Below are 50,062 nucleotides of genomic sequence, written 5' to 3' on the forward strand. Positions count from 1 at the left end.
TCGTCGGGGAGGAGTCAGTACCTCTCGTCGCGGCCGAGGGGGGGGGGCGCCCCCCCCCCCCCCCCTCCCCCCCCCCCCCCGTGCCCGTGGGCCCGTGGGAGTGGTCCCGCGCGGCGGTGGGCCGCCGGGTCAGAGCTTTCGCGCCCGCCACTCCGCCACGAGGTCCGCGGGCGCCTTCTGCGGCGAGCCCGCGTCGTACGGCGGCTGCGGGTCGTACTCGATGAGGAGTTGCAGCGCCTGGGCCGTGCGGTCGCCCGCGATCCGGCCGGCCAGTGTGAGGCCCATGTCGATGCCGGAGGAGACGCCCGCCGCGGTCACGTACTTCCCGTCGGTGACGACCCGCTCGCCGGTGGACTCGACGCCGTACGACGCCAGTTCCTCCAGGTGCAGCCAGTGCGAGGTGGCCCGGCGGCCCGTCAGCAGGCCGGCGGCGGCGAGGACCAGGGAGCCGGTGCACACGGACGTCGTCCAGGACGTGGTGCGGTCGACCGCCCGCAGCCACTCCCGCACGGCCTCGGACCCTCTCGGCCCGCTCGTGTCGGGCGCGCCGGGCACCACGACGATGTCGGGGCGCGTGACCTCGGCGAGCGAGGCGTCGGCGACCATGGCGAGCCTGCCGCTGTCGTTGCGCAGCGTGCCGGGTTCCTCGGCGACGAAGACGGCCTCGGCGCCGGGGAGGTTGCCGAGCACCTCGTAGGGGCCCACGGCGTCCAGGGCGGTGAAGCCGGGGTAGAGCAGGATGGCGATCTGCACGATCGTCCTTTCGTACGGAACGGGCCGGCTCAGGCCGGGGTCAGCGGGCGGAAGCGGCGGCGGTATTCGGCCGGGGAGGCTCCCAGGGCGCGGATGAAGGCGCGGCGCATCGCCTCGGGCGTGCCGTAGCCGCACGCCCGCGCGACGGCCTCGACAGCGTCGGCGGTGTCTTCGAGCAGCCGGCGCGCGGCTTCCAGCCGGACCCGGTCGACGTAGCGTCCGGGCGTCATCCCGACCTCGCTGTGGAAGGCGCGGGCGAAGTGCCGGGGCGACAGGCCGGCGCGGGCGGCGAGCGCGTCGACGGAGAGGTCGGCCTCCAGGTTCTCCACGACCCAGTGCTGGATGTCGCGCAGGGGCGCCCGCTGTGCGGTCTGGACGGCCAGCTGGGCGCTGAACTGCGTCTGGTTGCCCGGGCGGCGCAGGAAGACGATGAGCCTGCGGGCGACGGCGAGCGCCGGCTCCCGGCCCAGGTCCTCCTCCACGAGGGCGAGCGCGAGGTCGATGCCCGCGGTGACGCCGGCGGCGGTGGCGATCTTTCCGTCGCGTACGTAGATGGGTTCGGGCTCCACGCGGATCGCGGGATAGCGCTCGGCGAGGCCGGCGCAGTAGGCCCAGTGGGTCGTCGCGCGCCGCCCGTCGAGCAGCCCGGCCTCGGCGAGCAGGAACGCGCCCGTGCACACCGACACGATGCGTTCGGCGCGCGGGGCGCACTCGCGCAGCCAGTCGACGAGCCGGGGATCGGCGGCGCGGGTGCCGGTCCCGCCCGGGACGACCAGGGTGTGCGGGACCTCCGCCGAGCGCAGGGACGTGTCGGGCGTCAGCCGCAGGCCGCTGCTGGTGCGGACCGCCCCGCCGTCGACGGTGGCGGTACGGAGCTCGTAGAGATCCGGGTCGCCGGCCACGAAGGCCGCGCGGTCGAACACTTCGAGGGGGCCTGTGACATCGAGGCTCTGCACCCCCTCGAAGAGGGGGAAGAGCACGGTGCGGCGAGGTGTCATGCGCACCATGCTCACCGGGGTCCGGCGCGTCCGCAATGACGAAGTTCCCACCTTTTCTGCCATGGCCGCCGGCCCTCCCCCGGATCTTCCCGCCGTACCGACCAGTCGGTAACGTGCAGCCATGACCACTTCCCAGCGTCTGCCCGAGGGCGCCGCGCGCCGCTGTCACCACGTCGTGAACCCCCTCCACTCCCTCGTCTACTTCTCCCCGGACACCCACCGGGAGTTCACGGCCCTGGGCGTCGAGGACCGCCCCGCCGTCAACTTCGCGGCGCGCGCCGCCGCGTTCGGGCGGGTGGGCGCCGGTGTGGTGGCGGCCGCGTTCTACAACTACAAGTACGAGCTGGTGGCCCGGCACGTCCCGGCCGTCTGGGACACCGTCGCGCCCGAGGACGCGATCGCCGCCCGGCTGCGTGCCGCCGACGCGACCCTGCGCCGCCTGCTCGGCGACGACACCGTCGCCTCGCCGGAGATGGCCGAGGCCGCCCGCCTCGCGCTGCGCGCGACCGAGGGCTGCGCCCGGGGCGGCCGCCCGCTGTACGCCGCCCACGCCGGCCTGCCCGTGCCGGACGCGCCGCACCTCACCCTCTGGTACGCCGCGACACTGCTGCGCGAACACCGCGGCGACGGCCATGTGATGGCGCTCGTCCAGGCCGGACTCGACCCGGTGGAGGCCCTTGTCAGCCACGGCGCGACCGGCCGCGGCATGACCCGCAAGTGGCTGCTGGCCACCCGCGGCTGGAGCGAGGACGAGCTGGACGCGGGCCGGGACCGGCTGCGGCGGCGCGGACTGCTCGACGCCGAGGGTGAGTTGACGGAGGCGGGCAGCACGCTGCGCGAGGAGCTGGAGGGCACCACGGACCGCCTGGACGCGGGCCCGTACGAGCACCTGGGCGCGGCGGGCACCGAGCGCCTCACCGAGCTGGCGACCGCCTTCACCACGGCGGCGCTCGGCGCGGGCGGCTTCCCCGCGGACCTGCTCGGCAAGGGCTGAGCGCCGGGGCCGCGAGGCTCGCGCGGGCGCTGTCGGTGGCACCTGCCACAATGCAGATCGCAGCTCGAGGAGAAAGCGGAGCGTGATCGTGACGGCAGCGGGTGCGTCGACCGAGGACAGGATCGCAGGCAGGATCGCCGAGGAGCTCGGCGTCCGGGAGCGGCAGGTGAAGGCCGCCGTCGACTTGCTCGACGGCGGCTCGACCGTGCCCTTCATCGCCCGCTACCGCAAGGAAGCGACCGAAATGCTCGACGACGCGCAGCTGCGCGCCCTCGAGGAACGGCTGCGCTATCTGCGGGAGCTGGAGGACCGCCGCACGGCGGTCCTGGACTCCGTGCGCGCGCAGGGCAAGCTCGACGCGGCGCTGGAGGAGCGGATCCGCACCGCCGACTCCAAGGCCCGGCTGGAGGACATCTATCTGCCCTTCAAGCCCAAGCGGCGCACCAAGGCGCAGATCGCCCGGGAGGCCGGGCTGGAGCCGCTCGCGGACGGGCTGCTGGGCGACCCGGGCGTCGAGCCGCTCGCCGCGGCGGCCGCCTTCGTCTCCGCCGAGCGCGGGGTGGCCGACGCCGCGGCCGCGCTGGAGGGCGCCCGCGCCATCCTGACCGAGCGCTTCAGCGAGGACGCCGACCTGATCGGCGAGCTGCGCGAGCGCATGTGGACGCGCGGCCGCGTCGCGGCCAAGGTGCGGCCGGGCAAGGAGGAGGCGGGCGCGAAGTTCGCCGACTACTTCGACTTCGCCGAGCCCTTCACCGCGCTGCCCTCGCACCGGGTGCTGGCCATGCTGCGGGGCGAGAAGGAGGAGGTCCTCGACCTCACCCTGGAGCCGGAGGAGCCGTCGGCCGCCGAGGGCCCCACCGCGTACGAGCAGGCCATCGCCCGGCGGTTCGGCATCGTCGGGCGCGGCCGCCCGGCCGACAAGTGGCTGGCCGACACGGTGCGCTGGGCCTGGCGCACCCGCGTCCTCGTCCATCTCGGCATCGACCTGCGGCTGCGGCTGCGCCAGGCCGCCGAGGACGAGGCGGTCCGGGTCTTCGCCGCGAACCTCCGCGACCTGCTCCTCGCCGCCCCCGCGGGCACGCGCGCCACGATGGGCCTCGACCCCGGTTTCCGCACGGGCGTGAAGGTCGCCGTCGTGGACGCGACCGGCAAGGTCGCCGCGACGGAGACCATTTATCCGCATGTGCCGCAGCAGAAGTGGGACGCCTCGCTGGCGACGCTCGCCCGGCTCGCGCGCGAGCACGGCGTGGAGCTGATCGCGATCGGCAACGGCACGGCGTCGCGCGAGACCGACAAGCTCGCCGCCGACCTGATCGCGCGCCACCCGGAGCTGGGGCTGACCAAGGTGATGGTCTCGGAGGCGGGCGCCTCGGTGTATTCCGCCTCCGCGTTCGCCTCCCAGGAGCTGCCGGAGCTGGATGTGTCGCTGCGCGGCGCGGTCTCCATCGCCCGCCGGCTCCAGGACCCGCTCGCCGAACTGGTGAAGATCGACCCCAAGTCCATCGGCGTCGGGCAGTACCAGCACGACCTCTCCGAGGTGAAGCTCTCCCGCTCGCTCGACGCGGTCGTGGAGGACTGCGTGAACGGCGTCGGCGTCGACGTGAACACCGCGTCCGCGCCGCTGCTCTCCCGGGTCTCCGGCATCAGCTCGGGCCTCGCGGAGAACATCGTGGCCCACCGCGACGCCAACGGCCCCTTCCGGTCCCGCAAGGGCCTCAAGGACGTGGCCCGGCTCGGCCCGAAGGCGTACGAGCAGTGCGCGGGCTTCCTGCGGATCCGCGGCGGCGACGACCCGCTGGACGCCTCCAGCGTGCACCCCGAGTCCTATCCCGTGGTGCGGGCGATGGTGAAGGCCACCGGCGGCGAGGTCGCCGCGCTCATCGGCAACACGAGCGTGCTGCGCTCGCTGCGCCCGGAGAACTTCGTCGACGCCTCCGTCGGCCTGCCGACGGTCACCGACATCCTGCGGGAGCTGGAGAAGCCGGGGCGCGACCCGCGTCCGGCGTTCCGGACGGCGACGTTCAAGGACGGCGTCGAGAAGCTCGGCGACCTCGCGCCCGGCATGATCCTCGAAGGCGTCGTCACCAATGTGGCGGCCTTCGGCGCCTTCGTGGACATCGGTGTGCACCAGGACGGTCTCGTGCATGTGTCGGCGATGTCGAAGAACTTCGTGAAGGACCCGCGGGATGTCGTGAAGCCCGGTGACATCGTGCGGGTGAAGGTCATGGAGGTCGACATCCCGCGCAAGCGGGTGTCGCTGACGCTGCGGCTGGAGGACGAGGCGGCTCCCGCGGCCGGGGCCGCGCCGCGCAAGGGGGCTCGCGGTGGGGCGCCTCGGCCGCGGCGGGGTGACGGCGGGGGTGCGCCGCGGTCCCGGGAGGCGGCTCCGCCGGCGAACGATGCGATGGCTGACGCGTTGCGGCGGGCGGGGCTCTTGGACCCGAAGCGGCGCTGACGGTCCCGCTGCGCGGGGCTTGTTCCCCTACCCGCCCCTTCCCGAAACTGGGGGCAAGCCCCCAGACCCCCGCAACACGGCTTCGCCGCGTTGTCCTCAAACTCCCCCAGCTACCTCCCCCAGACTCCGTCCGGGGGTGCCCCCAGAGGTGCCCCCAACGGGCTGGATGTGCTGGCCACGGTCCGCACAATCCAGCCCGTCCGGCGCTTGAGGACGCGCCCGCAGGGCGCTCCCGCCGCAGGCGGCGAACCGGCCCGCAGCCGGGGGCCTGGGGCACGCGCCCCCCCACGCGGCGGAGCCGCACATCAGATGCAGCCGGGAAGGGGCGGGCCTGGGGAAAGAGCCCGCCGCAGGCGGCAACGAAACCCGCACCCGGGAAGCCGCCGAGCCGGGGGAAGAAACGAAACACCGAGCCAGGAGATCCACCCCTTGTCCCACATACCGACCGGCACCGACCTCGCCGCCGACTGCGCCAACTGCTTCGCCCTCTGCTGCACCGTCCCCGCCTTCTCCGCCTCGTCGGACTTCGCGATCGACAAGCCGGCCCGGACGCCGTGCCCCAATCTGCGGGCGGACTTCCGCTGCGGCATTCACACCGAGCTGCGCCCCCGCGGGTTCCGGGGCTGCACGGTCTACGACTGCTTCGGCGCCGGGCAGAAGGTCTCGCAGGTGACGTTCGGCGGGCTGGACTGGCGGCGGGCGCCGGACGGCGGGCAGCGGATGTTCGACGTGTTCCCCGTCATGCGGGACCTGCACGAGCTGCTGTACTACCTGACCGAGGCGCGGGCGCTGCCCGCCGCCCGGCCGGTGCGCGGTGAGCTCACCCGCGCGCTGGAGGAGACCCGGCGGCTCACCGCCCTGGACGCCGAGGACCTCGCGGCCGTGGACGTCATGGCCGTCCGGCAGGAGGTCAACCCCCTGCTGCTGCGGGCGAGCGAGCTCGCGCGCGCCGGGTTCGGCGGGAAGAAGAAGGACCGCCGCGGAGCCGACCTCATCGGGGCGAAGCTCAAGGGCGCGGACCTCCGGGGCGCCAGTCTGCGGGGCGCCCGCCTCATAGGTGCCGACCTGCGCGGCGCCGACCTGCGGCTGGCCGACCTCATCGGGGCCGATCTGCGCGGGGCGGACCTCAGGGGCGCCGACCTCACCGGCAGCCTCTTCCTCATCCAGTCGCAGCTCGACGCCGCGAAGGGCGACGCCGCCACCGTGCTGCCGCCGTCGCTGAACCGCCCGGCGCACTGGTAGGCGCGCCGGGCGGTCCGGCGGGCAGTCACGCCCCGGCGGTCCGGTCCGGGAACTCCGGCAACGGCCGCTCGAACAGCCAGGGGTGGAGCAGGCCGGTCAGCGGCCGGCCCGCCGTCCGTTCCGCGTGGGCGACGAACGCGTCGGTGTCCGCGCTGCCGCCGCGGTGCGCGGCGTGCCAGGTGCGCAGCACCGTGAAGAACCGCTCGTCGCCGAGGGCCAGCCGGAGCGCGTGCAGGGTGCACGCGCCCCGGACGTAGACCCGGTCGTCGAAGATGCGGCTGCGCCCGGGATCGCCGATGCGCAGGTTCTGCCGGTGGCCGGACAGCTCCTGCCGGGCCTGCACGGCGAGGGTATGGGCGTCGTCCTCGTCGATGTGCTCGGACCACAGCCACTCCGCGTAGGTGGCGAACCCCTCGTTGAGCCAGATGTGCCGCCAGTCGTTGAGGCTGACGCTGTTGCCGTACCACTGGTGGGCGATCTCGTGGGCCACGAGCGTCTCCGAGCCGCGCTTGCCATCCATATGGTTGCTGCCGAAGACGGAGAGCGTCTGGTTCTCCACGGGCGCCGCGAGTTCGGCGTCGACGACGACGGCGCCGTACGTCTCGAAGGGATACGGGCCGAACATCTTTGTGAAGGCGCGCAGCATCTGCGGCTGGCGGGCCAGGTCGTACCGGGCCCGGTCGGCGAGGTGGGCGGGGTAGGCGTTGCGCAGCGGTACGGGTGAGCCGCTGCTCTCCGTGTCGTGCGTCTCGTGCGTGAACCGGCCGGTGTAGACGGCCGCGAGGTAGGACGCCATCGGCCCGGGGTGGTGGTAGGTCCAGCTCACCGACCCGTCGTCGAGGTCCCGGCGCTCGCGCAGGGTGCCGTTGGCGAGCGCGTGGTGGCCCGCGGGCACCGTCACGGTGACGGTGTAGGCGGCCTTGTCGTCCGGCCGGTCGTTGCACGGGAACCACGAGGGCGCGCCGAGCGGCTGGGAGGCGACGAGGGTGCCGTCGTGACCGTCGCCGGTACGGTCCCAGCCGATCGCGCCGAACGGGGTGCGCAGGGGCCCCGGGCTGCCGCTGTAGCGGATGTCCGCGGTGAACGGCCGGCCCGGGGCGAGCGGCCGGGCGGCGGTGAGCACGGCCTTGCCGTCCCGCCGCTGCACGGTCGCCGCCTCGCCGTCGATCTCCGCGGCGTGCACGGTCAGCCGCGCCAGGTCGAGTTCGACCCGGCGGGTGTTCTCGTTGGCGACGGCCTTGATCGTGGCGTGGCCGTCCAGCCACGCGGACCCGGGGTCGTAGGCGAGCCGCAGGTCGTAGGCGAGGGTGCGGTGGCCGTACGAGCCGTGGCGCGGGAAGTAGCGCGCCGCCGGGCCGTCGCCATGGGCGGCCCGGTCGCTCGTGCCGGCCGCGGTCGCGGCCAGCGGGAGGGCCGCCGCCGCGGCCGTGAGAACGGCGCGGCGGCTGCACGGGAAGCGGTCCCGGAGGGTCATGATGCGTCGTCGCCCCTCACGCCACACGCTCCCCCGCGATCGGGTTGCCCGCCCAGCGGGTCCCGGCGGGCACCGACTCGCCGCGCATGACCAGCGAGGACGGCGCGATGGCCGCGTGCTCGCCGATGCTGGTGCCGGGCAGGACGATGCCGTGCGGGCCGAGCGAGGCGCCGGCGGCGAGGTGGACGGTGTCCATCCGCATGATCCGGTCGTGGAAGAGGTGGGTCTGCAGGACACAGCCGCGGTTGACGCTGACGCCGTCACCGAGGGAGATCAGGTCGGTCTCGGGCAGCCAGTGCGTGTCGCACCACACGCCGCGGCCGATCCGGGCGCCCAGGCTGCGCAGCCACCAGTTGAGGACCGGGGTGCCGGTGAAGGGGCCCGCCATCCACGGCACGGCGAGGGACTCCACGAAGGTGTCGTAGAGCTCGTTGCGCCAGACGAAGGAGCTCCACAGCGGGTGCTCGCCCACCTTGAAGCGGCCCATGAGCAGCCACTTCGCGGCGGTCGCGGTGAGTCCGGCGGCGGCCGCGGCGGCCAGCAGCAGGGGGGCGCCGACGGCCGCGGCGAGGCCGGGGCCTCCGGTGTCGAGCGCGTCCTGCTCGCCCAGCAGGACCAGTTCGGCGAACGCGAAGCCGATGATCAGCGGCAGGACGCGGCAGATCTCGACGGCCGCGCGGGCGAGGACGAGGCGGCGCGGCGGCGCGAAGGTGCGGCCCGCCTCGGCGACGGTCGCGACGCGCGGCAGCGGCATCGCGGGACGGCCCAGCCAGGAGGAGCCCGGCTCGCTGTGCTCGGGGGTGTCGGAGAGAACACCGATCAGGCCGTTGTCGGGCACGCTCCGGCCGGGGCCGACGATGCCGGAGTTGCCGACGAAGGCGCGCCGCCCGATGCGCGCGGTGCCCAGCCGCATCCGGCCGCCGTGCAGTTCGTACGGGGCGACCAGGGTGTCGTCGGCGAGGAACGCGCCCTCGTCGACCGTGAGCAGCGACGGGAGCGGGAGCACCGTGGAGATCTCGGCGTTCTTGCCGACGCGGGCGCCGAGCAGGCGCATCCAGACGGGGGTGGCCAGGCCCGCGTAGAGCGGGAAGAGGCTGGAGCGCGTGGAGTCGAGCAGCCGGGTGACGAGCCAGGCCCGCCAGGCGACCCCGCCGGTGGCGGGGTGGTCGCCAGGGGTGATCCCGCGCCCGAGGAGCCGGACGACCCCGGCGACGAGCAGCGCCCAGCACAGGGTGGTGGCGACGGTGAGCACGGGCGCGGCGGCGAGCAGCAGCAGCGTCACGGACAGCAGCGTGGAGCAGCTCTTGACCAGGTAGTACGTGCCGACCAGCGACGGGAGCGCCGAGAGGAGCGGCAGCAGGGGCACGAGCGCGAGGGACAGCGCGTAGGCGAGGCGCCAGCGCGGGCTCATCGGCGGTGTGGCGGGCGGGATGCGGCGGGCGCGCCGGGCGCGGCCGGCGGTTCCGGCGGGGCGGGGGGAGCCCTTGCCGCGGCCCGCGTAGGGCTCGGGGCGGCCGGTCGGCTGCGGGCGGACGGAGCCGCTGCGCGGGCGACGGCTCCTCAGGGCGGAGCGGGTGGCGGGGCGGTCACCCGCGTCCGCCGGGTGGCCGAGGCCGTCGAAGGCCTCGTCCACGGCGCGCGCGGCCGCCGCGAGGGCGCTGTCCGTGCGGGAGGCCGGGACAGCGGAGCCTCGCCCGAGGCCCTCGCCGCGCTCGGCGGACGTCGCGCTCGCGGGGCGGGGCACCGCGGTGCGGGGCCGGGGGCGGGCCGGCGATCCTTCCCAGGTCTCGCCGGCGGGGATGTGGCCGTCGAGGCAGGCGCCGGAGGTGAGTTCGGCGTTCGCGCCGAGGGAGGCGCCGGGCATCATCATGCTGCGGTGGGCCACCCGGGCGCCCGCGCCGATCTTCACGGTGCCGACGTGCAGGAGTCCGCCGTCGAGCCACCAGCCGGAGAGGTCGGCCTCGGGCTCGACGCCGCAGCCGTCGCCGAATTCGGCGAGGCCGGTCACCGGCGGCATCGCGTGCAGGGCCACGCCGCGGCCGGCCTTGCAGCCCAGGGCGCGGGCGTACAGGGCGGCCCAGGGCGTGCCCAGGAGGGTCGGGACGCCGAAGGAGGCCACCGTGCGCTCCGCGGCCCACAGCCGCAGGTGGACGCGACCGCCGCGCGGATAGGCGCCCGGCTTGATGCCGCGGGTCAGGGTACGGGCGGCGCAGGCGCCGATCGCGAAGCGGGCGGGTGCGCTGAAGAGCACCACCCAGCCGATCAGCACCAGCCACCAGGAGGTGTGCGGTGCCCAGGCCCGCGGGGCCAGCAGGCCGAGGACGTTGTCGGCGGCGGCGAGGCCGACCAGCCCCCGGAGCCCGGCGACGCCGAAGAGCGCGCACTGCACGAGGATCTGGGCCACGCCGGTGCGCCGCGGCAGGGGCCGCACCGGGCGCACCTCGGGCGCGGGGCCCGAGGACCGCGCGGGGGTGAGGGAGTCGATGTGGGCGGCCATGTCGCGCAGGACGGTGTGCCGGTAGAGGCCGGCGACGGAGACGCCGGGGTGGTGCTCGCGCAGGGCGGAGGCCATGCGGGCGGCGGTGAGGCTGGTGCCGCCGAGGGCGACGAAGTCGGAGTCGGCGGTGGGCCGGGAGCCGAGCAGTTGCTCCCACAGGTGGGCCAGCCGGGCCGCGGTGCCGCGCAGTTCCTCGCCGTCCTCGGCGGACTGCGGCAGCGGCCACGGCAGGGCGTCCCGGTCGACCTTGCCGGAGGTGCGGGTGGGCAGTTCGCCGACCTCGGCGAGGACGGGGACCAGCGCGGCGGGCAGCCGCTCGGCGAGCAGCGCTCTCGCCTTGTGCCGGTCGTATCCGCCGTCGGGCAGGACGTAGCCCACGAGGATCTTGCCGCCCGCCGGGGTGGTGCGCACGGCGGCCGCGGCGCCGTGCACGCCGGGCAGGGAGCTCAACGCGGCGTCGATCTCGCCCAGTTCGAGGCGGCGGCCGCCGATCTTGATCTGGTCGTCGGCGCGGCCGGCGAAGACCAGGCCCTCGGGGTCGGCGCGGACGAGGTCGCCGGTGCGGTAGGCGCGGTCGGTTCCGAGGGCCTCCGAGCGCCGGTAGCGGTCGGCGTCCTTGACCGGGTCGAGGTAACGGGCGTTGCCCGCGCCCGCGATGACGAGCTCGCCCTCGGCGCCGTAGGGCACGAGTTCGCCGTTCCCGTCCACGACGGCCAGTTCCCAGCCGTTCAGCGGCAGGCCGATGCGGACGGGCTCGCCGGGCAGCATCCGGGCGGCGCAGGCGACGACGGTGGTCTCGGTGGGCCCGTAGGTGTTCCACATCTCACGGCCGGCCACGGCGAAGCGGTCGACGAGCGCGGCGGGGCACGCCTCGCCGCCGACGATCAGCAGCCGCACGCGGTCCAGGCACTCCGGGGGCCACAGCGCCGCGAGGGTGGGCACGGTGGAGACGACGGTGATGCCGCGTTCGACCAGCCAGGGGCCGAGTTCATGGCCGGCCCGGACCAGGGCGCGGGGCGCGGGCACCAGGCAGGCGCCGTAGCGCCAGGCCAGCCACATCTCCTCGCAGGAGGCGTCGAAGGCCACGGAGAGTCCGGCCAGCACCCGGTCGCCGGGGCCAAGCGGGCTGTCCTGGAGGAAGAGCGCGGCCTCGGCGTCGACGAAGGCGGCGGCGCTGCGGTGGGTGACGGCGACGCCCTTGGGGGCACCGGTGGAGCCGGAGGTGAAGATGATCCAGGCGTCGTCCTCGGGGAGCGGCTCCGGCCGCTGCGTCCGCAGGGGGTCGACGGGCCCGGCCGCGTGGAGGCCGTCGGCACCGAGGACGGCGCAGACGCCGGCCTCGCCGAAGACGGTGGCGGCGCGCTCGTCGGGGTCGTCCGCGTCGACCGGCACATAGGCGGCGCCGCAGGCCAGCACGGCGAGGATGGACAGATACAGCTCCGCGGTGCCCGACGGGACGCGAATGCCGACGCGGTCGCCAGGGCCGATGCCGACGCGGCGCAGCCGGTCGGCGCGGACGGTGATCTCGTCCCGCAGCGCGCGGTAGGTGAGGGCCTCGTTACCGGTGTCGAGGGCGAGGGCCTCGGGATGTGCGGCGATCGTGGTGTCGAGTACGTCGAGCAGGGTGCGCGGGCGCGGTGCCGGGGCACCGCGGTAGCGGGCCTGCCCCACAGGGGGGTCCTGTGTGCCGGGTTGTGGGCCGGAAAGGGACGGGGACATCGGTACGCCTCTATTCGCCTTAATACGACGACGGGTGGAACGGACGCCCTCGGGACGTCCGCCACCACAGACGCCGGCCTCCGGCGCGGGGTTCGCATGGTGGAGCCAGAATTCCGCAAATCGAACACCTGCCGGAGCATCCCCATCAGGAGTTCAAATCCGCCACCGTGCGGGGCCGAGGGGCGACCGGCCCCGGCGCGTCGCCCCGACCGCCATGGCGAGCGCTTGGCCAAATATTGGCCTGTACCTGGGTTTGTTTTCGGACACCGCTTCACCCGGACGGGCTGTTGCGGTTTCCCAGCCTGTCAGCCGGCCGTCCGAAGCTGTCGATTCCCTGTGCGTCTGACCTGTCGGTTCTCTGTACGGCCGGCCTGTCAGTTCTCTGTGAGACGGCCGTCCGCGACCTCGATGCGGCGGGTGGTGTGCACGGCGTCGAGCATCCGGCGGTCGTGGGTGACGAGCAGCAGCGTGCCCTCGTACGACGCGAGCGCGGACTCCAGCTGCTCGATGGCCGGAAGGTCGAGGTGGTTGGTGGGCTCGTCCAGGACGAGCAGATTGACACCGCGGGCCTGGAGCAGCGCGAGGGCGGCGCGGGTGCGCTCGCCCGGCGAGAGGGTGGCGGCCGGGCGCAGCACGTGGGCGGCCTTCAGCCCGAACTTCGCGAGCAGGGTGCGGACGTCGGCGGGCTCCAGCTCCGGCACGGCCGCCTCGAAGGCGGTCAGCAGCGCCTCGGTCCCGAAGAAGAGGGCGCGCGCCTGGTCGACCTCGCCGACGACGACGCCGGGGCCGAGCGCGGCGGCGCCCGCGTCGAGCGGGAGCCTGCCCAGCAGGGCGGCGAGGAGGGTGGACTTGCCGGAGCCGTTGGCGCCCGTGATCGCGACCCGGTCGGCCCAGTCGATCTGGAGGTCGGCGGGGCCGAAGGTGAAGGAGCCGCGGCGCACCTCGGCGCCGCGCAGGGTGGCCACGACCGCGCCGGAGCGGGGCGCGGCGGCGATCTCCATGCGCAGCTCCCACTCCTTGCGGGGCTCCTCGACCACCTCCAGCCGCTCGATGAGCCGCTCCGTCTGGCGGGCCTTGGCGGCCTGCTTCTCGGTGGACTCGGCGCGCAGCTTGCGGCCGATCTTGTCGTTGTCGGTGGCCTTGCGGCGGGCGTTCCTGACGCCCTTCTCCATCCAGTTCCGCTGGGTGCGGGCGCGGGACTCCAGGCCGGCGCGGGTGTCGGCGTACTCCTCGTACGCCTCGCGGGCGTGCCGACGAGCGGTCTCGCGCTCCTCCAGATAGGCGGCGTAGCCACCGCCGTAGAGGGAGATCTGCTGCTGGGCGAGGTCGAGCTCGAGGACCTTGTCGACCGTGCGGGCGAGGAACTCGCGGTCGTGGCTGACGAGGACGGTGCCCGCGCGCAGCCCGGTGACGAAGGACTCCAGGCGGGCCAGGCCGTCCAGGTCGAGGTCGTTGGTGGGCTCGTCGAGGAGGAAGACGTCGTAGCGGCTGAGCAGCAGCGAGGCGAGACCGGCGCGGGCGGCCTGGCCGCCGGAGAGGGCGGTCATGGGCCGGTCCAGGCCGACGGTGAGGCCGAGGGAGCCGGTGACCTCCTCGGCACGCTCCTCCAGGTCGGCGCCGCCGAGGTCGAGCCAGCGGTCGAGGCTGTGGGCGTAGGCGTCGTCGGCGCCGGGGGCGCCGTCCACCAGGGCCTGGGTCGCGGCGTCGAGGGCGGCCTGGGCGGCGGCGACGCCGGTGCGGCGGGCGAGGAAGGCCCGCACGGTCTCGCCGGGGCGGCGCTCGGGCTCCTGGGGCAGGTGGCCGACGGTCGCGGTGGGCGGGCTGAGCCGGACGGCGCCCTCCTCGGGGGCGGCCAGGCCGGCGAGCATCCTCAGCAGCGTCGACTTGCCCGCGCCGTTGGCGCCGACCAGACCGATGACGTCGCCGGGCGCGACGACGAGGTCGAGCCCGGCGAAGAGGGTGCGGTCGCCATGTCCGGCGGCGAGGTCCTTGGCGACGAGGGTGGCGCTCATGATGCGCCGACTCTAACCGCTGGAGGGCCCGGTCCCATAACAGTTTTTTCTATGGGCCACCTGTGGCACCCGCGCGATCGCGCCACCGGGCGGGAGCGCGCGGGTGCGGTCAGGCGGCGGGGATGTGGGACGGCGCCGCCGGGCGGACGCCCCGCGGCGGGGTGCCCTGGTGCGGCACGGGACCGTGACCGCCCGCCGTCGCGCGGGCGAAGGCGGCCCACCCGCCGACGAGCGGCAGCCGGGCGGAGGTGCCGCTGAGGTCCACGGTCAGCCGCGGGCTGGTGGCGGCGGGCTCGATGAGCCCGGCGTCGGTGCCCGCGACGATCAGGGCGAGGCGGTGGCCCGCCGGAACGACGTGGTCGGTGGCGGCGAGGTCGAGGGTGAGGGAGTACGGCTTGCCGGGGGTCAGCGGACGGGCCTTGCCTCCCGCGTAGTGGCCGAGGTCCGCCCAGCCGCGGCTGAAGACGGTGTATCCGACCTGCTCGGTGTCCGCCGCGGTGTCCTTGAAGCAGCCGGTGTCACCGGCGTTGCCGCTCCCCCAGCAGCTGCCGCCGGGCAGGGTTTTGATGCCCTCGCCATCGCCCGCGTAGTCGCGGATGACCGCCGGGCCGAGGTCGACCAGGACGGCGGAGAGGTGGGCGGAGCCGGTGGAGGGGGTGACGGTGAGGCGGACCGTGGAGGAGCCGGACAGCCGCAGGTCGTGAGTGAGCGGGCCGGTGGTGAACCCGGCCTTGCCGGGGGTCGCCTCGTCGATGCGGGCCGACCAGTCGCCCTCGTTCAGCTTCGGGTCGTCGGTGAAGGCGGCGGTGGCACCGGCCGGGGCGGGCTTGAGGCCCAGCGTGCCGACGCCGGCGACGGGGCCGGCGGCCGGGCGGAGCGTGGTGGCCGAGGTGCCGGCCGGTGGCCAGACGCGGTCGGTGGACCACTGGTCGGGAGCGCGCTCGATGTCGGCCATGGGCTCGCGCTCGATGCCGTTGTCATAGCCGAGGAGGTAGTGGTCGAACCAGCGGTGCAGCGTGGGCACCCAGGCGTCGCGGCGGAAGTCGAAGGGGTCGACGTGCCCGGCCTGCGACAGCCAGATCTTGCGCTCCACACCGTGCTGCGCGAGCGCGTCCCACCACTGGCCGAGGTGCTTGGTGCGGACGTTGAGGTCCTGCGCGCCGTGGACGGCGAAGACGCTGGCGCGCACCTTGCCGGCGTCCTTGACGTAGTCGCGCGCCTCCCACAGGGAGGTCCAGTCGCCGTTGCGCGGGGCGCCTTCGACGAGACGGCGCTGCTCGGCCTGGCAGTGGGCGCGCGCGTCGGGGCTCTCGATGCCGTTCGAGAGCCCGTCGGGGCCGCCGTCGTAGAGGGCGGCGCCCTTGGCGAAGTAGTAGTCGTACCAGGAGCTGATCCCGCCGATCGGGACGATGGTCTTCAGCCCCTCGACCCCGGTGGCGGCGACGCCGTTGGCGACGGTGCCGTCGTAGCTCTTGCCGATCATCCCGACGGCGCCGGTCGTCCAGCCGGCCTTGACCGCCGATCCGCCCGTACGGCTGCTGTAGCCGCGGGCGCGGCCGTTCAGCCAGTCGACGACGGCCTTCGCGGACCGGATGTCGGAACGGCCGCCGATGTCGACGCAGCCGTCGGAGCGGTTGGTTCCGGCCAGGTCGACCAGGGCGACGGCATAGCCGCGCGGGACGAAGTAGTTGTCGTAATAGAGCGGGAACTGCACCGGCCTGCCCTGGGCGTCATAGGTCTTCAGCTGACTCTCGTTGCCCCGCCCGCAGCAGGAGTAGTACGGGCTGGCATCCATGATCACCGGTATGCGTCTGCCCTGTTCGGCGGGCTCGCGGGGGCGGATGATGTCGACGGCGACGCGGTCGGACCGGCCGTCGCCGTCGCCGTCGGTCGTGATGTCCACCCATACGGACTCGCGCACGGCACGGTCGTACGAATAGACGGGTCTGCTCTCCTTCGGCTTCGCCGCGCCGCCGGTCGCGGCGCTCGCCGCTCCCGGCGTGAGGAACGCGGCCAACAGGGCGGCCACCGCCGCCAGTACGAGTGAGGTCCAGGGAACGCGGGTGTCCCGCGGGCGTGTGCGCACCCGCCGGACCGTAGCGCGGTGAACTGCCGCGCAGAAGGGGATGGGAGCAGTCTCACGAGGTGGCCGGAAACCCGATTCGTGACAGGCGCATGACGATCCCATGTCGGACGCCCCATGGACATACCCTCCCTCACAGTGAGTTCATAGGCTCCGAGTGATCGTTATCGTCTACGAGTTGGAGTAGCTCGTGCGTCACAGACTCATCGTTCCGGGCGCGGCCGCCGCCTGCCTGCTGCTGGCGATCCCCGCGTCTGCCGCCGAGCCCACGCCGGGCGCACCGGGCGTCGGGGACTCCTACTACCCCGACGCCGGGAACGGCGGTTACCACGTCTCGCACTACGACCTGAGGCTGAAGTACCAGCCGACGACGGACAAGCTGGAGGGCACGGCGACCCTGCTCGCCACCACCACCCAGGACCTGTCCCGCTTCAACCTGGACTTCCTGCTCGACGTGAACGAGGTCCTGGTCAACGGGAAGAAGGCGACGTTCGCCAGGTCCGGCGTCCACGAGCTGGAGATCACCCCGTCCGCCGCCCTGCCCAAGGGCAAGGACGTGAGCGTGGTCGTCCGCTACAGCGGCACCCCCTCCACGGTGAAGGTCGGCAACTTCACCGCCTGGAACCGCACCCCGGACGGCGCGGTCGTGGCGCAGGAGCCGGAGGGCTCGGCCTGGTGGTTCCCGAGCAACGACCACCCGACGGACAAGGCCACGTACGACATCTCGGTGTCGGTGCCGGACGGCTACCAGACCGTCAGCAACGGCGTCCTGACCTCGCAGAGCTCCAAGCTCGGCTGGACGCGCTACAACTGGCGCTCCGCCAAGCCGCAGGCGACGTATCTCACCACGCTCGCGGTGGGCAAGTTCGACATCACGCGGGACACCACCGCCAACGGGCTGCCGGTCCTCAACGCCTACAGCAAGGACCTCGGCGAGAACGGCCCCGCCGTCCGGGCGACGATCGAGCGCACCCCCGAGGTCATCGACTGGGAGAGCTCCCTCTTCGGGCCGTACCCCTTCACCGCGGTCGGCGGCTATGTGCCCAACGTGAAGACGAGCTACGCGCTGGAGACCCAGACCCGGCCGTACTACAGCCCGGGCAGCTTCAGCAGCGGCGCCAACACCTCGCTCATCGTGCACGAGCTGGCCCACCAGTGGTTCGGCGACAGTGTCTCGGTGAAGGACTGGCGCAACATCTGGCTCAACGAGGGCTTCGCCACCTACGCCCAGTGGCTGTGGTCGGAGAAGGAGGGCGAGGGCACCACCCGGGAGATCGCCGACTACGTCTACGGCGGCGTGCCCGCCGACAACGCCTTCTGGACGGTCAAGCCGGGCGACCCGGGCGCGGACAAGCAGTTCGACCGCGCCGTCTACGACCGCGGGGCCCTCGCGCTCCAGGCGCTGCGCACCAAGGTCGGCGACAAGGCGTTCTTCGAGATCCTCCAGGGGTGGACGGCCGCGAACAAGTACGGCAACGCCTCGATCCAGGACTTCGTGACGTTCGCCGAAAAGGTCTCCGGCAAGCCGCTCGCGCAGCTCTTCGACACCTGGCTGTTCGCCACCTCCAAGCCGGCCGTGTCGCCGAACTCCACGGGCACGGCGCCCAAGGCGGCGAAGTCGCTCAAGGCCCCGGCGCAGCCGAAGTCCTGGAAGAAGATCCAGGAGGCGCAGGCCGCCACGCACCCGCAGCACTGATCCCCGCACGGCCCAGGGCCCGTCGCCACCGCGATCGCCGCGGTACGACGGGCCCTGTGCCGTACGGGCCGGGCGGCCGGGAGGTTTCACAGCGGCGGTGGTACAGCAATACTGTTGAACCCCAGAGGTGCGGAACAGAGAGCGAGGCGCCGCCGATGGCCACGGACACCGAGGAAACCGGCCTCACCGTCGACGAGTTGGCCGCCCGCGCCGGGGTGACCGTACGCACCGTGCGCTTCTACAGCACCCGCGGGCTGCTGCCACCGCCCGAGATCGGGCCCCGCCGGGTCGGGCGCTACGGCCCCGGGCACCTCGCGCGGCTCGCCCTGATCGAGGAGCTCCAGCACCAGGGCCTCACCCTCGCCGCCATCGAACGCTATCTGCGGCAGCTCCCCGACGGGATCAGCCCGCACGACCTCGCCATCCACCGCGCCCTGGTGGCCTCTTGGACGCCGGACAAGCCGCAGGAGACGACGCGCGCGCAGCTGGAGCGGCGGGCGGGCCGGGCCTTCACCGAGGAGGACATCGACCGGCTCACCGCGATGGGCGTCCTGGAACCCCTCCCCACCGAGGACACCTTCCGGGCCGACGTGGCCCTGCTGCCCCTCGGCGTCCGGCTGCTCGACGTCCCCATCGCACCCGGGGCACTCGTCGCCGCCCGCACGATCCTCCTCGACCACGCCCGCGCGACGGCGCGGGAGCTGACGCGGCTCTTCGAGGAAGAGGTGGACGCGGCGGATGTGGCGGCGATGAAGTCTCTGTCGGCGCATATGCAACCGCTGGTGGTGCAGGCGCTGGTGACGGCGTTTCAGCGGTCGCTGCGGTCCGAGCTGCGGGGGCTTTACGGGGAGGCGGGCGGGGGGCGGTAGCCCCGCCGCGGGGCGAGTGCGGCACCGTTGCGCCTGCGGCGGGCTTCTTCCCCGGTCCCGCCCCTTCCCGGCTGCGTCTGATGTGCGGCTCCGCCGCGTGGGGGGAGACCCCGGACCCCAGCGGCCTGCGGCCGCGTCCTCAAACTCCCCCAGCTACCGCTGGGAGGTGCCCCCGGACGGAGTCTGGGGGAGGTAGCTGGGGGAGTTTGAGGACAACGCGCGAAGCGTGTTGCGGGGTCTGGGGCGCAGCCCCAGTTTCGGGAAGGGGCGGGTAGGGGAAAAAATCCGCCCTACTCGAAGCGCTCGCCCCGATCCGCCTTCTCCGCCAACAACCCCGGCACAGCGAACCGCTCCCCGTACGCCGCCTCCAACGCCCGAGCCCGCCTCACAAACCCCCGCACACCACCCTCGTATCCGTTGATGTACTGGAGCGCACCCCCCGTCCACCCCGGGAAGCCGATGCCCAGGATCGACCCGATGTTCGCGTCGGCCACCGACGTCAGGACGCCCTCCTCCAGGCAGCGCACCGTGTCCAGCGCCTCCACGAAAAGCATCCGCTCCTTCATGTCCTCGAACGGAATCGCAGCGTCCGGCTTGGTGAAGTGCTCGCGCAGGCCCGGCCACAGACCGGCCCGCTTGCCGTCCACGTAGTCGTAGAAGCCCGCGCCGCCGCTGCGCCCGGTCCGGCCGAACTCGTCCAGCATCCGGTCGAGCACGGCGTCCGCCGGGTGCGGGGTCCAGGTGCCGCCGGCCTCCTCGACCGCGCGCCGGGTTTCCTCGCGGATCCTGCGCGGGAGCGTGAAGGTGAGCTCGTCCATCAGGGTGAGCACCTTGGCGGGGTAGCCGGCCTGGGCCGCGGCCTGTTCGACGGAGGCGGGGTCGATGCCCTCGCCGACCATCGCCACGCCTTCGTTGATGAACCGGCCGATCACCCGTGAGGTGAAGAAGCCGCGCGAGTCGTTGACCACGATCGGCGTCTTGCGGATCTGCTGGACGAGGTCGAAGGCGCGGGCCAGCGCCTCGTCCCCGGTCCGCTCGCCCTTGATGATCTCCACCAGCGGCATCTTGTCGACGGGCGAGAAGAAGTGCAGGCCGACGAAGTCGGCGGGCCGCTCGACGCCTCCGGCCAGCAGGGTGATCGGCAGGGTGGAGGTGTTGGAGCACAGCAGCGCGTCGGGCGCGACGATGTGCTGGATCTCCTGGAAGACCTTGTGCTTGAGGGACGGGTCCTCGAACACCGCCTCGATGACGGCGTCACAGCCCGCGAGGTCCCGCGGGTCGGCGGTGGGGGTGATCCGGGCGAGCAGCGCGTCCCGCTCGGCCTCGGTGGTACGCCCCTTGGCCAGCGCCTTCGCCAGCAGGCCCGCGGAGTAGGACTTGCCCTTCTCCGCCGCCTCCTGGGACACGTCCTTGAGCACGACCTCGATGCCCGCCTTGGCGCAGGCGTAGGCGATGCCCGCGCCCATCATGCCGGCGCCGAGTACGGCGGCCTTCGTCACCTTGCGGGGTGCGACGTCCGCCGGGCGGCTGGCGCCGGAGTTGACGGCCTGGAGGTCGAAGAAGAACGCCTGGATCATGTTCTTGGCGGTCTGCCCCGTGACCAGCTCGGTGAAGTAACGGGCCTCGATGACCTGCGCGTTCTCGAAGTCGACCTGCGAGCCCTCGACGGCCGCCGCGAGGATGTTGCGCGGCGCGGGGTAGGGGGCGCCGCCGAGCTGCTTCTTGAGGGTGGCCGGGAAGGCCGGGAGGTTGGCCGCGAAGCGCGGGCTGGCCGGGGTGCCGCCGGGGATGCGGTAGCCCTTCTCGTCCCAGGGCTGCCGGGAGGAGGGGTGCGCGTCGATGAAGGCGCGGGCCTTGGCCAGCAGTTCCTCGCCGGTGGCGGCGACCTCGTGGACCAGGCCCGCGTCGAGGGCGCGCCGCGCGCTGTGGCGGGTGCCCTGGAGCAGCACCTTGAGCAGGGCGTCGGTGATGCCGAGGAGCCGTACGGTGCGGGTGACGCCGCCGGCCGCCGGGAGGAGGCCGAGGGTGACCTCGGGCAGGCCGATCCGCACGTGCGGGGCGTCGAGGGCGACGCGGTGGTGGCAGGCGAGGGCGATCTCGTAACCGCCGCCGAGGGCCGCGCCGTTGACGGCGGCGACGACCGGCACGCCGAGGGTCTCGATCCGGCGCAGGTCGCGCTTGATGGCCATGGACGTCTCGAAGACCTGCTGGGCGTCCTCGGGCCCGACCTTGATCATGTCCTTGAGGTCGCCGCCCGCGAAGAAGGTCTTCTTCGCGGAGGTGATGACGACGCCCCGCACGGACTCCTTCTCGGCCTCCAGCCGGTCGGCGGTCGCGGTGAGGGACGCCTTGAAGGCGGCGTTCATGGTGTTGGCGGACTGCGCGGGGTCGTCCAGGACGAGCGTGACGATGCCGTCGTCGCTCCGCTCCCAGCGAATGGTGTCGGTCAGGCTCATCCGGGGTTCTCCATAGGGCTCGGGTGGGTGGGGCCCGTCGGGCGTCGACGGGCCGGGGGCGGGGAACTACAGGCGTTCGACGACGGTGGCGATCCCCATCCCGCCGCCCACGCACAGCGTGACCAGCCCGTACCGCTGGTCCCGCCGCTCCAGCTCGTCGATGACCGTCCCGAGCAGCATCGCCCCGGTCGCGCCCAGCGGGTGCCCGAGCGCGATCGCCCCGCCGTTGACGTTGATCCTGTCCAGGCTGATGTCCATGTCCTGGGCGAAGCGCAGCACGACCGCGGCGAACGCCTCGTTCATCTCCACCAGGTCCATGTCGGCCGCGGTCAGCCCGGCCTTGGCGAGGGCCTTGCGGCAGGCGGGCGCGGGGCCGGTGAGCATGATGGTGGGGTCGGCGCCGGAGACGGCGGCGGAGACGATGCGGGCGCGGGGGGTGAGGCCGTAGCGCTCGCCGGTCTCGCGGTTGCCGATGGCCACGAGCGCGGCGCCGTCGACGATCCCGGAGGAGTTGCCCGCGTGGTGCACGTGGTCGATCTTCTCCACCCAGTGGTACTTCTGCAGCGCCACGGCGTCGAAGCCGCCCTGCTCGCCGATGGTGGCGAAGGAGGGCTTGAGCCCCGCGAGGGTCTCGGGGGTGGTGCCGGGGCGTACGTGCTCGTCGCGGTCGAGGACGACGAGGCCGTTGCGGTCGCGTACGGGCACCACGGAGCGGTCGAAGCGGCCCTCCTTCCACGCCTGGGCCGCGCGCTCCTGCGAGCGGGCGGCGAAGACGTCGACGTCGTGGCGGGAGAAGCCGCCCAGGGTCGCGATGAGGTCGGCGCCGATGCCCTGCGGCACAAAGCCGACCTCGAAGTTGGTCATCGGGTCGGCGAACCAGGCGCCGCCGTCGGATCCCATGGGCACCCGCGACATCGACTCGACGCCACCGGCGAGCACGAGGTCCTCCCAGCCGGAGCGGACCTTGGCGGCGGCGATGTTGACGGCTTCCAGGCCCGAGGCACAGAAGCGGTTCTCCTGGACGCCCGCCACGGTGTCGGGCAGCCCGGCGGCGATGGCGGCGACCTTGGCGATGTCGGAGCCCTGGTCGCCGAGGGGGCTGACGACGCCGAGCACGATGTCGTCGACGGCGGCCGGGTCGAGGCCCGGGAACCGCCGCCGCAGCTCGTGGATGAGGCCGACGACGAGGTCGACGGGCTTGGTGCCGTGCAGGGCACCGCTGGCCTTCCCGCGGCCGCGCGGGGTGCGGATCGCGTCGTATACGTACGCTTCGGGGCTCAAGGTCGTGGGCCTTTCGAGGGGGCGGCTTCAACAGGGCGGCTCAGGGGGCGGCTCAAGGGCGGCGGTCAGGCGAGCAGGGAGCGGCCGATGATCTCCTTCATGATCTCGGTCGTCCCACCGTAGATCGTCTGGATCCGGCCGTCGGTGAACGCCTTGGCGACGGGGTACTCGGCCATATAGCCGTACCCGCCGTGCAGTTGCAGACAGCGGTCGGCGACGCGCTTCTGGAGCTCGGTCGCCCACCACTTGGCCATGGAGGCGTGCACGGCGTCGAGCTCTCCGGCGGCGTGCTCGGTGATGCAGCGGTCCACGAAGGCGCGGGTGACCGCGCACTCCGTGGCCATCTCGGCGATCTCGAAACGGACGTGCTGGAGCCTGGCGAGCGGCCGGCCGAACGCCTCGCGCTCCTTGACGTAGCCGGTGGTGAGCTCCACGAGGTGCTCGGCGGCCGCGATCCCGGCCACGGCGATGGTCATGCGCTCCTGGGCGAGATGGGTCATCAGGTGGCCGAACGCGCCGTGGAGCTCGCCCAGGAGGTTCTCCTTGGGGATCCGCACGTCCTGGAAGAAGAGTTCCGCGGTGTCCTGGGCCTTCTGGCCGATCTTGTCGAGGTTGCGGCCGCGCTCGAAGCCGGGCGTGCCCCGCTCGGCCACGAGGAGGCTGAGCCCCTTCGCCCCGCCCTCCGGCGTCGTCTTCGCGACGACGATGACGAGGTCGGCGAGGATCCCGTTGGAGATGAAGGTCTTGGAGCCGTTCAGCAGCCAGTGGTCACCGCGGTCCTCGGCCGTGGTGCGGATGCCCTGGAGGTCCGAGCCCGCGCCCGGCTCGGTCATCGCGATGGCCGTGATGATCTCGCCGGTGCAGAAGCCCGGCAGCCAGCGCCGCTTCTGCTCGTCGGTGGCGAGCGAGGTGAGATAGGGCCCGATGACGTCGTTGTGCAGCCCGACCGCGAGCCCGGCGGCGCCCGCGCGGGCGAACTCCTCGGCGAGCACGGCGCTGTAGCGGAAGTCGGAGGTGCCCCCGCCGCCGTACTCCTCGGGCACGGCCGGGCCGAGCAGCCCCTGCCGCCCGGCCGCCAGCCACACCTCGCGCGGGACGATGCCCTCCCGCTCCCACCGGGCGTGGTGCGGCACGACCTCCTTGGCGAGGAAGGTCCGCACCGTCCCGCGGAACGCCTCGTGGTCGGCGGTGAAGATCTGACGCTTCATCGGTGCGGGCCCTTCCGGTGGGGGGCGAGGCTGGGGACGTCCCAGTCGCGCGCCACCTCGGCGGTGTCCGCGCCCGGCCGGGCGGGCGGGCGGCGCACGGAGCCGGGGGTGGCGGAGAAGCGCGGGGCGGGGGCGGGCTGGGTGAGGCCGCCGTCCTCGACGAAGGTGCCGCGGGCGGCGAGGTGCGGATGGGCGGGGGCCTCCCGGAGGGAGAGAACGGGCGCGACGCAGGCGTCCGAGTGCGCGAAGACCTCCGTCCACTCGGCACGGGTGCGCTGCTTGAAGCGTACGGCGACGGCGTCGCGCAGCGCGTCCCACCGGGCGGGGTCGTCGCGGTCGGGCGCCTCGCCGGTGAGGCCGAGGCGGTCGAGGAACTCCGCGTAGAAGCGCTTCTCCAGCGCCCCCACCGCCATGTGGCCGCCGTCGGCCGTCTCGTACGTGCCGTAGAAGGGCGCTCCCCCGTCGAGGAGGTTGGCACCGCGCCGGTCCTGCCAGGCGCCCGCGGCGAGCATGCCGTGGAGGAGTGCGGTGAGGTGGGCGGTGCCGTCGACGATGGCGGCGTCGACGACCTGGCCGGTGCCGGCGGCGCGGGCGTGCTGGAGGGCGGCGAGGACGCCGATGACCAGATAGAGGGAGCCGCCGGCGAAGTCGCCGAGGAGGTTGGCGGGGGCGTACGGCGGGCCGCCGGCGGATCCGGTCAGGCCGAGGGCGCCGGTGACGGCGATGTACGCGATGTCGTGCCCGGCGGTGTCGGCGAGCGGCCCCTCCTGGCCCCAGCCGGTCATCCGGCCGTAGACGAGGCGGGGGTTGCGGGCGAGGCAGACCTCGGGACCGATGCCGAGCCGCTCGGCGACGCCGGGCCGGAAGCCCTCCAGCAGGACATCGGCGCGCTCGGCGAGATCGAGGACGGCCGGGGGTCCGTCCGGGGACTTGAGGTCCACGATCACCGAGCGCTTGTTGCGGTTGGTGACGTCGTGGCACGGATCGATGTGCAGCCCCGGGCCGTCGGGGCGGTCGACACGGACGACGTCGGCACCGAGGTCGCCCAGCAGCATGGCGGCGAACGGCGCGGGCCCGATCCCCGCGAGCTCGACCACACGGACGCCGGTGAGCGGACCGTTCGCTGTCCCTGCCATCCAGACCCCAGTCCTATGACACAAGTGCTGTAACACTCGTGATGTTAAGAAGGGGTTCCCCTTTCCACAAGACCTGGCCGGGGTCGGCGGTGGGCAAAATCCCGTTGGCCCCGCGGCACTTGGACGGGTCCCTCCGCACGGCTCGCACGGCGGCACCGGCCACGCCCGGCCCGTCCGGCGCTCGCGGGCAGGGGCCCACCGGCCGAAGGCGTCGGCGCGTCAGCGGTCAGAGCAGGCCGGCCTCTTCCAGGAGCCGGCGCACCACCCGCACCGACTCCTCCGGCAGGCCCGGATGCGCCGCCGTCGCCGGGCAGGCGATGACGCCGAGCAGGTGGAGCGCCGTCTTGAAGCCGGCGAGCGCGGACGAGCCGCCGCTCATCGCCGCCGGGTCCCCCGTCTCCGCGAGCGCGAACAGCGCCGCCAGCCGGTCCTGCTCGGCGGCCGCCTCGCGCCAGCGGCCCGCGCGGGCGTGCGCGTACAGCCGTACGAATCCGGCAGGATCCACGTTGCCCAGCCCCGGCACGACGCCGTGGGCCCCGGCCAGCAGGGCGGCGTCGGCGGCGAGTTCGGAGCCGGTGAGCACGCCGAACCCCCGGTCGAGGCCGCGCTCGCGCAGGGCGACGAGCAGCCTGCGCAGCATGCCGAGGTCACCGCTGCTGTCCTTCAGCCCGGCGAGCGTGCCGTCCTCCACGAGCGGCAGGAGCACGGCGGGGGTGAGCTTGCTGTGCACGGCGGGCGGGATGTCGTACGCGATCAGCGGCAGCCGTGTGCCGGCCCGGACCCGGCGGAAGTGGTCGGCGGTCTCGGCGGGGTAGGCGCCCGCGTAGAAGGGCGCGGTGACGACGAGCGCGTCCGCGCCGAGCGACTCCGCGACGCGGGCGTGCGCCAGGACGCGGGCCGTCGTCATGTCGATGGCCCCCGCCAGCACGGGCACCCGCCCGCCGACCGCCTCCACGACGGCCCGCAGCGCGATGCCGCGCCGGTCGTCGGTCAGGAAGGCGGCCTCGCCGCTGGACCCCAGCGCGAACACGGCGTCGACGCCCGCCTCCAGCACATGCTCCACGAGCGCGCCGAGCGAGCGGACGTCCACGTCGCCGCCGGGCGTGAGCGGCGTACAGACAGGAGGCACGACCCCGCCGAGGGGCATGGACAGCGGCATGCGGATCCCCTTCCACCGTTTCTTCCGGAGGAGGGCTCTGCCCTTGGCTTCGCGGACGGAAACGTTGGGCTGAGCGCTCATTTCGGCTGCGGGTGCGTGGCGCCTGCGGCGGGCGGCCTCAAGCGCCGGCCGGGCTGGAATACGCGGCACCCGCCAGCCGTCGGCCGAGCAGCGTTCTTCGACCGCGAGTCCGTCGCTCCCCCGGTCCGGACCATGGTGTGTCGGCGTGCGCCGCGCCACCATGGGAGCAGCCGACCGCCAAAGGGAAGGGCACCCGTGGACTTCGACGTCGTCGTGGAGATCCCGCAAGGCAGCCGCAACAAATACGAGATGGATCACGAGCGCGGCCGGATCCGGCTGGACCGGCTGCTGTTCACCTCCACCCGCTATCCCGCGGACTACGGCTTCATCGAGGAGACCCTCGGCGCCGACGGCGAGCCCCTCGACGCCCTGGTGCTCGCCGGTGAGCCGACGTTCCCCGGGGTGGTCATCCGGTGCCGCGCGATCGGGATGTACCGAATGAGGGACGAGCAGGGCGAGGACGACAAAATCCTGTGCGTGCCCGCGAACGATCCGCGCCATGAACACATGCGAGATCTGCGGCACTTGCCCGAGTACGACCGGCTGGAGATCCAGCACTTCTTCGAGGTCTACAAGGAGCTCGAACCCGGCAAATCCGTCGACAGCGGAGCATGCTGGGCCGACCGTGCGGCGGCGGAGGCGGAGATCGCCGCGTCGGCGGGGCGGGCGGCCGCCGCGAAGGCGGGGCAACAGCGGCCGTAAATACGGTAGAAGGGGGCATGGCTCCCACGGAACGGCACTCCGACCGCGCGCGGACGGCGCCCCCTCGGCTGCCCGGTCCCCTCCTTCCGGTCCTTCCGGTCCTTCCGGACCGCCCGGCGCCCGGGGACCGGGCGCCGGCGCGGCGGATCCCGCCGCTCGCCGTCGTCGCGCTCCTCTACGGCCTCGCCCAACTCTGCTACGCCGTCGCGCACATGAACCTCGGCTGGGACGAGACCGTCTATCTCTCCCAGGTCGACCCCCGCCACCCCGCCGCGTTCTTCAGCGCTCCCCGTTCCCGGGGCATCACCTTCCTCGTCGCCCCTTTCGTCGCCGCGACGTCCTCCCCGCTCGCCCTGCGCGTGGTGCTCGTGCTGCTGTCGTCGGCGGCGCTGTACGCGGCGTTCAAGGTGTGGGAGCCACTGCTCGGGCGGCTGCGGCCCGCGCTCGCGGCCGCGCTCTTCGGCAGTCTGTGGATCACGGTGCTCAGCGGCCCGCAGGTCATGCCGAACCTCTGGGTCGCGCTGACGGCGGTCGCGGCCGTCGGCTGGTTCCTGCGCGCCCGGGACGGCGGCGGCCGCCGGGCCCTCACCGGCCTCACCCTCTCGCTGGCCGCGGCCACCCTCTTCCGCGCGCCGGACGGCGTCTGGCTCGCCCTGCCGCTGCTCGCGGTCTGCGCGGCCGTGCGCGCCTGGCGGCGCCCGGGCACCATGGCGGCCGTCCTCGGCGGGCTCGCGCTGGGCGGGGCACAGTGGGCGGTCGAGGCGTACGTCCGCTTCGGCGGGATCACCCAGCGGCTCGACATCTCCAGCGACACCGAGGGCGGCATGGGAGCGCACCTCGGCGGCGGGCTGTCCGCGGCGTACCGCGGGCTCGACGGGCCGCTGCTCTGCCGCCCCTGCCGCATCGCCGCGCCGCCGCTCACCCACTCGCTGTGGTGGCTGCTGCTCCCCGTACTCACCGCCGCGGCCTGCGGATTGGCGCTGCGGTCCCGCCGCGGCAGGGCCGCGACCCTGCTGCCCGTCGGCTGCGCGCTGTCGCTCGCCGTGCCCTATCTCCTCCTGCTGGACTACTCCGCACCGCGCTTCCTGCTGCCCACCTACGCGCTGGCCGCCCTGCCGGTGGCCGGCCTCGCGGCCCGCGCGCTCCGGTCCGCGCGCGACGGCCGGGTCCGTACCGCCGTGGCCGCGCTGCTGTGCGCGGTGCTGGCCGGGCATCTCGTCGTCCAGTTGGAGGGGCTGCGGGCCAACGCGGCGGACGCGCGGGACACCACCGTGCGCTACCGCCGCGCCGCGGACGGCCTGGAGCGCCTGGGCCTGCGGGCGCCGTGCCTGGTCAGCGGGCCACGGGCGCAGCCGATCGCGTACGAGGCGGGGTGCGCCTCCGCGCAGACGATGGGCAACAACCGCTCGACCACGACGGCGGCGCTGGAACGCGCCGCCGCACGGGAGCCGATGGCCGTGCTGTACGCCCCGGAGGACGGCTATCTGCCGCCGTTCGCGCGCGGCTGGCGGCCCCACCCGCTGCGCGGCACGGACTGGGTGGCGTACGTGGCGCCGTAGGGCCCGGCCCGCGCCCGCGTGAGCGCCGCGGCTCGGGCTACGCCTCCCGCAGGAGCGTCGTCAGGTCCGCGTCGAGGTCGAGACGCGCGGACTCCGCGCCGGCGGGGACGAGGGCGTAGGAGCGGGCGAGGAAGCGGCGGAGTTCGGAGGTGGCGATCTGGACCATGGCGATGCCCTCGGGGGCGTGGAACTCCAGCACGGTGCGGTCCGGGCCGCACGGCCAGACGTGCACGTCACCTCCGCCGGCCGGGGAGACGAGTCCGCACGCCAGGAGTTCGCGCGCGAACGCCCATGCCACATCCGCCCCGTCGAGGGACGCCATGGGAGGAAACGCGATATGCACCGCGAAGGGGTCGGAGGGCACATAACGGAGCTGCGCGGGAACGGCGCGGTCCTTCGGGGCCGATGCGATCAGCCGTGCCTGGACAGCCTGGTCGATGACGGTGGACAACGCGTGCTCCCTTGCGGTCGGTATTGGGGTGGTGCGGGTCCGTGCCTCTCTCTGCTTCTTCTGGAGAGACGGCGGATCGAATACGTCAGCCGCACGAATCCGATGTGACCTACGTCACTCCCGCCCGCTGTCAGTGCTGGACGGGCAGCACCGCGAGCACTTCCCAGCCCCCGCCCGGCACCGGCCCCGCGGTCAGTGAGCCGCCGATCGCGTCGGCCCGCTCGGTGAGGCTCACCAGCCCCAGCCCGCCGCTGTCCTCGGGGGTGCGGCGGGCGTGCTGCGGACCGCGCCCGTCGTCGCGCACGGAGACGAACAAGCGCGGGGCCGCGTCCCGGAGCTCCACCTCCACGGACGAGACGCCGGGGCTGTGCTTGGCGACGTTGGCCAGGGCCTCGGTGACGATGCGGTGGACGGAAGCGGCCAGTTCGGGCGCCAGTCCGGCGTCGAAGCAGGGGTCGACGTGCAGGGAGACGCGCGGCGCGCCGCTCGCGCGGGAGAAGTCCTCGACCAGCTCCGCGATCCCGTCCAGGCCGGGCAGCGGCTCCCGGTGGGCCTCGTCCTGCTGGAGCACGCGCAGCAGCCGCCGGGCGGTGGTCATCGCCTCACCGCCCGCCTCCTCGATGTCCCGCAGCGAGGCCGCGACCCGTTCGTCCCTGGCCAGCGAGCCGGTGGCCTTCGCCAGCAGGGTCATCGCGGCGACGTGGTGCGAGACGAAGTCGTGCAACTCCCCGGCCAGCTCCAGCCGTTCGGCCTCCCGGGCGGCGGCCACGGCCCTGGCGCGCTCGACGTCGCGGTAGCGCAGGCACAGCCCCAGCGCGGCGACCCCGGCCACCACGAGGGAGTAGGCGACCACGGTGGTGCTCAGCGCGTCGGTGTCCCGTACGGGCGCCGCGAGCACGCCCGCGGCCAGGGCGACCCCCAGCGGCACCGCGACCCGCACGGGCGCCCGCCAGGCGACCAGCGCCAGCAGGACGAGCAGGGCCGCACCCTCGGTCAGCCCCCACACCGGCATGTGCGCCCCGACCGTCAGCAGATAGCCGGTCGCCGACCAGGAGACGGCAACGGCCGCCACCGCGCGTACGACGAGCGGGGCCCAGGGCAGCACGCACGCGGCGACCAGCAGGCCGGCGCACCAGACCACCAGATGCGCGTGGTGTCCCCCTGCCGAGCCGGGATACGGAGCACCCCGGCTCAGCAGCCGTCCCTCGACCATCCACACCCCGCACAGCCCGGCCAGCAGCCACCCGTGGCGGCGCACCGACCGGGGGGCGGGAGGGCGGTCGGGGGCCGAAGGCAGGGTTATGGGGGTCATGCGTTCACGTTATGAGCGGCCCCCGGGCCGGGGGATCGCCCTTACAGCCACCCGCCATGGGCCGAAAGGATGAATCTTTGACTGTTCAGGACGGCAGCTCCTGGCGGTACCGCTCCAGCGGCGGCGCCGTCTTCGTCGCGATGAACTCCGTGATCGAGTACTCGCACACCCCCGCCACCATGAACGGGTCGCTCTTCGTGATCTCCTCGATCTTCGCCCGGTCGTCGCCGAGGGCGAGGATGACCCCGCCGTCGCGCGGGACCTTGCGTCCGGAGGCGATGAAGACGCCCGAGGCGTAGTGCGCGTCGAGCCAGGCGACGTGCTCGGCGAGTGCGGCGTCGATGCGCTCGATCGGCGCGATGTAGGTCAGCTCAAGTACGAACATGATCCACAGGCTACGCTCGCGGCCCCGCCGCCGCCTCGGCGCACCCGGCCGGTAGCGTAAGGCGCATCATGAGCCACACACCTGACGAGCTGCCCGCGGGCTGGCCCACGACCGAGGCGGAAGCGGCCGCCGTCCAGGACGAGTTGCGGGGCCGGGTGGTGCGGGACGAGCCGGGCCCCTCCCCCGGCTCCCCGCTGATCGCCGTCGGCGTGGACGTCGCCTACGACGACGAGCGGGACCTCGTCGCCGCGGCGGCCGTCGCGCTCGACAGCGGCAGCCTGGAGGTCGTGGCCGAGGCCACGGCGGTCGGCCGCATCGCCTTCCCGTACGTCCCCGGGCTGCTCGCCTTCCGTGAGATCCCCACCGTCCTGGCCGTGCTGGACCGGCTGCCGGTCACCCCCGGCCTCGTGGTCTGCGACGGCTACGGGCTCGCGCACCCGCGCCGCTTCGGCCTGGCGAGCCACCTCGGCGTCCTGACGGACCTGCCGACGATCGGCGTCGCCAAGAACCCCTTCACCTTCCGCCACGCGGAACCGGGGCCGTTGCGGGGTGACACCTCGCCGCTGCTGGACGGCGAGGAGGAAGTGGGCCGCGCCGTGCGCACCCGGGCCGGTGTGAAGCCGGTCTTCGTGTCGGTGGGCCACCGGGTGAGCCTGGACCACGCGTGCGGGTTCACCCTGCGGCTGGCCCGTGACTTCCGGCTGCCGGAGACGACGCGGGCGGCGGACGCGCTGTGCCGGGCGGCTCTGCGCACGGCGTCCGCGGAGCCGTAGGCCCGCGGGGAGTCTCAGTCCCCCGTGGACGAGCCCGAGTGCGCCGCGGGCCGCCGGTCGCGGCCGCACGCGGCGAAGCCGGTCCGGCCGGGGCCCGGGACGGGCCGCCACAGCCGCGACGGGGTCGCGCCCGCGGGCCCGTGGCCCGCGGCGGGTCCCCGCCCTTCCGGGGCCGGGCCGCGCGCCGCGGGCAGGGACGCCGGACCGGACGGCGCGCGCTCCGCGTCGCGCGCTGTCAGCGTGACCACACCGCTCGCCGCCACCGCGCCGGCCACCCCGGCCAGCACCCCGCCGGTCAGTCCGTAGCGGAAGCCCTCGCCGAGCACCGTTATCCCTATGGCGGCGGCGACCGCGGGGTTCACGACGGTGAGCGTGGCCAGCGGGGCGGCGAGACCGGCGCCCCGGTAGGAGGTCTGGGAGAGCAGCAGTCCGGCCGAGGCGAAGACCACGACGCCGGCCAGCACCAGCGGCAGGGAGCCGGTCTCGTGCGAGGTCCAGTCCTCGGCGGCGGCCTTGGTGAAGACGGAGCCGAGGCCGAAGGCGACACCGGCCGCGGAGGCCAGCACCACGCCCCGCGGGGCCGGGCGGTGCACCCAGCGCGCGGCGACCATGAGGATCAGGATGGCGCCGAGGCCCGCGGCGGCGAGCACGGGTCTCGCACCGTCGTCCAGGAACTCGGTGCGCGGGGACCCGGTCAGCGTCAGCAGCGCGATCAGCCCACCGGTGGCGAGCAGCGCGCCGCGCCAGCCGACCGCGCCGACGGGTCTGCGGGCGAACACCGCGGCCATCGGCAGGGCGAAGACGATCGTGAGCGCGCCCAGCGGCTGCACCAGGCTGAGCGGGCCGTAGGCCAGGGCCAGCACGTGCAGCCCGGCGCCCACCCCGGTCAGTCCCACGGCACCCCACCAGCTCGGGTGGCGCAGCGGTCCGCAGGCACCACCGGCGCTGGTGGTGGCGACACGTTCCTGCACGATGGCGGCGCCCGCGTAGCAGAGGGCGGACACCAGACACAGCAGCACCGACATCACCAGCGAGCTCACGTCACCCCTCGCCGGTCCGTCCCGAAGCCCTTCATACCTCCACCATGCCTCTGCGGGCCGCGCGCGTCGTCGTACCTGAGAACGGACTGCCGGGTACTACAGATGGAGTACGAGTCCACGGGCACACGTAGGGGCCACCCCGAGACGCCCCCGACAGCCCGCGAATACCCTTTCCCTTTTCTTTTCGCGGGGAATGGGCGCGCGGAATCCAGGGGAATTTCGCGCGGGCGGCGGAAACCCCCGGTTACGGAGCTGTGGATTCCGTATTCGGGCGGGAGCGGCGCCGCCTCCCGTGCGAGCGGCGGGCCGGGGCGGCCAGGAGGGTGTCCCGCGTGACGGGGGTGCGGCCCGCCCGCCGCCGAGCGCCGCTCCGGCACATCTGCGGGCTCGGAGCGGGGCCATTTCGCCGGATACGACCTCCACCGTCCGATATGAGTCGCCCGCCGCCACCCCCGGCGGGCCGGCGCCTTCGGCCGACGTACGGACGCCGTGACTCCGGCCCCGGACCGCCCCGCGCGGCGGAGCGACCCCGGGCGCGCGCTCACCGAGCACGGAATCCCTCCGCGGACACCTCGCCGCTACGCACCACGGGTGGCCGCGTGCCGCCCTCTGCCGTATGCCGTCCTACGCCCTGACGGCCCGGTCCCTTGTCGCCCGCCCCCATGGCCGCCGATTCCGGGGGTGCCTGCGGGCACCGCGCGGCGCGGGAAATGAGGAGGATTTTTACGACGTGTGACCACCCCTCGATGGCCGCGCCTTCCGGGCGAATCCACCGGCTCGGCCGGACCACGGACATCTTCGGCACGAGAACAGGCCCGCGCGAGGCGGGAAGGGGAGGATTCGAAGGCCCGGAGGATTCTTTCCGGGAGGGCCCTGGCGGAGCTCTCGGACGGCTCGCGAGGAAATGGCGTCCGGTGCGCACGGAATGGCATCGGCTCCGCGAAATAAAGGGGCAGTTCAGGATAGCCGCGACGCGCGCCAGGACACCACCGCTTTACCGCGACCAGGACGCCTTTCGCTCGACGGCGCCCACCACCCAGGAAGGGTGCCGACCGGACCGCCGCTAATGCCGATGTCCGCCAACTGGAGCGCGTACACCGCGATGTGACGCTTGATCATGGACGGACGCGCTCCCCCTGCGCGTACACCCGGCAGGACACCGCCGGACCGGCGCACCTCACCCCGCCGGGGTGGGAATTTCACATTCCGCGGCCCGCGCAGTTTACCGTGCTCGCCGTCGTCTCCGATTCAACTCCCCTAATCCAGAAAGCAGTTGACGGAGACATTGCCGTGAGCAAGTATCGGATCCGCCGATGGTCGGCGTTCCTCCGTTCACCCGACCGGCACTCACAGCAAGGACATCGGATGTCCACCATCGAGTTATCACGCGGCCCCGTCGAATACACCGTGCTCGGCGGCGATCCCGAAGCGGCGCCTCTGGTTCTCCTTCATGAAGGACTCGGCTGCATCGCCATGTGGCGGCGCTTTCCCGCGCGGCTGGCGGCGGCCACCGGGCGGCGCACGCTGGTCTTCTCCCGCCATGGTTACGGAAGTTCGGGACCGGCCCGGCTGCCGCGCTCGCCCCGGTATATGCACGAGGAGGCGTCCGAGGTCCTGCCCGAGCTCCTCGACCGGCTCGGCCTGCACAGGCCCGTGCTCGTCGGGCACAGCGACGGGGCCTCGATCGCGCTGCTGCACGCGGCCACGCACCCCGTCGAAGCGGCCGTGGCGATGGCCCCGCACCTCTTCGTGGAGGACCGCACACTGCGGGGCGTCGAAGCGGCGCGTGCCGCCTTCCTATCCGGCCCGCTGGCCCGTGAGCTGGCCTTCTACCACCAGGACCCGGAGGCCGTCTTCCACGGCTGGAGCCAGGTGTGGCTCTCGCCGGAGTTCCGCGACTGGGACATCGGACCCGATCTCGCCGGGGTCACCGCCCCCGTCCTCCTCGTGCAGGGCGATCGCGACCGCTACGGCACCACGGCCCACCTCGACGCCGCGCGGCGCGCCCTGCCCGGCCCCGTAGAACGCCTGGAACTGGCCGGCTGCGGCCACACCCCGCACCTGGAACGGACCGACGACGTGATCGAAGCCGTCCACACCTTCCTCTCCGATTCCCTCTCCGACCCCCTCACCGAATCCCTCTCCACCTCCCCCGCCGACTCCCCCGCCGACCCGGCGCCGCGCCAGGAGACCCGCCCATGAGCGACACCGCCGGCGTCCGGCTGGACGCCCTGCTCACCGCCTCCGCCCACCGCTACCCCGGCCGACCGGCCCTGACCGCCGAAGGACGCACCTGGACCTACGCCGAACTGGAGCGCACGGTCGAGGAGTTGGCGCGGCAGCTGACCGCGGCCGGGGTCGCGCCCGGCGACCGGGTGGGTGTGCACGCCCCCAAGGGGACGGCGGCGGTCCTCGGCATCTACGCGGGGCTGCGCGCCGGGGCGGTCGTCGCCCCGCTCGACGTCGCGGACCCGCCCGTACGGACCGCGCACATGGTGCGCGGCGCGGGGATCTCCCTCCTGCTCACCTCCGGCCGGGCCCTGCCGGGAGCCCGCGAGGCCGCGGCGGAGGCCGCCCCAGCGGGGGCGGACGCACAGGCGGAGGGCGAGCTGGAGCACGGCCTCCACTGGATCCGCACCGTCCCCGTCACCGGCCGGCCCGCGCCCCTGCCCGCCCCCACCGACCGCGGCGGCTATGTCCTGTTCACCTCCGGGAGCACCGGCCGCCCCAAGGGCGTCCTGCTCTCCCACGCCAACGTCGCCCACTTCGCCCTCTGGGCAGCCGCCGAGCTCGGTCTGACCGAGACGGACCGGGTCGGCTCGCAGGCCGCGCTCACCTTCGACCTCACCACCTTCGACCTGTTCAGCACGGCCGCCGCGGGCGCCTGCGCCGTCCTGATGCCCGACGTGCTGCGGGCCTTCCCGCGCGACGTCGTCGGCTGGCTCACGGAACAGCGCATCACCGCCTTCTACGCCGTGCCCTCGCTCTATCAGGGCATGCTCGAACAGGGCGGCGCCGCCGAGCGGTTCCCCGGCTCGCTGCGCGTCGCTGCCTTCGCGGGCGAGCCGTTCCCGCCGCGCCTGCTGGAGCGCTACCTCGGCCTCCTGGGCGACATCCCCTTCTACAACCTCTACGGCCCCACCGAGACCAATGTGTGCACCTACAGCCGGGTGCCCGCCGACTGGACCGCCGAGGAGGAGATCACCATCGGCCGGGCCGTGGCGGGCGACACCGTCGACGTCCTCGGCGACGACGGCCGGCCCACGGACGGCCAGGGGGAGATCTTCGTCGCCGGGGCCACCGTCTTCCAGGGCTATCTCCAGGACGGGGCGCTGACCGACCCCACCCGCACCGTCGTCTTCCGCGACGGCGTCCCGCGCCGCGCGTACGCCACCGGCGACATCGGCCGGATCACCGAGGACGGCCGCGTCTTCCTGCGCGGCCGCGGCGACTCGCAGGTCAAGCGGCGCGGCCACCGCATCGACCTGCTCGACGTCGAGAGCGCCGTGCTCGGCCTGCCGCGGGTCGGCGCGGCCGCGGTCGTCGCCAAGGACGGCGCGCACCAGGGCGAGATCTGGGCGTACGTCACGACCGCGGCGACCGCGGCGGACATCCTCGCGGGGCTGCGCGGCGTCCTGCCCCTGCGCATGCTGCCCGACCGGGTCGTCACCACCGGCCCGCTGCCCGTCAACGCCCGCGGCAAGGTCGACCGCCGCGCGCTCTCCACCGCCACCGTCACCGCCTGAACCCGCCGAAGGAGCCCGACCGTGCACACCGTGGAAGACCTCTGCGCCCTGATCAGCAGCAAGATCACCTGGGGTCGGGGGGAGGAGCCCCAGCGGCTCCGCCCCGACACCCCGCTGCTCGAAACGGGCCTGCTCGACTCGCTCACCATCATGCAGATCGTCACCGCCCTCGACACCGAGGCCGGTCTCACCCTGCCGGACACCGAGATCGTCGCCGCCAACTTCCGCAGCCCCACGGCCCTGTGGGCCGTCCTGGAGAACATCGGGGCGGGGGCCGCGCGATGACCGCGACCGACCGCCTGCTGCGCACCGGCCCCACCGCGACCGAGGCCGTGGTGAGCTCCTGCCGCGACCGGGCCCGGCCCCTGGCCGAGCAGCTGGCCGGCAAGGGCTTCCGCGACCAGTGGGAGGCGCTGGCCGGGCTCGGGGTGCTGCGACTGGACCCGCCGGAGCCGGGATCGGAGCCGCCCTCGAAGTCCGGCGAGCCCGGCCCCGTCACCCGCTCCCTCGCCATGATCGAGGGCATCGGCCTGGCGGGCGTCGATCCCGGGGTCGTCTACGCCCTGGCGTCCCAGGTCTTCGGCATGCAGTACCCCCTGCGGGCGGTGCTCCCCGAGGAGGCGTGGCGCTCCCTCGCCCGCCTCCAGGACGGCCGGGTCCTGCTGTGCCACGCGCTGACCGAGCGCAGGGGCGGCAGCGATCCGCTGTCGATGGACACCCGGGCCCGCCGCGCGGACGGCGGCTATGTGCTCGACGGCGCCAAGACCTTCATCACCGCGGCCCCGGTGGCCGATCTGGCCCTGGTCTTCGCCCGCACCGAGGAGAACCGGTCGCCGTTCGCCCTGTCCGCCTTCCTCTTCCCCGTCGACACTCCAGGGGTGACCCGCGCCGACGCGTTCGCCAAGACCGCGCTGCCGGGCGTGCCCATGGGAGAGCTGGCCTTCGACGGCGTACGCCTGACGTCCGGCCAGCTGATCGGCGCGGAGGGCTCCGGTCTCGCCATCCTCTCCTCCACCACCACCTGGGAGCGGGCCCTGCTGCTCGGCTACGCCCTCGGCCCGATGCGCCGCACACTCCAGCGGATCACCACCTGGGCGTCCGAGCGCGACCACTTCGGCCGCCGGATGGGCGCCAGCCACCAAGTGGCCGCCAGGGTCAGCGACATGGCGCTGGCCCTGCACCGCTCCCGCGGCCTGCTGTACGGCATGGCGGCGCGGCTCGACGCGGGCACGCCCACGCGCCGGCTGTCGGCCGAGGCGGCGCTCACCAAGATCTCCGTGTCGGAGGACTACGTCCGGCTGACGGGCCACGCCACCGCGCTCTCGGGCGTCCGGGCCTTCATCGCCGACTCCGAACTCCCCGCGGACCTGCACAGCCCCATGGCGGCCCTCACCTACGCCGGTCCCAACGACCTGCTGCGCGTGGGCGTCGCCCGAGAATTCGGCCTTCCCGTAGAGAACTGATTCCCGAAAGGCCCCTCATGGCCCTTTCCATGCCCATCGATTCGCTGCCCACCGACCTCGAAGAACTCCTCGCACTCGCCGAGAAGACGGGCGCGGCCCTCGCGCCGCTGGCCGCCGACGTGGACGCCGGCCGTTCCGACGGACACGAGACGTACCGCGTCCTCAAGGACGCGGGCCTGCTGGGGCTGCTCGTGCCGCGCGAGGCGGGCGGCGCCGGGCTCGGCTTCGCCGGCTACTCCCGCGTGCTGGCCGTGCTGGGCGCCCACAACGGCGCCGCCGCGCTCGGCTTCAACATGCACAACGTCGCCATCGGCTCGCTGTGCGAGTCGGCGGCCATGCCGCTGCCGCCCGCCGCGGACGCCTTCCGCTCCTGGGTGTACGACGAGGTGGTGGGCGGCCGGAAGATCTTCGCGTCCGCCACCTCCGAGGCCGGGAGCGGCGCCAAGCTGCGCGGCGTGCGCACCACCCACCGCCCCTCCGCGGACGGCCGGGGCTACGTCCTGACCGGGGAGAAGTCGTTCGTCTCGCTGGCGGGCGTGGCCGACTACTACGTGGTCGCGGCCCGCGCCGAGGGGACGGAGGGCAGCGGCGAGGTCTCGCACTTCGTGGTGGCCGCCGACGACCCGGGCGTCCGCTTCGGCGAGGTGCACAGCCTGTCCGCGATGTACGGCACCAGCACCGCGAACATGGTTCTCGACGCCGTGCCCCTGCCACGCTCCCGGCTCTTCCTCGGGGTCGAGGGGATGTCGATGTACAAGCTGGTGCGCGAGCCGCACTGGATGATCTCCGGCTACACCGGCGCGTATCTGGGCATCGCCGAGGCGGTCCTGCGCTTCACCACCGACCACGTCGCCGCCTCGCCCCGCCGCGCCGGGTCCCCGGTGCTGCGACGGGAGCTCGGCCGGATGTCCGCGCGGCTCAGCGCGGCACGGGCGCTGGTCCACGAGGCGGGCGCGCGGATCGACAGCGCGCGGGGCACGGTGGAGGCCAACGCGGCGGTGCACGCCGCGAAGTACGTCGTCGGCGAGGTCGGCCCGGCACTCGCGCAGGACGCCGTCCGCATCTGCGGGTCGGCGGCGCTCAGCCGCTCGCTGCCGCTGGAACGGCTGCTGCGGGAGGCCTCGTTCGCCTCCGTGATGCCCGCCAAGCCGGAGGAGTGCCTGGAGTACCTCGGCAAGGCGGCCCTCGGCGTCAACCTCCACGACGCGACGGCCTTCGACTGGTGAGCGCCGTCAGCCGGCACGGGCGGACCGCCACCGGGGGCGCGCCCGCCACCGCCGCGCCGACCCCGCCCGGGGCACCGCGCACCGCCGTGCCCGTCGTCACCTATGTGCTGTTCGTGGTGATGGCGGGCGGCACCGTCCCGACGCCCGTCTACGCGCTGTACGCGCAGCGCCTGTACCTGTCCCCGCCGGTCGTGGCCCTGGTCTTCGCGGCGTACGCGGGCGGCATCCTCCTCTCCCTGCTGCTGTTCGGGGGGCTTTCGGACCAGATCGGGCGGCGGGCCACGCTCGCCCCGGCGCTGCTGGTGGCCGCCGTCAGCAGCGTCGTCTTCCTCGCCTTCCCGACGCTCCCCGGCCTGTTCGCCGGGCGCGTGCTGTCCGGTGTCTCCGTCGGGCTGACCACGGGCGCGGCCACCGCTTATCTCGCGGAGCTGCACCCGGTCCGGCCCCGGGCGGCGCTGATCGCGTCGGTGACCAACATGGCCGGTCTGGGCTGCGGTTCGCTGCTGTCGGGGCTGCTGGTGGAGTACGCCCCCTCCCCCACCGTCCTGCCGTATGTGGTCCTGACCGCCCTGCTGCTGCCGGGGCTCGCCCTGGCGGCGCTGCCCGAACCCGTCGCGCCGCGCGGCGGCGGGATCCGGCCGCAGCGCCTCAGCGTGCCCGCGCCCGCGCGGCGGAGCTTCGCCGCGGCGGCGGTGGCGGTGTTCGCCTCCTTCGCCCTGCTGGGGCTGCTGGCCTCGCTGGCGGGGAACTTCCTGGTCCAGGGCCTGCACGACCACAGTCATCTCGCGGTCGGACTGGTGGCGTTCAGCGCCTTCGGCTCCGCGGGGGCGGCCCAGCTGTTCGCCGTGCGGCTGCCGCCGCGCACCGGTCTGGCCGTGGGCATGGCCGGCGTGCCGCTGGGGCTCGCGCTGATCCTGGCGGGGCTGTCCACGGCTTCGCTGCCGCTCTTCCTCTGCGGCTCGGTGCTCGGGGGCGCGGGCGCGGGCACCTCCTTCAAGTCCGGCCTGGCGCTGGTGACGTCGCAGGCGCTGCCCGGCCGGGTCTCGGAGCTGGTCTCCAGCTATTTCGTCGCCGCGTATCTGGGCCTGACGCTGCCGGTCGTCGGGGTGGCCGTGCTGCTGTCGCACGGCACGCTGATGACGGCGGCGGGCATCTTCGCCGGGGTGGTGACGGTGCTGTGCGTGGCGAGCGTCACGGTCACGGCGGCGGTCGCCTCCCGGGCGGCACACCCGACGAGGACGTCATGACCGACGCATCCGGGAGGACCCCACCATGACACCCGCATCCGGCGGGAGCGGTGCCGTCGACGACGGCACGGCCACGCTCACCGCCCTCGACCCCGACGGCTTCCGCGCGCTGATGGCCTCCCATCCCAGCGGGGTGGCCGTGGTGACCACCCAGGACGGGCTCGGCAACCCGTACGGCTTCGCGTGCACCGCGTGGTGCGGCGTCTCCCTCGCCCCGCCGCTGCTCCTGGTCTGCGCCTCCGGCACCGGCAGCACGCTCCCGGTGCTGGAGGCGCACGGCTGGTTCGCCGTGAACCTGCTGCACGGGCCGGGCCGGCGCGCGGCGGAGGCGTTCGCCACCAGGGACGCGGGCCGCTTCACGAAGATCCCCTGGCACCTGTCCCCGGGGCTGCGGCTCCCCGTCCTCGCGCAGGACGCGCACACCTGGGCGGAGTGCCGGGTGACACGTCTCACGCGGGCGGGTGACCACACGATCGTGCTGGGCGAGGTCGTCCGCACGGGGACCGCGCCGGAGCCCCGCCCGGCGCCGCTGCTGTACGGCATGCGCGAGTACGCCACATGGCCCGTGACATGACCGCGGGGGGGCTGCCACGGGGGCAGCCCCCGCGGGGACAGGGGAACGGGACGCGTCAGGCGTGCGCTTCGGCCGCCACCGGCTTGGGGATCAGGAAGGAGGTGGCGATGGCCACGGCCAGGATGGCCACACCGGCGATCATGCCGGAGGTGTAGCCGGTGGACGACGCCGTGTCCGAGGGGGCGGCCGCGGTCTTGACCGCGTAGAGCAGGGCGAAGCTGAGACCGGCGCCGAGGTTGAAGGCGCCCGCGTTGAGCCCGGGCAGGAAGCCCGGGTTCTCGCTGGGCGACAGCACGATGCCGAGCCCGTTGAGGACGATGTTCGCCACGCCCGCGTAGGTGATGCCCACGAGCACCGAGGTCACCAGCAGCAGCACGCGGGAGTGCGCGGGCATGGTGAGGATCATCAGGACGACCGAGGCGACCGACCCGACGAGCCCGATGCGCAGGATCCGCCCGTAGCCGAAGGTGGCGGCGAGCCGTCCCGCGACCGGGCCCATGGCCAGTCCGGCCAGCGCGTACGGCGTGAGGGTCCACCAGGCGGACTGCTCGGCGCTCATGCCGAGCCCCGCCCGGGCGTCCTGCGCGAAGGCCGGGATCAGGCCGTTCATGACGGCGAACACACCCGTCATGGTGAGCACGGTGGTCAGCAGGGTCGCCCAGGTCGAGCGCTGGCGCAGGTGCCGGGTGGCGACCAGCGGGTGGGTGCTGCGGTCCTCGTTCCGCCAGAACAGCGCGAAGGCGACGGCGGAGAGGACGACGAGGACACCGATGAGCGTCCAGTCGGCGGCTCCGAGCTTGCCCGCCTCGTTGAGCGCGATGAGCAGCGAGCCGACGGAGACGACCAGCAGGCCGACGCCCGGCCAGTCCATCCGGTCGGCGGCCGGGACCTTGGACTCGGGGGTCAGGGTGGCGACGAGCACGGTGGCGACGACCGCCACGACCGCCATCGCCCAGAAGACGGACCCGAAGCCGTGGTTGTCGGCGAGGTAGCCGCCCGCGAGGGAGTCGACACCGGCGATACCGCCGTTGACGGCGGTGATCACGCCGAGGAGGGTGCCGTACTTCTTCGGCTCGGTCACCTCCTGCCGCAGCATGATCAGGCACAGCGGGACGACCGGGCCGGAGGCGCCCTGGATCACGCGGCCGGCGAAGAGCATGGGCACGCTGGTCGCCAGCGCGGCCACGACGCACCCGACGGCCATCAGCGCCAACATCCCGGCCAGCACCTTGCGGCGGCCGAGGACGTCACCGAGGCGCGGCAGGAACAGCGAGAAGAGCGCGGCCGAGGTGAAGAACGCGGTCTGGGTGAGGCCGATCTCGGCGGAGCTGGCGCCGAGGCTGTCCTCGATGCTCTTCAGCGCGGGGCTGAGCATGCTCGCGTTGAGCTGGAAGGCGACGCAGGCCGTGAGGAGAGCGGTGACGAGCACGCCCACCCGGACGGGGCGGTCACCCTGGATGCGGTCGGAAAGGGAAACGTTCATGCCTCGTGGATCTCTGGGAACGCAGCGGACGGCTGCTGCCGGAGAGGCCAAAGGTACCGGCTCCGGGCAAAGCGGCTATATCTCCTGGGGAGCGCTCATGACGACCGCCTCCCGGACACAGAAAAACCCCAGCGAACGCTGGGGTTCTTGCCGGTGTCCGAGGAGGGACGTGAACGCTCACCTCGGGCACCCGCATCACAAGCTTCTGACCTGCGGAAACGCCAGCCTCACAGGGCCTAGCTGCGCCACTATCCTACCTGGCTGTTCGTGTGTGTCCCGGAACGCGCCCGGCGCCTGGGGGGTCAGGCGTGGGTCACGTCATCACCTGCGGCGGCCGGCGACCGCCCGCGTTCCCTGAGCCGGACGGCCGCGCACGCCGGGTCGACGACGTGGGCGACGCCGCCGTTACCGATCATGATGTTGTGCGGGTTCGTGTCCGTGTGGAGCGATGCGGTTCCCCTGAGGAGCTCGGCTTCGCCGGGCAGCAGGTACGACGTGAACTGGTCGGCGAGGGGCGGGGCGGGGAAGCCGGAGGCGCTGGACATCCGCATACACCGCACTGCGATGCGGTCGCCTGCCTTCAGTGTCCGTCGATGGCCCATGCCCCAGGCCGACACCACGGCCGCGGGGGTCTTCGCCGGTCTCCCAAGCCGCCCAGGAATCAAGGGGCTTGCCCGAGCTCCCCGCCGGCTCAGCGGCGGCTCGACGCACGACCAACGGCAGGGCCGCGCCCAGCGGTACGGTGGAGAGCCGACCGAAGCGGGAAAGCCAGTCTCGATGAACTCGTCGGCGCGCACGCAAGGCCGATGGCCGCGGCCTCCCTCATCAACGCGGTGACTCCTTGGCTTCGAGCCGAAGCCACCAGCTCAGTCAAAAAGGACATGTGGGCAGCAGCCTCGGACCTGGTCTAGCCGGCCGGCCGCCAGAGCGATGGGAACTGTCAAGGACGTTGCCCGTTCGCCATGCGTCTCGACGCGGGCTCGGACCTTGTCGGCGAGGCTGAACGGTTGCCGCCTCGTCTTCGGGGTGGTACGCCCGGTCGACGCGGACAGCGGCCAGGACGGAGCGGCGTGCGAGAGTGAACGCGGCGAACAGCACGTCGTCCGTGAGGGCCTCGGAACAGTCGGAAAGCGCGGCCGCCTCCGGAGCGGGCCGGATCGGCCTGCCGCCCCTGGTCCGAGCAGGAAGTCCGCTGGCCGTGGGTCACGCCACTGTCCAGAAAAGCAAAAACCCCAGGTGAACTGGGGTCTTACCTGGTGTCCGAGGGGGGACTTGAACTCTCCACTCGGGCACCAGCTCATTGGTTAGCTGACCTGGGTAAACGTGCCCGACACGCCGCAGTCTTGACCAGCACCGTTGGTCATGCGTTCCCCCTGTTTCGGGCTGTTTCGGACCGCTGTTGGTCATGCGTTGGCCACGTGACCAGCCTGCCCACGCCATACCCAAGGCCGCCTCTGGCAGGGGGGCGAGCACCACAGATTTATGCGACAACGCAAATATTGGCGTGATCGCATGGACGGCAACGGCACGCCCTCCGTACGGTCGTGGAGCCGCCCCACGAGGAGGCGGGAGACAGGGGGTTTCACCATGGCTCGTGAGGAACTGACCCGACTCACCGGAAACGGCAACGAGGGACCGTGCGGCAAGGACGACTGCCCGAACGTCTACCGCACCGCGTCCGGCTCCATCGTCGTCCAGGGCGACGTGTCCAAGGCATTCCAGCCCCCAGAGGGGGAAGGGCTTGTCGAGATCCCCGAGGACGTTCTGAGGGAGGCTGTCCGTGCTCTTGGCTGGTGAAGAGTGGGCCGCACGCTTCGAGGGCTTCCAGCGGGAAGCATGGCGTCTTGAGACCCTGCCGCAGTACCTCATGCCGCAGGAAGCCGAGGAGCTTCAGGCGTTCCGCGACGGCGCGCGTATCGACCCCGCAACGGTCCACAACGAGTACACAGACCGGCTCCGCAAACAGGTCACGGAGGGGCGCTTTCAAGGACGCGTCCACATCGTCACTCGACCTCTGTCCGAGTACCTGCGGTTCGAGTTCTCCCAGTACTACCGGCCGCACCTCTTGGCCGGGGAGCAGATCCGCATTCTCGACGTGACCGACAGAACCAACCCTCTTGAAGGGGTTCAAGACTTCTGGATGTTCGACCAGTCGGAAGTCGTGCTCATGAACTATGAGCCTGACGGGAAGCAGATCAACCGCGAGGTATTCGAGGGCGACGTGGCCCCGTTCATCGAATACCAGCGAATCGCGGTAGCTGAGTCCGTGCCCTTCGAGGAGTTCGTGAAGGGTCTTGAGCTTTGAGCCTGAACGGCTAGGTCAGTCCAGGTCGGACCTAGCGGAAGCACTGCGAAGCCTGCGGAAGCGAGCCGGGAAGACTCAGACCTGGCTCGCTCGCCGCTGCAACATGTCACAAACCAAGGTCAGCAACATGGAGAGCGGGAAACTCACTCCCGCCTTTGTCGACGTAGAGCTGATCCTTGAAGCGCTTGGGACCGATGATCCGGCAGCCTCACAGATCCTCGAACTGGTTCGCACCGCGAATACCGAGTGGCAGGACCATTGGTCTTCCCGGCGTCGGGGCCTAGACAAGAAGCAGAACGAGCTAGCCAGGATCGAAACGGTCACAACAGAGTTCCGATTCTTCCTACTCTCGGCGATCACAGGGCTACTTGCTACGCCGGAGTATGTGCGTGCCAGCATCGCGGACACTCCCGGAGACCAGTCCAAGACCATTGCGAAGAAACTGGAACGCCAGAGCGTCCTCTACAACTCGTCAAAGTCGTTCACGTTCCTGCTGACGGAACAAGCCGTTCGCTGGCCCCTGCTGCCACCTCTTGCCATGGCAATGCAGCTCGACCGACTGGCTTCGGTATCTCGAATTCCTAGCGTTCGGCTTGGGGTCATCCCCCTGGCAGGCCACATTTCAGAGATGCCGCTGAATACTTTCACGGTATACGACCGGCGACTAGCCACCGTGGAAACTGGCACCGGTGCATTGATCCTGCGGGACCATCGCGACGTGAACGCGTACCGCGAGGACTTCGAGAGGTACGAGTCGTACGCGGTTTTCGGAGACGAGTGCCGAGAACTCCTGAACGAGTGGTCTGGGATCTTTACCCGACAACGCAAATAACGCTAGAGGTCTCTCGCCTGCGGGCCGAGGATGTACCTATGCCGACCGAACCGAAGAGCGACAGTCAGAAGGCCCCGCAGGGTTGGCGGATGGACCCCATCCCAAGCCGCCCGGCATATCAGGATGGTGATGGGAACATTCGCGTGCCCATGTGGTTGACGAAGAACGGTCGGCATATGGCAGACACGGAAATGGTCCTGCTTCCGTCTGAGGCCGCCTTGCTGGCGGACAACCTGAGCAACGCCATGCGGGACAACTCCAGATCGATGCTGCATGAGTTGTTCCGGGAGTCGGCGACAGCTCTTGGCCCTGGGGTTGTGCTCGTGTCGAAGTCGGATCAGTACCAGGTCTGAGCCTGCCCCGTCACTGACCTCACAGGAAGGCACACCCATGCCCGGAACCGACCTGTACAGCCTGCCCATCGAGGGAGCCACGTTCTTCAAGGCGTGCGGGGGCAACACGCACCCGGACGGCGAATCCTGCGCCACCCTGGCGAAGATCGGCCCCGACGCGTGGGCGCTGGGCGACGACAAGCGCCCCGACATGGCCCCGCTGCGGTTCACCACTGCCGAACTGGAGGCGGCCGGTATCGACCCGGCTCGCTTCGGCCTGTCTGCCTGACGGCCGTTCCTGATGCCCTCCGACCCCGGCTCGATCCCCCGAGAGTCGGGGCCGGTTGGGCGCTTCCCCCTTCTTCCTGCACTGAACGGGACGACAGTTGCACCACCATGGGTATCTGTGGACCGGCTCCAAGCAACGGTTCGATGACGAGGCTCTGAGACGACCTCCCCACCCTGATCCACCCCCGGCGGACGGCAAGCCGGAACTGATCCAGCGGCACAGGGAAGTGAAGGCGGAGTTCCCCGTCGTAGACCTCCCGCCGCTCGAAACGTCGTACTGGCTGATCAAGCCAAGGAAGCTGATTCGCGGTACCTGGGAGGAGCCGAAGGAAGCGGCGGAATGGCTCGGTCAACGGCTCACCGAGTACGCGCCCCGATTCGCTTCCGAGACGGACCGCGACAGCACGCGGCTGGCGCTACTGGTCAACTCCGCTGCCGAACAGCTCGGTTGGGGCGGGGACGTATCCCACGGCTTCTACCTCGAACGCCCCTCGTACCTGTCCCTGGCCCTGGTGTGCTGCTCGCCGAATCACGCCATGCCGGAACCGGACTGCCCGGTGAAGTGACCGCGACACCCAGACCCCGCCGAGACCGCCCACACCTGATGAGGGGGAGCGCGCACGATGACCCGCACGGCCCTGCGGTATGTGAAGCACCGGATCACCCAACACCCAGACACAGAGGTGACGTTCGAGGCGAAGTGCCTGATGTGCGGCTGGGAGGCCGCACCTTCGGCGGATGGTGCGGCCGTGGACGTGGATTGCATGAGCCACACCGGCCGGACCCAGCACAACCGGTTCCGGCGCCTGTGCACATCGGTCGCCCTGGTCGAGCGGGCTGAGTAGAGCCGAAGCAACACAACAGCCCCGGCCCATTTCGGGCCGGGGCTGTTGTGTTGGTTGGTTAGAGGAGTGCTCGGAAGGGATTGGCGTCGAGGGGTTCCGGGCGCTTCGGTTCGGGCGTGGGCTCCGGGGCCTGCTTGGGAGTCGAGCGGTAGGTGTCCATGCGGACGACCGTGGCTCGGTTCTGCTCACGCAGAGAGTTGGTCGGCCGCGACACAGAGCGACGGGAATCGTCACCGTTCAGGTCACGCTCCGCGCGGGCCGGCTGTGCCTTCGAGTGACCGGAACCGTCACCGCGGAGCGTCAGAACCGTTTTCGGGCAGCCGGTCTTCCCTTCCCGTTCCACGGTCACGACGATTCCGGGGAGTTCCTTGACCTCTGCGGCCGACGCACCCACGTACGGGAGGACCTGAGACGACGTGGCCCGACCGCCGTGCAGTTCGATTCGGGCCCGGACCTTGCCGGCGAGGCTGAGCGGCTGGCGCTTCACCTTCGGGGCATCGGTCCCCTTCGTGATGCGGATCGCGTCCTGGACGGAGCGGCGAACCAGGGTGAAGGCGGCCGTCAGAATCTCGTCCGTGATGTGCTCGGAGCATTCGGAGGCGGCCAGGCAGGCCGCGACCCTGAGCGTCTGCTCTGAGGTCCGCTCGATGAACACCGCCTGAGCCTCCGGCAGGGTCTCACCCAGGATGCGCGCGTACCGGCGAACGATCCGCCACAGCGGCCGGGCTTCCTCAGAGAGGGTGATCACGCGGGGGCGGGCGGTGGCCCACCCATAAGCGTCGGACAGTTCGGAGCCGTCCACCTTCGGCACGCTCACGCGGTCGTCGTCGAGCATGGGCACGGAGCCGAGCAGGAACGGAAGGATGCGGTTGTACGAGCCTCCGGCCGCCTCCGACTCGCCCACGTACTTGGACCAGTCGGAGGGGGTGACGTGGCAGTGCAGCACCATGGCCGGGTCGCGGACTTCCTGCGCCTCTTCCTTGGTGGTGTTCCGGAGCGTCGCCCCGTCCCAAGCCGCGCGGAGTTTGGTCGTGAACGACACATCCCGCTTGACCCTGCGGAGCACTTCCGACCACTCCTCCTCAACCACCAACGCCCGCACGTCGCGCCCGTGTTCAGTTTCGGCCGTGGCCTCCTGTTGCTCCCACAGGTGAACGCCAGGACGCGGAGCGGGAACGCCTCGGCCCGGCGTGGACGGATCACGACCTGGTGTTCGCCCGCGACGGCTTCAAGCTCTACCGGGGCGAAGCAGGCGGACCCCAGGACCCCGAGAAGGTCTCGGCCCGGTAGCGCACCCTGCGCACCCGCCTGAAGCTCCCCGAGGAGTTTCGCATCCACGACTGGCGGCACAGCAAGGTCACCAACGATCTGGAGGCCGGAGAGAATCCCGTCGAGGTCTCCGCCAACGTCCGGCACCACTCGCCGGGCTACACCATGGCCCGCTACGGCCACAGCAGGAAGAACGGAGCCCGGAAGCTCGCCGCCTCCGGAGCGAACAGGCTCGGCCTGTCATCCCTGGTCTGACCAGGTAACTCTCTGGGCTGTTGGTCACGTGGTTGGTCACGCCACACCCCAGAAAACAGAAAAACCCCAGATCAACTGGGGTCTCTGCTGGTGTCCGAGGGGGGACTTGAACCCCCACGCCCGATAAAGGGCACTAGCACCTCAAGCTAGCGCGTCTGCCATTCCGCCACCCGGACTAGGTGTGTGTCTCTGCGGGGTGTTCCCCGCGGCGACATGGATAACAATACCAAGGTTTCGGAGTGCCTTTCACCTGGGTATCCATACGGGCCATAAGCTTTATTTATGGGCAATACCGGGCAAACCGCGACAACAAGCGGCGTCACATGGCGCAGGCCGCGGCCGCTGTCGCCGTTGCGGGAGCATCTGCGGGACACGTTCTGGTTCGCCCCGACCGTGGGACTGCTGGGGGCCGCGGTGACGGCCGGGGTGGCGCTGGAGCTCGACTGGCTGCTGATCGAGAGCCTTCAGCGCGACGGCGACTACGACACCGTCTCCTCCCTGATCGACCTCGCCGACGACACGAAGTCGATCATCACCACCGTCGGGTCCGCGATGCTGACCTTCATCGGTGTGGTGTTCTCGATCAGCCTGGTGGCGCTCCAGATGGCCAGCGGGCAGTTCTCGCCGCGCGTGGTGCGGCTCTACGTCCGCAGCCGGATCACCAAGTGCACGTTCGCGGTCTTCCTCGCGACGTTCCAGTTCGCCCTGCTGGTGCAAGCCTCCTACCAGGGGGACACCGATCCCCGGACGATCAGCACGGTGCCGATCATCTCCAGCATCGCCTGCGTGGTGATGGTCATGGTGAGCCTGGTGCTGTTCGTCGCCTACGTGAACTCCACGATCCGGCTGATGCGCGTCAGCCACGTCATCGACCGGATCGCCTCGGAGTCCTTCCGGGTGCTGGACAAGCACGGCGCGGCGGGCGGCGAGGTCCCCGAGCTGGGACCCGCCTCGGCCGAGATCGCGCACCGCGGGCGGGCGGGGGTGCTGCGGGACGTGAACATCGCGCGCCTGGTGCGGGTGGCCCGGCGGTACGGCGTCGTGCTGCGGCTCATCCCGCGCATCGGGGACTTCGTGGTGCCGGGCACCCCGGTGCTCGCCGTGCACGGCGGTACGGGGCCGCCGCCGCGGGCGCTGCGCTACACCGTGTCGGTGGGCGTGGAGCGGACCTTCCACCAGGACCTGGGGTTCGGGCTGCGGCAGCTGTCCGACATCGCGCAGCGGGCCCTGTCCCCCGCCGTGAACGACCCGACGACGGCCGTGCAGTGCCTGGACCGCATCGTGCAGATCCTGGCCACCGTCGCCGGCCGCCCCCTGGGCGCGCTGCGCCACCCCGACCGCAAGGGCACGGTGCGGCTGGTGCAGGACCTGCCCGGCTGGACGGACCTCGTCGACCTGGGCTTCGCGGAGATCCGCGGCTGCGCGACGGGCGCGCCGCAGGTGACCCGGCGGCTGATGGCCGCTCTGGACGACCTTTCGGCTCTTGCCCCTGAGGAGCGGCGCGTGCCGTTGCTGCGGCATCGGGTGCTTTTGCGGCAGGCGGTGGAAAGGGTGGTGCCGGAGGCGGCTGACCGGGATTTCGCTCTGCTGCCGGATCGGCAGGGGATCGGGTGAGGGGGCTTCGCCGTTGCGGGGTGCGGGTCCTTGGCGCCTGCGGCGGGCTTTTCCCCTACCCGCCCCTTCCCGAACTGGGGCGCGCGCCCCAGACCCCCGGCTACCGGTCCGTTGCCGCCTGCGGCGGGAGCGGGCTGCGGCCGCGGGGGGGGGGGGGGGGGGGGGGGGGGGGGGTTTTCTCCCCCCCCCCCCCCCCCACCCGCGGAGAGGTAACCCCACAACACCCACACCCCACCGCCCCCCGACCC

General features: G+C 72.7%; 40 protein-coding genes, 1 tRNA gene and 1 pseudogene. 23 read left to right on the forward strand and 19 right to left on the reverse strand.

Annotated features, from left to right (window positions below; all coding sequences use genetic code 11):
• Positions 1-129: 129 nt before the first annotated feature.
• On the reverse strand, positions 130-753 hold the full coding sequence (locus ACZ4A5_RS11835) for a DJ-1/PfpI family protein (RefSeq protein WP_467581640.1): 624 nt from the start codon (positions 751-753) through the stop codon (positions 130-132).
• A 29-nt stretch (positions 754-782) separates the two neighbouring features.
• Positions 783-1,751 (reverse strand): GlxA family transcriptional regulator, encoded by a 969-nt coding sequence (locus tag ACZ4A5_RS11840; protein ID WP_467581643.1) that lies wholly within the window; start codon positions 1,749-1,751, stop codon positions 783-785.
• 121 nt (positions 1,752-1,872) lie between these two features.
• Between ACZ4A5_RS11840 and ACZ4A5_RS11845 the strand changes: the two genes are divergently transcribed.
• From ACZ4A5_RS11845 to ACZ4A5_RS11855, 3 genes are all read left to right on the forward strand, one after another.
• On the forward strand, positions 1,873-2,745 hold the full coding sequence (locus ACZ4A5_RS11845; RefSeq protein ID WP_467581646.1) for an SCO6745 family protein: 873 nt from the start codon (positions 1,873-1,875) through the stop codon (positions 2,743-2,745).
• A gap of 82 nt (positions 2,746-2,827) precedes the next feature.
• Positions 2,828-5,200, forward strand: a complete 2,373-nt coding sequence (locus ACZ4A5_RS11850; protein WP_467581649.1) for a Tex family protein — start codon at positions 2,828-2,830, stop codon at positions 5,198-5,200.
• 429 nt (positions 5,201-5,629) lie between these two features.
• Positions 5,630-6,442 (forward strand): pentapeptide repeat-containing protein, encoded by an 813-nt coding sequence (locus ACZ4A5_RS11855; protein ID WP_467581652.1) that lies wholly within the window; start codon positions 5,630-5,632, stop codon positions 6,440-6,442.
• Positions 6,443-6,467: 25 nt separating this feature from the next.
• Here ACZ4A5_RS11855 and ACZ4A5_RS11860 read toward each other — a convergent pair whose 3' ends face one another.
• The 4 genes from ACZ4A5_RS11860 to ACZ4A5_RS11875 form a co-directional block, all read right to left on the reverse strand.
• On the reverse strand, positions 6,468-7,916 hold the full coding sequence (locus ACZ4A5_RS11860) for a M1 family metallopeptidase (RefSeq protein ID WP_467581655.1): 1,449 nt from the start codon (positions 7,914-7,916) through the stop codon (positions 6,468-6,470).
• Positions 7,917-7,932: 16 nt separating this feature from the next.
• Positions 7,933-12,132 carry a Pls/PosA family non-ribosomal peptide synthetase gene (locus ACZ4A5_RS11865; protein WP_467581658.1) on the reverse strand — a complete coding sequence of 1,400 codons (4,200 nt, stop codon included), beginning with the start codon at positions 12,130-12,132 and terminating at the stop codon, positions 7,933-7,935.
• 374 nt (positions 12,133-12,506) lie between these two features.
• Positions 12,507-14,144 (reverse strand): ABC-F family ATP-binding cassette domain-containing protein, encoded by a 1,638-nt coding sequence (locus ACZ4A5_RS11870; protein WP_467581660.1) that lies wholly within the window; start codon positions 14,142-14,144, stop codon positions 12,507-12,509.
• A gap of 109 nt (positions 14,145-14,253) precedes the next feature.
• A complete protein-coding gene (locus ACZ4A5_RS11875) occupies positions 14,254-16,332 on the reverse strand; it encodes a Xaa-Pro dipeptidyl-peptidase (protein WP_467581663.1) in 2,079 nt (692 codons plus the stop codon).
• An 85-nt stretch (positions 16,333-16,417) separates the two neighbouring features.
• Here ACZ4A5_RS11875 and ACZ4A5_RS11880 point away from each other — a divergent pair, with 85 nt between their 5' ends.
• Entirely contained in the window at positions 16,418-17,923 is a 1,506-nt protein-coding gene (locus tag ACZ4A5_RS11880) for a M1 family metallopeptidase (protein ID WP_467581665.1), read from the forward strand.
• 155 nt (positions 17,924-18,078) lie between these two features.
• Positions 18,079-18,792: a MerR family transcriptional regulator gene (locus tag ACZ4A5_RS11885; RefSeq protein ID WP_467581668.1), complete on the forward strand. Its 714-nt coding sequence runs from the start codon at positions 18,079-18,081 to the stop codon at positions 18,790-18,792.
• 290 nt (positions 18,793-19,082) lie between these two features.
• Here ACZ4A5_RS11885 and ACZ4A5_RS11890 read toward each other — a convergent pair whose 3' ends face one another.
• The 5 genes from ACZ4A5_RS11890 to ACZ4A5_RS11910 all read right to left on the reverse strand — a co-directional run bounded on the left by ACZ4A5_RS11890 (position 19,083) and on the right by ACZ4A5_RS11910 (position 26,032).
• Entirely contained in the window at positions 19,083-21,248 is a 2,166-nt protein-coding gene (locus tag ACZ4A5_RS11890; RefSeq protein WP_467581671.1) for a 3-hydroxyacyl-CoA dehydrogenase NAD-binding domain-containing protein, read from the reverse strand.
• A 66-nt stretch (positions 21,249-21,314) separates the two neighbouring features.
• Positions 21,315-22,529, reverse strand: a complete 1,215-nt coding sequence (locus tag ACZ4A5_RS11895; RefSeq protein WP_467581674.1) for an acetyl-CoA C-acetyltransferase — start codon at positions 22,527-22,529, stop codon at positions 21,315-21,317.
• 65 nt (positions 22,530-22,594) lie between these two features.
• On the reverse strand, positions 22,595-23,737 hold the full coding sequence (locus ACZ4A5_RS11900; RefSeq protein ID WP_467581677.1) for an acyl-CoA dehydrogenase family protein: 1,143 nt from the start codon (positions 23,735-23,737) through the stop codon (positions 22,595-22,597).
• Entirely contained in the window at positions 23,734-24,873 is a 1,140-nt protein-coding gene (locus ACZ4A5_RS11905) for a CaiB/BaiF CoA transferase family protein (protein ID WP_467581679.1), read from the reverse strand. The genes ACZ4A5_RS11900 and ACZ4A5_RS11905 overlap by 4 nt, the downstream gene beginning before the upstream one ends.
• A 226-nt stretch (positions 24,874-25,099) precedes the next feature.
• A complete protein-coding gene (locus ACZ4A5_RS11910; RefSeq protein ID WP_467581681.1) occupies positions 25,100-26,032 on the reverse strand; it encodes a dihydrodipicolinate synthase family protein in 933 nt (310 codons plus the stop codon).
• A 276-nt stretch (positions 26,033-26,308) separates the two neighbouring features.
• Here ACZ4A5_RS11910 and ACZ4A5_RS11915 point away from each other — a divergent pair, with 276 nt between their 5' ends.
• Positions 26,309-26,815, forward strand: coding sequence for an inorganic diphosphatase (locus ACZ4A5_RS11915; protein ID WP_467581682.1), 507 nt, complete (start codon positions 26,309-26,311; stop codon positions 26,813-26,815).
• A gap of 17 nt (positions 26,816-26,832) precedes the next feature.
• Complete coding sequence (locus tag ACZ4A5_RS11920; protein WP_467581684.1) at positions 26,833-28,374, forward strand: hypothetical protein; 1,542 nt, start codon at positions 26,833-26,835, stop codon at positions 28,372-28,374.
• Positions 28,375-28,411: 37 nt separating this feature from the next.
• Here the strand turns inward: ACZ4A5_RS11920 and ssgD are convergent, their stop codons facing one another.
• The 3 genes from ssgD to ACZ4A5_RS11935 all read right to left on the reverse strand — a co-directional run bounded on the left by ssgD (position 28,412) and on the right by ACZ4A5_RS11935 (position 30,522).
• A complete protein-coding gene (gene ssgD, locus ACZ4A5_RS11925) occupies positions 28,412-28,825 on the reverse strand; it encodes a spore wall synthesis regulator SsgD (RefSeq protein WP_467581686.1) in 414 nt (137 codons plus the stop codon).
• Between the two features lie 130 nt (positions 28,826-28,955).
• Positions 28,956-30,137 carry a sensor histidine kinase gene (locus tag ACZ4A5_RS11930; RefSeq protein ID WP_467581688.1) on the reverse strand — a complete coding sequence of 394 codons (1,182 nt, stop codon included), beginning with the start codon at positions 30,135-30,137 and terminating at the stop codon, positions 28,956-28,958.
• A gap of 85 nt (positions 30,138-30,222) precedes the next feature.
• Positions 30,223-30,522, reverse strand: a complete 300-nt coding sequence (locus tag ACZ4A5_RS11935) for a YciI family protein (protein ID WP_467581690.1) — start codon at positions 30,520-30,522, stop codon at positions 30,223-30,225.
• Between the two features lie 68 nt (positions 30,523-30,590).
• Here ACZ4A5_RS11935 and ACZ4A5_RS11940 point away from each other — a divergent pair, with 68 nt between their 5' ends.
• Complete coding sequence (locus tag ACZ4A5_RS11940; protein WP_467581692.1) at positions 30,591-31,295, forward strand: endonuclease V; 705 nt, start codon at positions 30,591-30,593, stop codon at positions 31,293-31,295.
• Between the two features lie 14 nt (positions 31,296-31,309).
• On the opposite strand, the gene ACZ4A5_RS11945 is transcribed toward ACZ4A5_RS11940, so the two are convergent.
• A complete protein-coding gene (locus ACZ4A5_RS11945) occupies positions 31,310-32,335 on the reverse strand; it encodes a DMT family transporter (RefSeq protein WP_467581694.1) in 1,026 nt (341 codons plus the stop codon).
• Positions 32,336-33,700: 1,365 nt separating this feature from the next.
• On the opposite strand from ACZ4A5_RS11945, the gene ACZ4A5_RS11950 reads away from it, so the two are divergent.
• From ACZ4A5_RS11950 to ACZ4A5_RS11980, 7 genes are read left to right on the forward strand one after another with little or no spacing between them, the layout of a single operon-like run.
• A complete protein-coding gene (locus ACZ4A5_RS11950) occupies positions 33,701-34,537 on the forward strand; it encodes an alpha/beta fold hydrolase (protein WP_467581695.1) in 837 nt (278 codons plus the stop codon).
• Entirely contained in the window at positions 34,534-36,081 is a 1,548-nt protein-coding gene (locus ACZ4A5_RS11955; protein WP_467581697.1) for an amino acid adenylation domain-containing protein, read from the forward strand. Before ACZ4A5_RS11950 ends, ACZ4A5_RS11955 begins: the two co-directional genes overlap by 4 nt.
• Before the next feature lie 21 nt (positions 36,082-36,102).
• On the forward strand, positions 36,103-36,366 hold the full coding sequence (locus tag ACZ4A5_RS11960) for an acyl carrier protein (protein ID WP_398867523.1): 264 nt from the start codon (positions 36,103-36,105) through the stop codon (positions 36,364-36,366).
• Entirely contained in the window at positions 36,363-37,544 is a 1,182-nt protein-coding gene (locus ACZ4A5_RS11965) for an acyl-CoA dehydrogenase family protein (RefSeq protein WP_467581699.1), read from the forward strand. The genes ACZ4A5_RS11960 and ACZ4A5_RS11965 overlap by 4 nt, the downstream gene beginning before the upstream one ends.
• A gap of 29 nt (positions 37,545-37,573) precedes the next feature.
• Positions 37,574-38,770 (forward strand): acyl-CoA dehydrogenase family protein, encoded by a 1,197-nt coding sequence (locus ACZ4A5_RS11970; protein WP_467581701.1) that lies wholly within the window; start codon positions 37,574-37,576, stop codon positions 38,768-38,770.
• Entirely contained in the window at positions 38,767-40,017 is a 1,251-nt protein-coding gene (locus ACZ4A5_RS11975) for an MFS transporter (protein WP_467581703.1), read from the forward strand. Before ACZ4A5_RS11970 ends, ACZ4A5_RS11975 begins: the two co-directional genes overlap by 4 nt.
• A 25-nt stretch (positions 40,018-40,042) precedes the next feature.
• The gene (locus tag ACZ4A5_RS11980) at positions 40,043-40,591 is read left to right on the forward strand and encodes a flavin reductase family protein (RefSeq protein WP_467581705.1); all 549 of its coding nucleotides are present in this window, start codon (positions 40,043-40,045) and stop codon (positions 40,589-40,591) included.
• Between the two features lie 55 nt (positions 40,592-40,646).
• On the opposite strand, the gene uriT is transcribed toward ACZ4A5_RS11980, so the two are convergent.
• Both uriT and ACZ4A5_RS11990 read right to left on the reverse strand, forming a co-directional pair.
• The gene (uriT, locus tag ACZ4A5_RS11985; RefSeq protein ID WP_467581707.1) at positions 40,647-42,074 is read right to left on the reverse strand and encodes a uridine transporter UriT; all 1,428 of its coding nucleotides are present in this window, start codon (positions 42,072-42,074) and stop codon (positions 40,647-40,649) included.
• Between the two features lie 302 nt (positions 42,075-42,376).
• Positions 42,377-42,619, reverse strand: a complete 243-nt coding sequence (locus ACZ4A5_RS11990) for a hypothetical protein (RefSeq protein WP_467581709.1) — start codon at positions 42,617-42,619, stop codon at positions 42,377-42,379.
• 1,042 nt (positions 42,620-43,661) lie between these two features.
• Here ACZ4A5_RS11990 and ACZ4A5_RS11995 point away from each other — a divergent pair.
• The 7 genes from ACZ4A5_RS11995 to ACZ4A5_RS12025 all read left to right on the forward strand — a co-directional run bounded on the left by ACZ4A5_RS11995 (position 43,662) and on the right by ACZ4A5_RS12025 (position 46,676).
• The gene (locus ACZ4A5_RS11995) at positions 43,662-43,871 is read left to right on the forward strand and encodes a hypothetical protein (protein ID WP_467581711.1); all 210 of its coding nucleotides are present in this window, start codon (positions 43,662-43,664) and stop codon (positions 43,869-43,871) included.
• The gene (locus ACZ4A5_RS12000; RefSeq protein WP_467581713.1) at positions 43,855-44,379 is read left to right on the forward strand and encodes a DUF6879 family protein; all 525 of its coding nucleotides are present in this window, start codon (positions 43,855-43,857) and stop codon (positions 44,377-44,379) included. Before ACZ4A5_RS11995 ends, ACZ4A5_RS12000 begins: the two co-directional genes overlap by 17 nt.
• Positions 44,369-45,211: a helix-turn-helix domain-containing protein gene (locus ACZ4A5_RS12005; protein WP_467581715.1), complete on the forward strand. Its 843-nt coding sequence runs from the start codon at positions 44,369-44,371 to the stop codon at positions 45,209-45,211. Before ACZ4A5_RS12000 ends, ACZ4A5_RS12005 begins: the two co-directional genes overlap by 11 nt.
• Positions 45,212-45,249: 38 nt before the next feature.
• Positions 45,250-45,564: a hypothetical protein gene (locus tag ACZ4A5_RS12010; RefSeq protein ID WP_467581717.1), complete on the forward strand. Its 315-nt coding sequence runs from the start codon at positions 45,250-45,252 to the stop codon at positions 45,562-45,564.
• A gap of 37 nt (positions 45,565-45,601) precedes the next feature.
• Entirely contained in the window at positions 45,602-45,832 is a 231-nt protein-coding gene (locus ACZ4A5_RS12015) for a DUF397 domain-containing protein (protein ID WP_467581718.1), read from the forward strand.
• Positions 45,833-45,929: 97 nt separating this feature from the next.
• Positions 45,930-46,397: a hypothetical protein gene (locus tag ACZ4A5_RS12020; protein WP_467581719.1), complete on the forward strand. Its 468-nt coding sequence runs from the start codon at positions 45,930-45,932 to the stop codon at positions 46,395-46,397.
• A gap of 57 nt (positions 46,398-46,454) precedes the next feature.
• Positions 46,455-46,676, forward strand: a complete 222-nt coding sequence (locus ACZ4A5_RS12025) for a DUF7848 domain-containing protein (protein WP_467581721.1) — start codon at positions 46,455-46,457, stop codon at positions 46,674-46,676.
• Positions 46,677-46,734: 58 nt separating this feature from the next.
• Here the strand turns inward: ACZ4A5_RS12025 and ACZ4A5_RS12030 are convergent.
• Both ACZ4A5_RS12030 and ACZ4A5_RS12035 read right to left on the reverse strand, forming a co-directional pair.
• Positions 46,735-47,829 (reverse strand): annotated as a pseudogene (locus ACZ4A5_RS12030) (DUF3987 domain-containing protein); the annotation flags it as partial.
• A 459-nt stretch (positions 47,830-48,288) separates the two neighbouring features.
• Positions 48,289-48,376: transfer RNA gene (locus ACZ4A5_RS12035), tRNA-Leu, on the reverse strand.
• Positions 48,377-48,482: 106 nt separating this feature from the next.
• Here ACZ4A5_RS12035 and ACZ4A5_RS12040 point away from each other — a divergent pair.
• Entirely contained in the window at positions 48,483-49,814 is a 1,332-nt protein-coding gene (locus tag ACZ4A5_RS12040; protein WP_467581723.1) for a DUF2254 domain-containing protein, read from the forward strand.
• Positions 49,815-50,062: the final 248 nt, after the last annotated feature.

Source organism: Streptomyces sp. NPDC025618 (assembly GCF_055558795.1).

Excerpts from the sequence above, each read along its gene's own strand:
- ACZ4A5_RS11840 (WP_467581643.1), bottom strand. The coding sequence starts at position 1,751 with ATGACACCTCGCCGCACCGTGCTCTTCCCCCTCTTCGAGGGGGTGCAG.
- ACZ4A5_RS11890 (WP_467581671.1), bottom strand. The coding sequence starts at position 21,248 with ATGAGCCTGACCGACACCATTCGCTGGGAGCGGAGCGACGACGGCATC.
- ACZ4A5_RS11875 (WP_467581663.1), bottom strand. The coding sequence starts at position 16,332 with ATGGGATCGTCATGCGCCTGTCACGAATCGGGTTTCCGGCCACCTCGT.
- ACZ4A5_RS12010 (WP_467581717.1), top strand. The coding sequence starts at position 45,250 with ATGCCGACCGAACCGAAGAGCGACAGTCAGAAGGCCCCGCAGGGTTGG.
- ACZ4A5_RS11865 (WP_467581658.1), bottom strand. The coding sequence starts at position 12,132 with ATGTCCCCGTCCCTTTCCGGCCCACAACCCGGCACACAGGACCCCCCT.
- ACZ4A5_RS11940 (WP_467581692.1), top strand. The coding sequence starts at position 30,591 with ATGAGCCACACACCTGACGAGCTGCCCGCGGGCTGGCCCACGACCGAG.
- ACZ4A5_RS11930 (WP_467581688.1), bottom strand. The coding sequence starts at position 30,137 with ATGACCCCCATAACCCTGCCTTCGGCCCCCGACCGCCCTCCCGCCCCC.
- ACZ4A5_RS11860 (WP_467581655.1), bottom strand. The coding sequence starts at position 7,916 with ATGACCCTCCGGGACCGCTTCCCGTGCAGCCGCCGCGCCGTTCTCACG.
- ACZ4A5_RS11995 (WP_467581711.1), top strand. The coding sequence starts at position 43,662 with ATGGCTCGTGAGGAACTGACCCGACTCACCGGAAACGGCAACGAGGGA.
- uriT (WP_467581707.1), bottom strand. The coding sequence starts at position 42,074 with ATGAACGTTTCCCTTTCCGACCGCATCCAGGGTGACCGCCCCGTCCGG.
- ACZ4A5_RS12040 (WP_467581723.1), top strand. The coding sequence starts at position 48,483 with ATGGGCAATACCGGGCAAACCGCGACAACAAGCGGCGTCACATGGCGC.
- ACZ4A5_RS11970 (WP_467581701.1), top strand. The coding sequence starts at position 37,574 with ATGCCCATCGATTCGCTGCCCACCGACCTCGAAGAACTCCTCGCACTC.
- ACZ4A5_RS11980 (WP_467581705.1), top strand. The coding sequence starts at position 40,043 with ATGACACCCGCATCCGGCGGGAGCGGTGCCGTCGACGACGGCACGGCC.
- ACZ4A5_RS11935 (WP_467581690.1), bottom strand. The coding sequence starts at position 30,522 with ATGTTCGTACTTGAGCTGACCTACATCGCGCCGATCGAGCGCATCGAC.
- ACZ4A5_RS11990 (WP_467581709.1), bottom strand. The coding sequence starts at position 42,619 with ATGTCCAGCGCCTCCGGCTTCCCCGCCCCGCCCCTCGCCGACCAGTTC.
- ACZ4A5_RS11910 (WP_467581681.1), bottom strand. The coding sequence starts at position 26,032 with ATGCCGCTGTCCATGCCCCTCGGCGGGGTCGTGCCTCCTGTCTGTACG.
- ACZ4A5_RS11870 (WP_467581660.1), bottom strand. The coding sequence starts at position 14,144 with ATGAGCGCCACCCTCGTCGCCAAGGACCTCGCCGCCGGACATGGCGAC.
- ACZ4A5_RS11885 (WP_467581668.1), top strand. The coding sequence starts at position 18,079 with ATGGCCACGGACACCGAGGAAACCGGCCTCACCGTCGACGAGTTGGCC.
- ACZ4A5_RS11955 (WP_467581697.1), top strand. The coding sequence starts at position 34,534 with ATGAGCGACACCGCCGGCGTCCGGCTGGACGCCCTGCTCACCGCCTCC.
- ACZ4A5_RS12025 (WP_467581721.1), top strand. The coding sequence starts at position 46,455 with ATGACCCGCACGGCCCTGCGGTATGTGAAGCACCGGATCACCCAACAC.
- ACZ4A5_RS12015 (WP_467581718.1), top strand. The coding sequence starts at position 45,602 with ATGCCCGGAACCGACCTGTACAGCCTGCCCATCGAGGGAGCCACGTTC.
- ACZ4A5_RS11905 (WP_467581679.1), bottom strand. The coding sequence starts at position 24,873 with ATGGCAGGGACAGCGAACGGTCCGCTCACCGGCGTCCGTGTGGTCGAG.
- ACZ4A5_RS11920 (WP_467581684.1), top strand. The coding sequence starts at position 26,833 with ATGGCTCCCACGGAACGGCACTCCGACCGCGCGCGGACGGCGCCCCCT.
- ACZ4A5_RS11950 (WP_467581695.1), top strand. The coding sequence starts at position 33,701 with ATGTCCACCATCGAGTTATCACGCGGCCCCGTCGAATACACCGTGCTC.
- ACZ4A5_RS11965 (WP_467581699.1), top strand. The coding sequence starts at position 36,363 with ATGACCGCGACCGACCGCCTGCTGCGCACCGGCCCCACCGCGACCGAG.
- ACZ4A5_RS11900 (WP_467581677.1), bottom strand. The coding sequence starts at position 23,737 with ATGAAGCGTCAGATCTTCACCGCCGACCACGAGGCGTTCCGCGGGACG.
- ACZ4A5_RS11845 (WP_467581646.1), top strand. The coding sequence starts at position 1,873 with ATGACCACTTCCCAGCGTCTGCCCGAGGGCGCCGCGCGCCGCTGTCAC.